At 73.2% G+C, this 53,783-nt stretch carries 55 protein-coding genes (2 of these 55 only partly in view); 20 read left to right on the top strand and 35 right to left on the bottom strand.

The window, feature by feature from the left end:
• Both DOO78_RS12375 and DOO78_RS12370 read right to left on the bottom strand, forming a co-directional pair.
• On the bottom strand, positions 1-345 hold the start of the coding sequence (locus tag DOO78_RS12375) for a DMT family transporter (protein WP_111470085.1). Its footprint begins 531 nt before the window's first position; only the first 345 of its 876 coding nucleotides appear in the window; it begins with the start codon at positions 343-345; the stop codon falls past the left edge of the window.
• A gap of 4 nt (positions 346-349) precedes the next feature.
• Positions 350-1,315: a Bug family tripartite tricarboxylate transporter substrate binding protein gene (locus tag DOO78_RS12370; protein ID WP_111470084.1), complete on the bottom strand. Its 966-nt coding sequence runs from the start codon at positions 1,313-1,315 to the stop codon at positions 350-352.
• Positions 1,316-1,377: 62 nt separating this feature from the next.
• Between DOO78_RS12370 and DOO78_RS12365 the strand changes: the two genes are divergently transcribed.
• Positions 1,378-2,355, top strand: coding sequence for a cyclase family protein (locus DOO78_RS12365; RefSeq protein WP_165838864.1), 978 nt, complete (start codon positions 1,378-1,380; stop codon positions 2,353-2,355).
• 212 nt (positions 2,356-2,567) lie between these two features.
• Positions 2,568-4,016 carry an AAA family ATPase gene (locus tag DOO78_RS12360; protein WP_111470082.1) on the top strand — a complete coding sequence of 483 codons (1,449 nt, stop codon included), beginning with the start codon at positions 2,568-2,570 and terminating at the stop codon, positions 4,014-4,016.
• Between the two features lie 38 nt (positions 4,017-4,054).
• On the opposite strand, the gene DOO78_RS12355 is transcribed toward DOO78_RS12360, so the two are convergent.
• The 3 genes from DOO78_RS12355 to DOO78_RS12345 all read right to left on the bottom strand — a co-directional run bounded on the left by DOO78_RS12355 (position 4,055) and on the right by DOO78_RS12345 (position 6,077).
• A complete protein-coding gene (locus DOO78_RS12355) occupies positions 4,055-4,885 on the bottom strand; it encodes an FkbM family methyltransferase (RefSeq protein ID WP_111470081.1) in 831 nt (276 codons plus the stop codon).
• 127 nt (positions 4,886-5,012) lie between these two features.
• A complete protein-coding gene (locus tag DOO78_RS12350) occupies positions 5,013-5,168 on the bottom strand; it encodes a DUF3309 domain-containing protein (RefSeq protein WP_111470080.1) in 156 nt (51 codons plus the stop codon).
• A 237-nt stretch (positions 5,169-5,405) separates the two neighbouring features.
• Positions 5,406-6,077 (bottom strand): dienelactone hydrolase family protein, encoded by a 672-nt coding sequence (locus DOO78_RS12345; RefSeq protein ID WP_111470079.1) that lies wholly within the window; start codon positions 6,075-6,077, stop codon positions 5,406-5,408.
• A 39-nt stretch (positions 6,078-6,116) separates the two neighbouring features.
• Between DOO78_RS12345 and DOO78_RS12340 the strand changes: the two genes are divergently transcribed.
• Both DOO78_RS12340 and DOO78_RS12335 read left to right on the top strand, forming a co-directional pair.
• Positions 6,117-6,314: a DUF4169 family protein gene (locus DOO78_RS12340; RefSeq protein ID WP_111470078.1), complete on the top strand. Its 198-nt coding sequence runs from the start codon at positions 6,117-6,119 to the stop codon at positions 6,312-6,314.
• Between the two features lie 42 nt (positions 6,315-6,356).
• The gene (locus DOO78_RS12335; RefSeq protein WP_111470077.1) at positions 6,357-6,797 is read left to right on the top strand and encodes a hypothetical protein; all 441 of its coding nucleotides are present in this window, start codon (positions 6,357-6,359) and stop codon (positions 6,795-6,797) included.
• 12 nt (positions 6,798-6,809) lie between these two features.
• Here DOO78_RS12335 and DOO78_RS12330 read toward each other — a convergent pair whose 3' ends face one another.
• The 6 genes from DOO78_RS12330 to DOO78_RS12305 all read right to left on the bottom strand — a co-directional run bounded on the left by DOO78_RS12330 (position 6,810) and on the right by DOO78_RS12305 (position 10,775).
• Positions 6,810-7,247: an MgtC/SapB family protein gene (locus DOO78_RS12330; protein WP_111470076.1), complete on the bottom strand. Its 438-nt coding sequence runs from the start codon at positions 7,245-7,247 to the stop codon at positions 6,810-6,812.
• Between the two features lie 100 nt (positions 7,248-7,347).
• Positions 7,348-7,824, bottom strand: coding sequence for an MgtC/SapB family protein (locus tag DOO78_RS12325; RefSeq protein WP_111470075.1), 477 nt, complete (start codon positions 7,822-7,824; stop codon positions 7,348-7,350).
• Positions 7,825-7,854: 30 nt separating this feature from the next.
• A complete protein-coding gene (gene ychF / locus DOO78_RS12320) occupies positions 7,855-8,949 on the bottom strand; it encodes a redox-regulated ATPase YchF (RefSeq protein ID WP_111470074.1) in 1,095 nt (364 codons plus the stop codon).
• Positions 8,950-9,060: 111 nt separating this feature from the next.
• The gene (locus tag DOO78_RS12315; RefSeq protein WP_111470072.1) at positions 9,061-9,531 is read right to left on the bottom strand and encodes a hypothetical protein; all 471 of its coding nucleotides are present in this window, start codon (positions 9,529-9,531) and stop codon (positions 9,061-9,063) included.
• Positions 9,531-10,106, bottom strand: a complete 576-nt coding sequence (gene pth, locus DOO78_RS12310) for an aminoacyl-tRNA hydrolase (protein ID WP_111470070.1) — start codon at positions 10,104-10,106, stop codon at positions 9,531-9,533. Before pth ends, DOO78_RS12315 begins: the two co-directional genes overlap by 1 nt.
• An 18-nt stretch (positions 10,107-10,124) precedes the next feature.
• Positions 10,125-10,775 carry a 50S ribosomal protein L25/general stress protein Ctc gene (locus DOO78_RS12305; RefSeq protein WP_111470068.1) on the bottom strand — a complete coding sequence of 217 codons (651 nt, stop codon included), beginning with the start codon at positions 10,773-10,775 and terminating at the stop codon, positions 10,125-10,127.
• Positions 10,776-10,991: 216 nt separating this feature from the next.
• Here DOO78_RS12305 and DOO78_RS12300 point away from each other — a divergent pair, with 216 nt between their 5' ends.
• The 3 genes from DOO78_RS12300 (at position 10,992) to DOO78_RS12290 (ending at position 13,969) form a co-directional block, all read left to right on the top strand.
• Positions 10,992-11,522 carry a hypothetical protein gene (locus DOO78_RS12300; RefSeq protein ID WP_111470131.1) on the top strand — a complete coding sequence of 177 codons (531 nt, stop codon included), beginning with the start codon at positions 10,992-10,994 and terminating at the stop codon, positions 11,520-11,522.
• Between the two features lie 14 nt (positions 11,523-11,536).
• Positions 11,537-12,085, top strand: a complete 549-nt coding sequence (locus tag DOO78_RS12295; RefSeq protein ID WP_207802879.1) for a hypothetical protein — start codon at positions 11,537-11,539, stop codon at positions 12,083-12,085.
• Between the two features lie 339 nt (positions 12,086-12,424).
• Positions 12,425-13,969: a cation:proton antiporter gene (locus tag DOO78_RS12290; protein WP_111470066.1), complete on the top strand. Its 1,545-nt coding sequence runs from the start codon at positions 12,425-12,427 to the stop codon at positions 13,967-13,969.
• 16 nt (positions 13,970-13,985) lie between these two features.
• Here DOO78_RS12290 and DOO78_RS12285 read toward each other — a convergent pair whose 3' ends face one another.
• From DOO78_RS12285 to hemF, 4 genes are all read right to left on the bottom strand, one after another.
• Entirely contained in the window at positions 13,986-15,482 is a 1,497-nt protein-coding gene (locus DOO78_RS12285; RefSeq protein WP_111470064.1) for an MFS transporter, read from the bottom strand.
• Between the two features lie 491 nt (positions 15,483-15,973).
• The gene (locus tag DOO78_RS12280; protein ID WP_111470062.1) at positions 15,974-16,306 is read right to left on the bottom strand and encodes an FKBP-type peptidyl-prolyl cis-trans isomerase; all 333 of its coding nucleotides are present in this window, start codon (positions 16,304-16,306) and stop codon (positions 15,974-15,976) included.
• Positions 16,307-16,391: 85 nt separating this feature from the next.
• Positions 16,392-17,366, bottom strand: a complete 975-nt coding sequence (locus tag DOO78_RS12275; protein ID WP_111470061.1) for an NADPH:quinone reductase — start codon at positions 17,364-17,366, stop codon at positions 16,392-16,394.
• Between the two features lie 43 nt (positions 17,367-17,409).
• Complete coding sequence (gene hemF, locus DOO78_RS12270; protein WP_243634525.1) at positions 17,410-18,279, bottom strand: oxygen-dependent coproporphyrinogen oxidase; 870 nt, start codon at positions 18,277-18,279, stop codon at positions 17,410-17,412.
• A 283-nt stretch (positions 18,280-18,562) separates the two neighbouring features.
• Between hemF and petA the strand changes: the two genes are divergently transcribed.
• Genes petA through DOO78_RS12255 form a run of 3 tightly spaced genes read left to right on the top strand, consistent with a single transcriptional unit; the run spans position 18,563 to position 21,178 of the window.
• On the top strand, positions 18,563-19,111 hold the full coding sequence (gene petA, locus DOO78_RS12265) for a ubiquinol-cytochrome c reductase iron-sulfur subunit (RefSeq protein ID WP_111470057.1): 549 nt from the start codon (positions 18,563-18,565) through the stop codon (positions 19,109-19,111).
• A 10-nt stretch (positions 19,112-19,121) separates the two neighbouring features.
• On the top strand, positions 19,122-20,393 hold the full coding sequence (locus DOO78_RS12260; protein WP_111470056.1) for a cytochrome b: 1,272 nt from the start codon (positions 19,122-19,124) through the stop codon (positions 20,391-20,393).
• Positions 20,393-21,178, top strand: a complete 786-nt coding sequence (locus DOO78_RS12255; RefSeq protein WP_111470054.1) for a cytochrome c1 — start codon at positions 20,393-20,395, stop codon at positions 21,176-21,178. Before DOO78_RS12260 ends, DOO78_RS12255 begins: the two co-directional genes overlap by 1 nt.
• 256 nt (positions 21,179-21,434) lie before the next feature.
• Here the strand turns inward: DOO78_RS12255 and DOO78_RS27485 are convergent, their stop codons facing one another.
• Positions 21,435-21,575: a hypothetical protein gene (locus DOO78_RS27485; protein ID WP_165838863.1), complete on the bottom strand. Its 141-nt coding sequence runs from the start codon at positions 21,573-21,575 to the stop codon at positions 21,435-21,437.
• 295 nt (positions 21,576-21,870) lie between these two features.
• On the opposite strand from DOO78_RS27485, the gene DOO78_RS12250 reads away from it, so the two are divergent.
• Entirely contained in the window at positions 21,871-22,752 is an 882-nt protein-coding gene (locus tag DOO78_RS12250; protein ID WP_111470052.1) for an S-methyl-5'-thioadenosine phosphorylase, read from the top strand.
• A gap of 64 nt (positions 22,753-22,816) precedes the next feature.
• Here the strand turns inward: DOO78_RS12250 and DOO78_RS12245 are convergent, their stop codons facing one another.
• The 9 genes from DOO78_RS12245 to fliF all read right to left on the bottom strand — a co-directional run bounded on the left by DOO78_RS12245 (position 22,817) and on the right by fliF (position 32,996).
• Positions 22,817-23,893: an OmpA family protein gene (locus DOO78_RS12245; protein ID WP_111470051.1), complete on the bottom strand. Its 1,077-nt coding sequence runs from the start codon at positions 23,891-23,893 to the stop codon at positions 22,817-22,819.
• A 128-nt stretch (positions 23,894-24,021) separates the two neighbouring features.
• Complete coding sequence (locus DOO78_RS12240; RefSeq protein ID WP_111470129.1) at positions 24,022-24,807, bottom strand: nucleotide-binding protein; 786 nt, start codon at positions 24,805-24,807, stop codon at positions 24,022-24,024.
• Positions 24,807-25,787: a flagellar biosynthesis protein FlhF gene (locus DOO78_RS28415; RefSeq protein ID WP_111470050.1), complete on the bottom strand. Its 981-nt coding sequence runs from the start codon at positions 25,785-25,787 to the stop codon at positions 24,807-24,809. Before DOO78_RS28415 ends, DOO78_RS12240 begins: the two co-directional genes overlap by 1 nt.
• A gap of 3 nt (positions 25,788-25,790) precedes the next feature.
• Positions 25,791-27,857 carry a flagellar biosynthesis protein FlhA gene (gene flhA, locus DOO78_RS12230; RefSeq protein WP_111470049.1) on the bottom strand — a complete coding sequence of 689 codons (2,067 nt, stop codon included), beginning with the start codon at positions 27,855-27,857 and terminating at the stop codon, positions 25,791-25,793.
• Between the two features lie 3 nt (positions 27,858-27,860).
• A complete protein-coding gene (locus DOO78_RS12225) occupies positions 27,861-29,264 on the bottom strand; it encodes a sigma-54 interaction domain-containing protein (RefSeq protein ID WP_111470047.1) in 1,404 nt (467 codons plus the stop codon).
• 32 nt (positions 29,265-29,296) lie between these two features.
• Complete coding sequence (gene fliN / locus DOO78_RS12220; protein ID WP_243634523.1) at positions 29,297-29,596, bottom strand: flagellar motor switch protein FliN; 300 nt, start codon at positions 29,594-29,596, stop codon at positions 29,297-29,299.
• A 31-nt stretch (positions 29,597-29,627) separates the two neighbouring features.
• Complete coding sequence (locus DOO78_RS12215) at positions 29,628-30,335, bottom strand: hypothetical protein (protein WP_111470045.1); 708 nt, start codon at positions 30,333-30,335, stop codon at positions 29,628-29,630.
• Entirely contained in the window at positions 30,332-31,336 is a 1,005-nt protein-coding gene (fliG, locus tag DOO78_RS12210) for a flagellar motor switch protein FliG (protein WP_111470043.1), read from the bottom strand. The genes DOO78_RS12215 and fliG overlap by 4 nt, the downstream gene beginning before the upstream one ends.
• Before the next feature lie 10 nt (positions 31,337-31,346).
• Complete coding sequence (gene fliF / locus DOO78_RS12205; protein ID WP_111470042.1) at positions 31,347-32,996, bottom strand: flagellar basal-body MS-ring/collar protein FliF; 1,650 nt, start codon at positions 32,994-32,996, stop codon at positions 31,347-31,349.
• Positions 32,997-33,257: 261 nt separating this feature from the next.
• Between fliF and DOO78_RS12200 the strand changes: the two genes are divergently transcribed.
• The 5 genes from DOO78_RS12200 to DOO78_RS12180 all read left to right on the top strand — a co-directional run bounded on the left by DOO78_RS12200 (position 33,258) and on the right by DOO78_RS12180 (position 38,051).
• On the top strand, positions 33,258-34,190 hold the full coding sequence (locus tag DOO78_RS12200) for a ribose-phosphate pyrophosphokinase (RefSeq protein ID WP_111470040.1): 933 nt from the start codon (positions 33,258-33,260) through the stop codon (positions 34,188-34,190).
• A 243-nt stretch (positions 34,191-34,433) separates the two neighbouring features.
• Positions 34,434-35,051, top strand: a complete 618-nt coding sequence (locus tag DOO78_RS12195; RefSeq protein ID WP_111470039.1) for a glutathione S-transferase family protein — start codon at positions 34,434-34,436, stop codon at positions 35,049-35,051.
• 108 nt (positions 35,052-35,159) lie between these two features.
• Positions 35,160-35,744, top strand: coding sequence for a histidine phosphatase family protein (locus tag DOO78_RS12190; protein ID WP_111470038.1), 585 nt, complete (start codon positions 35,160-35,162; stop codon positions 35,742-35,744).
• 27 nt (positions 35,745-35,771) lie between these two features.
• A complete protein-coding gene (locus DOO78_RS12185) occupies positions 35,772-36,128 on the top strand; it encodes a hypothetical protein (protein WP_111470037.1) in 357 nt (118 codons plus the stop codon).
• 132 nt (positions 36,129-36,260) lie between these two features.
• Entirely contained in the window at positions 36,261-38,051 is a 1,791-nt protein-coding gene (locus DOO78_RS12180; protein ID WP_111470035.1) for a thiamine pyrophosphate-requiring protein, read from the top strand.
• Between the two features lie 15 nt (positions 38,052-38,066).
• Here DOO78_RS12180 and DOO78_RS12175 read toward each other — a convergent pair whose 3' ends face one another.
• From DOO78_RS12175 to DOO78_RS12145, 7 genes are all read right to left on the bottom strand, one after another.
• Positions 38,067-39,620, bottom strand: a complete 1,554-nt coding sequence (locus DOO78_RS12175) for an acyl-CoA carboxylase subunit beta (RefSeq protein WP_165838862.1) — start codon at positions 39,618-39,620, stop codon at positions 38,067-38,069.
• Positions 39,617-40,255, bottom strand: coding sequence for a TetR/AcrR family transcriptional regulator (locus DOO78_RS12170; RefSeq protein WP_111470033.1), 639 nt, complete (start codon positions 40,253-40,255; stop codon positions 39,617-39,619). The genes DOO78_RS12175 and DOO78_RS12170 overlap by 4 nt, the downstream gene beginning before the upstream one ends.
• Positions 40,255-41,880, bottom strand: coding sequence for an AMP-binding protein (locus DOO78_RS12165; RefSeq protein ID WP_111470032.1), 1,626 nt, complete (start codon positions 41,878-41,880; stop codon positions 40,255-40,257). The genes DOO78_RS12170 and DOO78_RS12165 overlap by 1 nt, the downstream gene beginning before the upstream one ends.
• A 4-nt stretch (positions 41,881-41,884) precedes the next feature.
• Positions 41,885-42,106, bottom strand: a complete 222-nt coding sequence (locus DOO78_RS12160) for a biotin/lipoyl-binding carrier protein (protein ID WP_207802878.1) — start codon at positions 42,104-42,106, stop codon at positions 41,885-41,887.
• A 147-nt stretch (positions 42,107-42,253) separates the two neighbouring features.
• Complete coding sequence (locus tag DOO78_RS12155; RefSeq protein WP_207802877.1) at positions 42,254-42,934, bottom strand: nitroreductase; 681 nt, start codon at positions 42,932-42,934, stop codon at positions 42,254-42,256.
• On the bottom strand, positions 42,924-43,886 hold the full coding sequence (locus DOO78_RS12150) for a Bug family tripartite tricarboxylate transporter substrate binding protein (protein ID WP_111470029.1): 963 nt from the start codon (positions 43,884-43,886) through the stop codon (positions 42,924-42,926). The genes DOO78_RS12155 and DOO78_RS12150 overlap by 11 nt, the downstream gene beginning before the upstream one ends.
• Positions 43,886-45,520: an AMP-binding protein gene (locus tag DOO78_RS12145; RefSeq protein ID WP_243634520.1), complete on the bottom strand. Its 1,635-nt coding sequence runs from the start codon at positions 45,518-45,520 to the stop codon at positions 43,886-43,888. The genes DOO78_RS12150 and DOO78_RS12145 overlap by 1 nt, the downstream gene beginning before the upstream one ends.
• A 241-nt stretch (positions 45,521-45,761) precedes the next feature.
• Between DOO78_RS12145 and DOO78_RS12140 the strand changes: the two genes are divergently transcribed.
• Together DOO78_RS12140 and DOO78_RS12135 are read left to right on the top strand one after the other, a co-directional pair.
• On the top strand, positions 45,762-46,721 hold the full coding sequence (locus tag DOO78_RS12140; RefSeq protein ID WP_165838861.1) for a Bug family tripartite tricarboxylate transporter substrate binding protein: 960 nt from the start codon (positions 45,762-45,764) through the stop codon (positions 46,719-46,721).
• Positions 46,718-48,259: an acyl-CoA carboxylase subunit beta gene (locus DOO78_RS12135; RefSeq protein WP_111470027.1), complete on the top strand. Its 1,542-nt coding sequence runs from the start codon at positions 46,718-46,720 to the stop codon at positions 48,257-48,259. Before DOO78_RS12140 ends, DOO78_RS12135 begins: the two co-directional genes overlap by 4 nt.
• A 13-nt stretch (positions 48,260-48,272) precedes the next feature.
• On the opposite strand, the gene DOO78_RS12130 is transcribed toward DOO78_RS12135, so the two are convergent.
• Positions 48,273-49,418, bottom strand: a complete 1,146-nt coding sequence (locus DOO78_RS12130) for a DUF4384 domain-containing protein (protein ID WP_128080045.1) — start codon at positions 49,416-49,418, stop codon at positions 48,273-48,275.
• A gap of 295 nt (positions 49,419-49,713) precedes the next feature.
• On the opposite strand from DOO78_RS12130, the gene DOO78_RS12125 reads away from it, so the two are divergent.
• Together DOO78_RS12125 and DOO78_RS12120 are read left to right on the top strand one after the other, a co-directional pair.
• Positions 49,714-50,073: a DUF4399 domain-containing protein gene (locus DOO78_RS12125; RefSeq protein ID WP_243634519.1), complete on the top strand. Its 360-nt coding sequence runs from the start codon at positions 49,714-49,716 to the stop codon at positions 50,071-50,073.
• Between the two features lie 14 nt (positions 50,074-50,087).
• A complete protein-coding gene (locus DOO78_RS12120) occupies positions 50,088-50,627 on the top strand; it encodes a DUF4399 domain-containing protein (RefSeq protein WP_111470023.1) in 540 nt (179 codons plus the stop codon).
• A gap of 93 nt (positions 50,628-50,720) precedes the next feature.
• On the opposite strand, the gene DOO78_RS12115 is transcribed toward DOO78_RS12120, so the two are convergent.
• Both DOO78_RS12115 and DOO78_RS12110 read right to left on the bottom strand, forming a co-directional pair.
• A complete protein-coding gene (locus tag DOO78_RS12115) occupies positions 50,721-53,237 on the bottom strand; it encodes an SUMF1/EgtB/PvdO family nonheme iron enzyme (RefSeq protein WP_165838859.1) in 2,517 nt (838 codons plus the stop codon).
• Positions 53,238-53,266: 29 nt separating this feature from the next.
• Positions 53,267-53,783 carry the 3' portion of a DUF4384 domain-containing protein gene (locus tag DOO78_RS12110; protein ID WP_128080044.1) on the bottom strand. 1,013 nt of this gene lie beyond the right edge of the window, so only the last 517 of its 1,530 coding nucleotides appear in the window; the start codon falls outside the window, past its right edge — the gene reads right to left on this strand; its stop codon occupies positions 53,267-53,269.

Raw genomic sequence — 53,783 nt, 5'->3', positions numbered from 1 at the left:
CACCATGACCGGCGCCGCCATCCAGTAGGTCATGGCATCGGCGAGCGGCATATGGCCGACCGACCAGTAGAAGCAGCTTGCCTCGCCGGCGCCGAGGGCGACGCGCAGGGCTTGCAGCCCCGGCCGCTCCGCCCGGAAGCGCGCCGCCCGCAGCCGGCGCCAGGCGAGCGGCGAGAGGGCGGCGAGCGCGGCGAGGCTGCGTAGCACCAACACCTGCCCGACCGCATAGCTGGCGACCAGCCATTTGCCGAGCACGTCGTTGAGCGAGAAGAGCAGCACCGCCGCGAGCATCAGCAGGATGCCGGCGGCCTGGCCGCGCGGCGCCGGGCCGCTGTCGAAGGGCATGGGGTCAGTCCAGCCGGATGCCGGCCTCGCGGACCAGCGTCGCCATCTGCTCGCGGCCCTCGCGGACGAAGCGCGCGAACTCAGCCGGTGCGCTGCCCACCGGCACGGCGCCGATCTGCGCCAGGCGCTGCTTCACGCCCTCCTCGGCGAGGGCCGCGGCCAGCGCCTGGTGCAGCCTGGCCGTGATCGGCGGCGGCAGGTCGTACGGCCCGAACAGCGCCGCCCATTCGTTGGAATCGAAGCCGGGATAGCCGCTCTCGGCCAGGGTCGGGACATCGGGGCGGCTCGGGATGCGGGCCAGCGTCGTCGCCGCGAGGAAGCGGGCGCGACCGCTGTCGACGATGGGCCCGGCGCTGACCGTGGTGATGAAGACGGCGTCGATCGAGCCGGCGGCCAGGTCGCGCGCCGCCTCCGCCCCGCCACGATAGGGGGCGTGGATCACCTCGATGCCGGCGCGGCGGCAGAATTGCAGCAGCCCGATATGCCCGGCGGTCGCGTTGCCTTGGGTGCCGACGCTGATCGTGCCGGGCTTCGCCTTCGCCAGGGCGACGAACTCCGCGACGCTGCGGGCCGGGAAATCCTGCTTCACCGCCAGCACGCCGGGGAAGGTGACGACCAGGGAGACCGAGGTGAAGCGGGCATAGTCGAAGGGCAGGCCCTTCATCAGCGCCGGGTTCACCAGATGCGAGGAGGCATCCCAGAGCAGGGTGTAGCCATCCGGCGCCGCCTGGGCCACCGCGGCGCCGCCGACGCTGCCGCTGGCGCCGGTGCGGTTCTCAACCACGATGCTCTGGCCGAGGCGTTGCCCCATGGCCGGGGTGATGGCCCGTGCCGCGCTGTCGGCGGCGCCGCCGGCGGCGAAGGGCACCACCAGGCGAATCGGCCGATTCGGCCAATCCTCGGCCCGGGCGGGCAGGGCAAGGAGCGAGGCAGCGGCGCCCCAGAGCAGGCCGCGGCGTGTTGCATGCATTGTGGCGTTCCCCTGATGGCGGCACGATCCCGCCATCACACGCCGGCGATATGAGGCCAGACATGCCCCCGCGCTATGACGAATTGCCGCGTCCCGATGACGGATCCGGCCTGCCTCTCGCCTGGGGCGTCTGGGGGCCGGGGGACGAGATCGGCACGCTGAACCGCATCACCGATGCGACGGTGGCCGCCGCCGCCGCCGAGATCCGCGAGGGCCGGCGCTTCAACCTGAACCTGCCGCTGGATGAGCCCTTCGGTGCCACCACCCAGGGCAGCCATCGCCGCCGGACCGCGCCTCAGCCGACGCTGATCGCCGACGAGCAGCCTGGGCGGCTGATCCGCGACGACCGGCTCGACAGCTTCTGGCTGCAGGGCAGCACGCAATGGGACGGGCTGTCGCATTTCGCCGATCCCTATCATGGCTTCTACAACCACGCTCCGGTCAGCGCCGTGGTGCATGGGGCGGAAAGCCGCAACGGCATCGACAAGGCGCTCCGCCACGGCATCGCCGGCCGGGCGGTGCTGGCCGATCTGGCGCGGCATTTCGCCGCGACGGGACGGGACTGGGGGTCGCTCGGCGGCCGCCGGGCCTCGGCCGAGGAACTGGCCGGCTGCCTCGCCGCCCAGGGCGTGGCGCTGCGGCCGGGGGATATCCTGCTGGTCCGCACCGGCTGGCTGGCGGCGTTCCGCGCCGCGCCGGACGTCGATGCCCGCGACCACTTGATCCGCGGCACCAACAAGGGCCAGGATTACAGCGGCCTTTCGGGGGGCGAGGATATGTGGCGCTTCCTCTGGGACCAGGGCGTGGCCGCCACCTGCGCCGACAACCCGACGGTGGAGACTTGGCCTTATTTTCCCTGGAAGCCGACGCTGCATTGGGCGATCGCCCGGCTCGGCCTGGTGATCGGCGAGTTCTTCGATTTCGAGAGCCTGGCGGCGGACAGCGCCGCGACCGGCCGCTGGTCGAGCTTCTTCACGGCGGCGCCGCTGCATCTGCGCGGCGGCATCGGCTCGCCCGGGAATGCGCTGGCCATTCGTTGAGGCGATGCCGCCCGGATCCGGGCAGGCCGCGAGGCATTGTAACTGCCCTAGTCATTCCACATTCATTCTGTAGAATTGTATTCACAAACACATGATGAGCATGTTCTCTAGTCTCTCAATATCGTGAATTTGGGGAGCGCGCCTCGCCCGTGCCCGATACGCAAATCGATAGTCACGTCGCGCCCGCATCCGATGATCGCCAGAGCGCCGAGATGCCACCGCTGGGCTCGGCGCTGCTGTTCGGGGATGACAGGACGCCGCCGCTCTGGCTCTGGCTCGCCATCGAGCGGGAGGAGCTGGCGGCGCTCGAGACGGCGCTGCTCGACCATCTCCGCTCGCCGCTCTTTCCCTCCCGCATCGGCGAGGGGCCGTTGCAATCGGGCGATGATGCCGGGCTGCTGGAATTTGCGCTCCGCTTCGGCGCCATCGCCGGCCGCTTCGCCCAGGGCTCCGATCTCGTCCTCGCCGCGACCCGGATCGTGACCGAGCGCGGCGGGCCGCTGGCCCGACTCGGCGCGCTCGCCTGCGTCGAGGCTTTGCAGCACCGGCTGCATGCCGAGGCGCGCGGCCTCGGCGCCGCCGCGACCAACCCGGCGCGGCTGCGGCATTTCGTGCTCGCCAGCCGCCTGTCCGCCGATCTCTGGCTGCGCCATGTTCAGGGGCCGGAGGGTGGCCGGCCGTTGCAGCGGCGCCTGGCCGAGGCGCTGGGCCTGCCGACGACCGCCCCGGCGCCCGCCGCCCCGGCGGAACCGCCGCCCCCGCCGCCCAAGCCGGTGCGGAACGCGGTGCGGGTGCTGCAACCCTTCGAGCCGCCGAACGACCGCGTGGAATGGCTCTCCTACCAGCCGCTGACGGCGCCCATGCCGCTGCGCCAGGTGCCGCGCGATGCCGGGCGGCGGATCGAGGCGCTGGCCGGGCAGGCGCCGGCCTTCGCCGCGCCGCTGCAGGAGATCCGCCGCACCCTGGCGCTGGCCGCCCATGCCGGCCGCCCCTCGCCGCGGATCCGGCCGATCCTGCTGGTCGGTGCGCCCGGCATCGGCAAGACCTGGTTCGCCCGCCGGCTGGCCCAGGCTCTCGACCTGCCCTTCGCCAGCCTCAATCTCGGCGGCGCGACGGACAACCGCTGCCTGCAGGGCACCGCGCGCGGCTGGTCGGCGGCGACCCCGGCCTGGCCGGTCGCCGAACTGGCCCGGCTGCATGCCCCGAACCCGGTGCTCTTCCTCGACGAGGTCGAGAAGGCCGGGGGCCAGCGCGACAGCAATGGCCGGGCGCATGACACGCTGCTCGCCATGATCGAGTCGGAGAGCGCCGCCACCTGGTTCGACGAGTGCCTGCGCACGACGGCCGATCTGCGGCACGTGGTCTGGGTGATGGCGGCGAACGAGACGCGCGGCATCCCGGCGCCGCTGCTCTCCCGCCTGTCCGTCCATCATGTGCAGCCGCCGCCGCCCTCGGCCTTCGACGGCACCATGGCCGGGCTGCTGGCGGGCATCGCGGCGGATATCGGCTGCTCGGCGCCGGAATTGCCGATGCTCGGGCTGGAGGCGCGGCAGGCGCTGAAGCGGAGCTTCGCGCAGCACCGCAACCTCCGCCGGCTGCGGGCGCAGATCGAGGAATGCCTGGGCATCGCGGCCGAGGAGGCGCTGCAGGCCGCGCATTGACGTCGGCTCGGGCCGGGGCCCGGGCCGGGGGCTTGGGCTCAGCCGGCCGGCCGCCAGCGCTCCACCCAGCCGGCATCGAAGCCGAGCACGAGCTCATCGGCGCAGCCGCGCAGCACCAGGTGGTCGTGCAGCACCGCGAGCAGCGTGTCGGGCCCGATCCGCAACGGCGGCTCGGCGCCGCGCAGCACATGCGCCACCGGGAAGCGGGCCAGCCAGTCCTCCAGCACCGCCCGCGGATTGGCGTTGCGGTTGCACTGCAGGGTCCAGGCATTGAACTCGACGAAGACCAGGGGATGGAAGCGCGCCAGCGTGGCCTGCGCCCCATCCAGCACCTCGGTCTCGAAGCCTTCGACATCGATCTTCATGAAGTCGAGCCGGTCGAGGCCCTGCTCGGCGGCCAGCGCATCGACCGTATGGATGCGGACCCGGCGCTTCGGCAGCGTCGCGCCCCCGAGGGTGTCCGGCGCCAGCAGATGCGCCCCGGCGGAATGGCCGGCATCGTGGAATTCGGCCTCGCCCGGGGCGGCGCCGAGAGCCATCTCCGCCACCGTGACGCGGCTCTCGAGCCCGTTCAGGGCAAGGCTGCGCCGCAACGCCGCCGCCGAGCGCGGCGAGGGCTCCACCGCGAGGAGGCGCCCCTGCGGCAGCAAGGGCGCCAGGGCGAGCGCCGAGAGGCCGATATTGGCCCCGACATCGAGCACGACGCCGTCCGGCGGCAGCACTGCGGCGGCGACGGCTGCGAGCTCGGCCATGCCGGCCGCGTGACCCTCGGCATGCTGGAAGAAGCTGTCATCGGCGAAGCCGGCGATCTGCCGGTCATGCCCCCCGATGCGGAGCCGGCGCTCCTGCAGCCCATCGACCATGCTCATGCTCCCCCTGTTCCCCTCGGACCTGGGACCCGGAGGTGGCGAGCCCCGTGCCGGCCACGTTGTCAGAGCAGGTCCCGGTCAGGCGGTCTCACCGTGTCAGGCGACGATGCTCGTCGGACGCGCGAGGTCAGATCCGGCCCATCAGCGCCAGGATGATGAGGACCACCACGATCAGCCCCAGCGTGCCCGAGGGGAAATAGCCCCAGCCCCGGCTGTAGGGCCAGGTCGGCAGTGCCCCCAGCAGCAGCAGGATCAGGATGATCAGCAGCAGCGTCGAACCCATGGCTCGTCTCCCGTACCCGTCCGGAACGGGGCTGCAACGTCAGCCTGGCGCGCCGGTTTCCGAGAGGCGGCCCGGCTCTCCCGCGGCGCCTCGTACCGACGGCATGAACGCTTCCTGCATGCCGAGCGCCCGGCGGCGCGACGCGGCGAAGGCCCCGGCAAACCGGAGGGTTGCGCCCGGCGCCAAGGGGACTGCCCATGGGGGCCGTTGCTGGTTCACCAGCAACGGCCGTTCGTATCAGAGATGCTGCGCGAAGAAGGCGAGCGTCCGCTCCTGCGCCTGCGCCGCGTCCTTCGCCACGTAGCTGCCGCGCTCCTCGCAGCCGAAGCCGTGGCCGGCGCCCTGGTAGACGAAGATCTCGACCGGCGGCGTCTTGCCGGCCCGGGCCTGGCGGATCGCCTCGACATCGGCGAGCGGGATGGAGGCGTCGGTCTCGCCGAAATGCAGCTGCACCGGGCAGCTCGGCGTCTCGTCCCTCGCCGCGGCGATGCCGCCGCCATACCAGCCGACCGCGGCCGCGAAGGCGCTGCTGCGCGTCGCCCCATGCCAGGCGACGGTGCCGCCCCAGCAATAGCCGACGATGCCGCGCTTCGCCGCCGGGGGCAGCGCCGCGGCGGCGGCGAGGATGTCGAGCAGGGTCTTGCCGGGATCGATGGTGCCGCGCAGGTCGCGGCCGCGCGTCACGTCCTCCGGCCCATAGCCGAGCTCGACGCCCCGCTGCGTCCGGTCGAACAGGGCGGGGCAGACCACCGCATAGCCCTGGCTGGCGAAGTCGTCGCAGACCCGGCGCATGTGCCGGTTCACGCCGAAGATCTCCTGCACCACGACCAGGCCGCGCCGCGCATCCTGCGGGCCGGCGGTATAGGCCGAGAGAGTGTGGCCGTCGGCAGCGGTCAGCTCGATGCTCATGGCGTTTCCCCGCGGGTTGCACGCGGCTATCCTGCGTCCATGGGCGAGGTCGTCAACCTGAACCGCATGCGGAAGGCCCGGGCGAAGGCGGAGGCCGCGACGCAGGCCGCCGCCAACCGGGTCAGGCATGGCCGCACCGCGGTCGAGAAGGAGAATGACCGACGGGCCGAGGCGCGCCGGCAGGCGCTGCTGGAGGGCGCGCGACGGACCTCGCCGGAGGAGGAGGGGCCGGCCTGAGAACCCGTGGCCGCCCCCGCACCCAGCCATACGGAGACTGCGATGACCATCCGTACCCTGTTCCCGGCGCTGCTGGCGCCGTGTCTCCTGGCGGCCTGCGTCGACGAGACCGTCATCCCGGCCGCCGACGCGCCGCGGCCCGATCACCCGGCGCAGGCGAGCGCGCCGCCGCCGGTGACCGAGTTCGACGGCACCTATGTCGGCAAGTTCACCCTGAACCCTGACCGCACCCGCGCCTGCCCGCAGGCGCCGGGCGCCGATCGCACGCTGACCGTGACCAAGGGACGCGCCACGCTGCTGATGAACCCGCGGACGCGATACGTGCTGACCGGCACGGTGGGGCAGGCCGGGGATCTGCGCGTGTCCGACATCCTCGACCGAACCATCGCCACCAGCGGTACCTTCAGCGATGGCCGCTTCCTCGGCGAGCACCGCAACGGCCTGTGCAGCTATGCGGTGATCATGTCCAAGCAGGGCGGTTGAGCGCGGCCCGCCTCAGCGCGGCCCCGTCTCCGGAGGCGGGGCCCGGTCCTCGATCCAGGAGGACAGGCGGCGCAGCAGGACATGCGCGAAGAAGACCAGCAGGGTCAGGCTCAGCGCCAGGCCGGGCTTGAGCAGCCCGGCGGCGGTGCCGACCGCGGCGACCGCCCAGAAGGTCGCGGCGGTGGAGAGGCCGCGCACCGTCATGCCGCGGCGCAGGATGACGCCGGCGCCGAGGAAGCCGACCCCGGTGGCGATGGAGCCCAGCGCGGCGCCGGGATTGCTGCCGCCATGGCTCACCGCGACCCGGGCGAAGACGCAGGCCGCGCCGGCGACCAGGGCGCAGGAGCGCAACCCGCCCGGATGCCGCCGCCATTCCCGCTCGGCCCCGATGGCGGCGCCGAGGGTGAAGGCGAGGAGGACGGCCAGGGCATCTTCCCAGACATCGGTCATGCCGCAGCCAAGCACCCAGCCCGCAGCGGGCGAAGCCGCCCCGGCAGGGCTACCGCCCTCGTGATGGCGCAGGGAGAGAGGGAGAGGGGGCGGGCCGGCCTCAACCGTCCAGCGCCCGGTCGTCCGCTGAGGGCTGGGCCGGGCGCTTGCGGCGGATCAGCCGCTGCAAGGGCCGCAGCAGCAGGTTGATCAGCAGCACGAGGATGGTCAGCCAGATGGCGCCGACCGTCTCCTGCGCGCCGGCCTGGGCGCCGATGGCGGCGACGCACCAGATGGTGGCGGCGGTCGAGAGGCCGCGGACATTCGCGCCCTCCCGCATGATGGCGCCCGCGCCGAGGAAGCCGACCCCGGTCGCCACCGCGCCGAAGCCGGCGCCGAGATTGGAGGGTTCGACGCGCGTCGCCATCAGGTCGGCGAAGGCGGCCGCGGCGACGCAGATCAGCACGCAGGGCCGCAGGCCGGCGGCGTTGCTCTGCTGCCATTCGCGCTCGGCGCCCACCAGCGTGCCGAGCAGGAAGGCGAGCGGCAGGCCAGCGATCGTGGTGTCGCCGAGGACCCAGCGGAGCAGAGCCTCCATGGCGCTCAGCCCCGCATCCGGCCGGACGATTCAGACATTGAAGCGGAAGAGCAGGATGTCGCCGTCGCGGACCAGGTAGTCCTTGCCCTCGACGCGCATCTTCCCGGCTTCCTTGGCGCCCTGCTCGCCGCCGAGGGCGATGTAGTCGTCATAGGCGATGCATTCGCAGGCGATGAAGCCGCGCTCGAAATCGCCGTGGATGACGCCGGCGGCCTGCGGCGCCCGGGTGCCGCGGGTGATGGTCCAGGCCCGCGCCTCCTTCGGCCCCACGGTGAAGTAGGTCTGCAGGCCGAGCAGCGCATAGCCGGCGCGGATCACCCGGTCGAGGCCGCTATCCTCGAGGCCGAGGCTGGCCAGGAACTCGCCGCGATCGGCCTGCGGCATCTGGCTGATCTCGGCCTCGATGGCGGCCGAGACGACCACCGCGCGGTTGCCCTCGCGCTCGGCCATGGCGAAGACCCGCTCGGAATGCGCATTGCCGGTGGCGGCCGCGCCCTCCTCGACGTTGCAGACATAGAGCACGGGCTTGGTGGTCAGCAGCTGCAGTCGCGCCGCCGCCGCCTCCTCGCCCTTCGGCACCGCCGTCCGGGCGGGCCGGCCCTCCTGCAGCGCCTTGACAATGGGCTCGATCAGGGCGAGTTGCTGCTGGCTTTCCTTGTCGCCGCCGCGGGCGCGCTTGGTGAGGCCGATGGCGCGCTTCTCCAGCCCCTCGAGATCGGCGAGCATGAGCTCGGTCTCGACCGTCTCGGCATCGCGCACCGGATCGACGCTGCCTTCGACATGGGTGACGTCGCCATCCTCGAAGCAGCGCAGCACATGCACGATGGCATCGACCTCGCGGATATTGGCGAGGAACTGGTTGCCCAGCCCCTCGCCCTTGCTGGCGCCCCGCACCAGGCCGGCGATGTCGACGAATTCGAGGCTGGTCGGGACCGTCTTCTGGCTCTTGCCGATGCGCGCCAGCATGTCGAGCCGCGGGTCGGGCACGCCGACGCGGCCGATATTGGGCTCGATGGTGCAGAAGGGGTAGTTCGCCGCCTGCGCCGCCGCGGTCTCGGTCAGCGCGTTGAACAGCGTGGATTTTCCCACGTTCGGCAGGCCGACGATGCCGCAGTTGAAGCCCAAGGCAACCTCCTGAGATCGATCCGGCCGGGCGGTCTCGCCCGGCCTGGCCCGGTGGGAGGCGCCCGGGCGGCGCCTGTCGCGCCAGCCTCCGGCCGCCCCCTCGGGGCCCTTTCAGCGTTCCTGCGCCAACGCCTCGACGAGGGCGGCGGCGATGCTTGCCGCGGCGATGCGGGCGGCGCCATCGTCGGTCGCCGGCGCCAGCGCCGCCGCGCGCAACGCCGGCACCAGGGCCACGGCCGGCACGCCCGCCCGCTTCGCCGAGGTGGCGACGCGCTCGGCCAGCGCCGCGGCCTCGCCGCCGGGCCCGATCACCTCCGCCGCCTCCAGCAGCAGCGCCGCCCGGATCGCCGCATCGCCCGAGGCCGCCATGGCCCCGCGCTGGCGGCGGATATCGGAGAGCGGGCCGCCCGTCGGATCGCCCGGCACCACCGCCGCGGCGTTGCGCAGCGCCGCGGCGGCGCCGGCGAGGGCGCCGGCCTCCCGCACCAGGGCGGCGGCCAGCGCCGCGGCGCCATTGGCGAAATCCTCCGGCCCCGGGCCGCCCATGCCGGCGGCGAAGTCGGCGACGTCTTCCGGTTCCATCACCGCGTCTCCTGCGTGAGGAAGGCGATTTTGGTCATGAACTCCTCCGGCCGCGCCTCGGCGAGCAAGGGCGCGGCCTCGGCAACCGCCTCCAGCAGCGGCTCCACCCAGTCATCGGCCTTGGCGAAATTGCCGAGCACATGGCCGGTCACGCGGTCCTTATGGCCGGGATGCCCGATCCCGAGCCGCACGCGCCAGAACTCCGGCGTGCCGAGTGCCCGCTGGATGTCGCGCAGGCCATTATGCCCGGCCGCGCCGCCGCCCCGCTTCACCCGGACCCTGCCTGGCGCCAGGTCGAGCTCGTCATGGAAGGCCCAGATGCCCTCGGGCGGGATCTTGTGGAAGGCGGCGGCCGGCTGCACCGCCTCGCCGGAGCCGTTCATGTAGGTGAGCGGCTTGAGGGCGAGGATCTTCTGCCGCCCGACCAGGCCCTCGGCGATCATCCCCTTGAAGCGCTGCCGCCAGGGGGAGAAGCCATGGCGCCGGGCGATCGCGTCCAGCGCCATGAAGCCGATATTGTGGCGATGCCGCGCCTGGGAGGGCTCGGGATTGCCCAATCCCACCCAGAGCAGCATGGCCCGGTCCCGTCCCGCCTACTTCTTCTTGGCCGGGGCGGCCTTGCCCTTCGCGGGCGCCGCCGGAGCCGCCGGCTCGGCCGGGGCCGCCACCTCCTCGACCACCGTCGGCGGGGCGATGGTGGCGACGACGAAGTCGCGGTCGATCACCGAGCGGGTGCCGAAGCGGTCCTTCACCGCCGACCAGCGGAGCGAATCGCCGATCGTCGCCGCGGCGAGATCGATCTCGAAGGCCTCCGGCACCGCGTCCGGGTCGGCCAGCACCTCGAGCTCGCGGCGGACGATGTTCAGCACGCCGCCCTCCTTCAGGCCGGGGCAGCTCTCCTCGTTGAGGAAGGCCACCGGCACGCGGACGCGGATGCGGGTGCCCGGCGCGACGCGCTGGAAATCGACATGCAGGGGCCGGTCGGTCACCGGGTGGAACTGCACGTCGCGCATCAGGGTGCGGACCGTGTCGCCGCCCTTCACCGCCACCTCGTACAGGTGGCCCTGCCAGCCGCCCTTGTGCAGCTCCTTCATCACGTCGCGCGGGTCGAGGGCGACCAGCGTCGCCTCCTGCTTCGCGCCGTAGATCACTGCGGGGACAAGCCCCTCACGCCGGGTCGCACGCGCCGCCCCCTTACCGGCCCGCTCGCGCGCCTCGGCCTCGATCCGGATTGTCTGGACCATGGTCGAACTCCGCTTGCTCGGGAAGAATGCCTGTGCGGGCCAGCATGGCCCGGACATGGCTGCGCCGGCCTCCAGGGGTGCCGGCGTTGCGGCGGGCCTTAGCCGATCGGAGGGGGGAGGGCAATGGAAAGCCAGGAAGGCCAGGGGGACGGCCAGGGGGGAAGCAGGCGCCGCGCGGGAGCGAACCACCACCCTCCACCCGCGTTGCCGCTGGCGATGCCGCGATCCGCCTCGCTTCCCCGGCCGCCGGTCCCGGCGCTGCTGGCCCTCCTGCTCCTCCTGCCTGGCTGCCAGGCCCTGCTGACGGAAACCACCTCGACGGTCGCGGGCATCCTCGGTGCCAGCGTCGCCGACGGCGTCGGCGCCGATCCCGCGGTCACCACCGGCATCGGCCTCGGTGTGCAGGCGCTCGGCCGGGCCGGGCTGCAATACGCCCAGCGCCGGACCCACCGGGCCGAGCAGGACCGCATCGCCGCCGCGGCCGGGCCCCTGCCGGTTGGCGGCACCGCCGCCTGGAAGACCAACCACACCATTCCGGTCGAGCCCAACGAACAGGGCCAGGTCGCGGTCAGCCGGGTGATCAGCGCCGGGGCGCTGGACTGCAAGGAGATCGTCTTCTCGATCGAGGAGGGCAGCGGCAAGGACCTGACCCGGGCCTTCTACCTGGCGGCGATCTGTCGCGACGGGGATCGCTGGAAATGGGCCTCGGCCGAGCCGGCCACCGAGCGCTGGGGCTCGCTGCAATGAGGGACCGTCCGGGAGTGCCGGCACTGGCCGCGCCCGGCGCCAGCGGCCTTCCTGCCCGGTTCCTGCGGCGACCGGCCCTGCGTCTGCCGGCCCTGCTGCTCGCCACCGCCCTGCTCGGCGGCTGCAGCTCCTTCGGCGACCTGTTGGGCGCGGCGACGGGCACGGCCGCGGCGGCCGGCTCGGGCAATCCCGCCCTCGGCGTCGCCATCGGCGTCAGCACCAATGCCGTGGCCAATTGGGGATGGCGCCGCCTCACCCGCCGCTGGCACACCTCGGAGCAGGAGGCGATCGCGCTCGCGGCCGGCGAGGCGCCGATCGGCGAGGCGCGGCCCTGGCAGGTCCGCCATACCCTGCCGATCGGCAACGAGCAGGGCGAGGTACGGGTGCTGCGGGTGATCGAGACGCCGCTCGCCACCTGCCGCGAGATCCTGTTCTCGGTCGAGGATGGCGAGGGGGCGGGGCTGACACGCCGCTGGTACGTCACCAGCCTCTGCCGCCAGGAGACGGGCTGGCGCTGGGCAGCGGCGGAGCCGGCGACGGAGCGCTGGGGCAGCCTGCAATAGGTTGTGTCGTCGGGTGTGGATTCGGATCAGGCGGGCTCGCCTGGTCGGGTGACGATGTCCTGGCAACAAGAAGCTGGAGCGTTTGCCGCGACCGCAGGGCAGCGGCCAATGCCCTGGCCGGGCGAGTGCCTGGCCACGTCGCGGCCGGCCGCCTGCCCGGATGGCCGATGCGCGGCCGGGCCGGTCGCGTGCAGGATGCCGCCTCATCCATGACCGGCCCGTGGCAGGGGGAAGCCGCGTCCGGACCGGCGTCGCCCCTCGCCGGCCGGTCCGGCGGCGCCCGGTCCGGCGGCGCGTTGCCGGCCCGATCCATCGCGCGGCCAGGTCCGGGAGGCCTGCATGCTCGTCTTCGAGATCGTCATCGCCCTGCTGCTCGCGGGCGCCCTGCTCAGCCTCGGGGCGCGTCGGCTGCGGGCGCCCTATCCGGCGCTGATGGCGCTGGCCGGCACGCTCGGCGCGGTGGTGCCGGGACTGCCGGAGGTGACGCTGGATCCCGAGCTGGCGCTCGCCCTCTTCGTCGCGCCGGTCCTGCTGGATGCCGCTTACGACGCCTCGCCGCGCGACCTCAGGGACAATTGGCTGCCGGTGACGGGGCTGGTGGTGGTCTGCGTGCTCTGCACCGCCTTCGCCGTCGCCGCCACGGCCCGCTGGATCGAGCCGGGGATTCCCTGGGCGGCGGCCATCGCGCTCGGGGCCATCGTCGCCCCGCCCGATGCCTCGGCGGCGACGGCGGTGCTACGCCAGCTCCGGCCGCCGCACCGCGTGCTGGTGATCCTCGAGGGGGAGAGCCTGCTCAACGACGCCTCCGCCCTGCTGGTCTACCGGGTCGCGGTGGCGGCGGCGATGACCGGAGCGTTCGACGCCTCCCAGCTCCTGCCGACGCTGCTGCTGACCTGCGGCGGCGGCGCGGCGCTCGGCCTGGTCTGGGCCCGGCTCTATTTCCGCCTGAGCGACCTCGTCGAGGAAACGGCGATCTCCATCCTGCTGCAATTCCTCGGCGTCTTCGCGCTCTGGCTGCTCGCCGAGAGGCTCGGCGTCTCACCCATCATCGCCACGGTGGCGAATGCCATCGCCATCGCCCGCCTGGCCCCGCTGCGCTCGGATGCGCGGCACCGCATCGCTTCCTACGCGGTGTGGGATGTCGCCGTCTTCGTGCTCAACATGCTGGCCTTCATCCTGATCGGGCTGCAGCTCCGCGGCATCCTGCACCGGCTGGACGGCGGCACCTGGCGCGACCTCGGCTTCGCCGCGGCGGCCTGCGCCGCCGTCATCCTCGTCCGCGTCTTCTGGGTCATGGGCTACAACACCGTGATCCGCTGGAAGATCCGGCGCTTCGGGACGCGGTCGCGGCGGCCCCTGCAGCGGCCGAGCTGGCAGGGCGGCGTCATCATCTCCTGGTGCGGCATGCGTGGCATCGTCACCCTGGCCGCCGCCCTCGCCCTGCCGGAGCAGTTCCCCTTCCGCGACCTGATCCTGCTCACCGCCTTCGCCGTCACCCTGGCGACGCTGGTGGCGCAGGGGCTGACGCTGCGCTGGCTGATGGAGCGGCTCTGCCTGCCGGATGACGGGGCGGTGGAGCGGGAGGTGGCGCTGGCCCGGCGGGAGACCGCCGAGGCGGCGCTCGCCGCCCTGGCGGATGCGCCGACCGGCCAGGCCGCCGCCATGCTGCGCGAGGAATATGTCGCCCGGCTGCGTCCGGCGGGCGGCAGCGGTGAGGCGCTCTGGCAGTTGCAGCGCCAGGCGGTGGCGGCGCAGCGCCAGCGCCTCGCCTCCCTCCGCTCGGCCGGCGCCATCGGCGACGACGCCTTCCATGTCATCGAGGAGGAGATCGACCTGCTCGAGCTCTCGGCCGATCCCCGCGTCAAGGCGCTGCGGGCCGAGTAGGCGGGAGGCCCGGCCGTCAGATCCGCCGGGCCGGCATCGACCAGGCGAGCAGGGCGCCGCAGCCGGTGAAGCCGGCGACGGTGAGGAAGGCGTAGCTGAAGGCGCGGGCGATATCGGCCTGCATCTGCGCCTGCGTCTCGGGCGGGATGCCGGCCAGGCTCTCCGATCCGTGCCGGATGACATCGACGAAGAACGCGGCCGCGCCGCCGCCCTGCAGGGTGAGCGTGGCGAAGAGCACCGTGCCGACCAGCGCCGTGCCCAGCGCTGCCCCGACCGAGCGGGAGAACTGGACCGAGCCCGCCGCGGCGCCGAGCATGCGTGGCCCGGCGGCGTTCTGCACCGTCACCTGCACGACGCCCATCACCGTCCCCATGCCGAGGGCGTTCAGCCCGAAGCCGAAGGCGACCATCCGGGTGCTGAGATGCGGGGCCCAGAGCCCGAGGCCGAGCAGCGTCGCGGTGGCGAGGCAGAGGCCGAGCGAGGGGAAGATCGCGGTCCGCCCGGTGCGGCTGACGAGCTGGCCGGTGACCAGGGAGCTGAGGCCGATGGCGATGGTGAGCGGCAGCAGCAGCAGCCCGGTCTCGGCGGCGGAGCTGCCGCGCACGACATGCAGGTAGATCGGCAGGAAGGTGAAGAGCGAGACCAGGGCCGCGCCGTGGCAGGCCGCCATCGCGTCGGCGCGCCAGATCGGCCCCTGGCGCAGCAGCGCGATCGGCAGCAGCGGCGCGCTCGCCCGCTTCTCCTGCCGCAGCAGCAGGACCAGCGCGGTGAGGGAGAGGGCGGCCAGGCCGAGCGCGACGAGGAGGGAACGCAGGTCGAAGCGTTGCACCGCCTCGAGGGCGAGGAGCATGGGCGCGACGAAGAGCACGAAGAGGACGAGGCCGAGCCGGTCGAAGCGCAGGCTGCCGCCGCCGCCGCCTCGCCGCGGCAGGCGGAGCAGCAGCAGCCCCGCGAGCAACCCGAGCGGCAGGTTCACCAGGAAGACCGCGCGCCAGCCGAAATGCTGCGTCAGGAAGCCGCCCGCGACCGGCCCGAAGGTGCTGGAGCAGACCATCACCCCGGCCAGGTAGCCCTGGTAGCGGCCGCGGTCGCGCGGCGGCACCGCCTCGCCGACCAGGGCCTGGGAGAGGGTCATCAGCCCGCCGCCGCCGAGGCCCTGCAGCACCCGGGCGGCCGCCAGCATCTCGACGCTGGTCGCCATGGCGCAGAGCGCCGAGGCGAAGAGGAAGAGGCCGAGCGCCACGAACATCAGGCGCGGCCGGCCGAAGGCATCGCCGAGCCGCCCATAGACCGGCGCGGCGATGGTGTTGGCGACGAGATAGGCCACGACGATCCAGGACAGCCGCTCCACCTGGCCGAGCGCGCCGCCGATCGCCGGCAGGGCGGTGGAGACGATCGTCTGGTCGACGATCGCCAGGAACATCGGCAGGACGATGGAGGGGAAGATGGCGAAGAAGGGCGAGCCTGGCCGCGGCGCCGGCGCCGTCTCGGCCGGGGCGGCGGGCGGGGGCATGGCGGCGGCGGTCCCGGGCGGGCTGTCGGGCAGGGTCAGGGCGGACGGGGATTGAGGGGCGGGCATGCAGGGTTCCGGTCTTCGGCCATCCGGGGCGGCGGCGCGGGCGGACGCGACGGATCCTCGCCGCCCCGCGCCGCGACGATGCCGGCGGAATCCGCCGCCGGCCATCCCCGGGCCGGGATGCGCCGCGAAACGCGCACTCCATTGCAAGGCGGCAACCCGGCCGTCAGGGGACGGCCTGCCGGGAGAGGGGGCGGGCGATGGCGCAGGCCGAGGCGAGCGGCGACGGGTCCATCCTCGCCCGGTCGCTGCCTATTCGCCGGCCGCCGCGCGGTTCGGCGGCTGCACGCCGCCGGTCTCGGCTTGCCTGACCGAGGCGGCGGGCAACCGCGCCGCGCCGGGCCGCTGGCTGACCCTCGGCGGCGCCTGTCCCGGCCAAGCGGTGGCGTCCGGCCCGAGCCGGGCGCCCCGCCGGGCTTGCGGATGCCCTATTCGACGCCGAGCAGCTCGACGTCGAAGACCAGGGTGGCGTTGGGCGGAATGACGCCGCCGGCGCCGCGGGCGCCGTAGCCGAGCTCCGGCGGGATGGTCAGCCGCCGCTGGCCGCCAACCTGCATGCCCGCCACGCCCTGGTCCCAGCCGGCGATGACCTCGCCGGCGCCGAGCTGGAACTGGAAGGGCTCGTTGCGGTCGCGCGAGCTGTCGAATTTCCGCCCCTTGGTCTCCGGCGCCCCGGCATCGTAGAGCCAGCCGGTGTAGTGGACCGTCACCAGCTTTCCGACTTCCGCCGTCGCCCCGGTGCCCTGCTTCTGGTCGCTCATGCGCCTGTCTCCTTCTCCACCGCCGGTCAAGCACGCGGCAGCCGGCGGCGCCAGCCCGCGGCCGCCCGCGGCCGCCCTGGCCCGCTCAGCAGTCGAGCACGACGTTGCCGATATGCCGCCCCGCCTCGACCGCATCATGCGCCCGGGCACAGTCGGCGAGCGGGGCGCGGGCGGCGATGGCATGCTTCACCAGGTCGGCCCGCAGCCAAGCCTGCAGGGTCTCCACGGCGAGATGGCGCTGCGCCGGCGTCAGCTCGTAGACGATGAACCAGCGCACCGCGAGCCCGCGCATGATGGCCGGGCCGAAGAGCATCTTCGCATCCGGCCCGTTCGACCCGTAGGCGGCGCAGAGGCCGCCATGCGCCAGCAGGCCGGGCAGGAGCGGCGCGGTCGAGGAGAGGTCGACATCGACCACCCGCTGCACCCCGGTACCGCCGGTGAGGGCGCCGACCCGTTCGGGCACGTCCTCGCTGCGGTAGTTGATCGTGGCATCCGCCCCGGCGGCGAGGGCATGCGCCGCCTTCTCCTCGGAGCTGACGGTGGCGATCACCTGCGCGGCGCCGAGGAGGCGGGCGAACTGGATGGCGTAATGGCCGACCGAGCCGGCGCCGCCGGTGACCAGCACCGCCTGGCCGGTCACGCCGCCATCGGTCAGCACGGCGTGCAGGGCGGTGAGGGCCGGGATGCCGAGGCAGGCGCCGGCATCGAAGGCGACATGCTCGGGCAGCGGCACGGCCTGGTCGGCGGGGAGGGCGATGTACTCGGCCGCGGTGCCGAAGGCGCGCTTCCACTGGCCGTTCCAGATCCAGACCCGCTGGCCGACGCGGCCGCGCCCGACGCCCTCGCCGACCGCCTCGATGGTGCCGGCGCCGTCGCTGTGCGGCACCACGCGCGGGAAGGCCATGGGGCGGGAGCCGCGGCGCGTCTTCCAGTCGGACGGGTTCACGCCCGAGGTGGCGAGACGGACCAGCACCTCGCCCGGGCCGGGGGAGGGGGTCGGCAGCTCGCCGTAGTGCAGCACCTCGGACCCGCCGTTGCGGTCGTACCAGACGGCCTTCATGCCTTGTCTCCTCCGTATCGCCGGTTGCGCCGCGGCGCGGCCCTCAGGGCCATTTCGCCTCGGGCGGCATGGACATCAGGATGGCGTCCACATTGCCCCCGGTGCGCAGGCCGAACAGCGTGCCGCGGTCGTGCAGCAGGTTGAACTCCACGTAGCGGCCGCGGCGGATGAGCTGGTGCTCGCGCTCCGCCGCCGTCCAGGGCTCGTGCATGCGGTCCCGGATGATGGCCGGGTAGACGTCGCGGAAGGCGCGGCCGACATCCTGGACGAAGGCGAAATCGGCCTCCAGCCCGTGGCCGGGGGTGCGGTCGCCCAGCCAGTCGAAGAAGATGCCGCCGAGGCCGCGGGTTTCGCCCCGGTGCGGCAGGAAGAAGTATTCGTCGCACCAGGCCTTGAAGCGCGGGTAGTAGGCCGGGTCGTGGCGGTCGCAGGCGGCCTGGAAGGCGGCGTGGAAGCGGGCGGCGTCCGCCACCGATTCGGGGGCGTCGAGCGCCATCGGCGTGATGTCGCCGCCGCCGCCGAACCAGGGCCGGGTGGTCACCAGGAAGCGGGTGTTGAAATGCGCCGCCGGCACGCGCGGGCTGCGCAGATGCGCCACCAGCGAGATGCCGGTGGCGAAGAAGCGCGGATCGGCCTCCGCCCCCGGGATCTGCTGGCGGAATTGCGGCGAGAACTCCCCATGCACGGTCGAGACGTTGACCCGGACCTTTTCGAAGACCCGGCCGCGCATCAGGCCCATGACGCCGCCGCCGCCCTCCGGCCGCTGCCAGGGGCGGTACTCGAAGCGTCCGGGGGGCGGCAGGTCCGGCGAGTCGGCCCCGGGGCCCGGGACCAGCGCATCCTCGATCGATTCGAAGGCGGCGCAGATCTCGTCGCGCAGCCGCTCGAACCAGGCACGGGCCCGGCCGGCCAGGGGATGCCCGGCCGGGCCCGCGGCGGCGGAGGCGGTCTCCGGGGTGAAATCCGGGGCGTGGTCCGGGGCGTCGGTCACGGCATCCTCCTGCGCCAGCGGGGTTCTATTGCGGTTCCGGTGGATTGCCACCCCGCATGGCCTCCCTTTATATGCGGCGCGGCGCGTAAGGGTAGCGCGGGCCCGGCCATGCCCGGACCGGCAGAGCCCGAGCGCCGAACGCATGTCGGTTCCCGCCGGTCCCGCCCTGGGATACGGCCGTGGCCGAGATCAGGGACGAAGAGGCATGGCCGATAGTATGGCGCCGGCGGCGCCGGAGGATGGCGGGACCCGGCGCGACTTCCTGCAATTGGTGACAGCGTCCTTCGCCGCCGTGGGTGTCGGTGCGCTGGTCTGGCCCTTCATCAGCTCGATGAACCCCGCCCGCGACGTGCTGGCCCTCTCGACCACCGAGGTCGACCTGTCGCCGATCGCGGTCGGCTCGGCCATCACCGCGGTCTGGCGCGGCAAGCCGATCTTCATCCGCCATCGCACGCAGAAGGAGATCGACGAGGCCCGCGCGGTCCCGCTCGACCAGCTCCGCGATCCGCAGACCGACCAGAGCCGGGTGAAGAAGGCGGAATGGCTGGTGATGGTCGGCATCTGCACGCATCTCGGCTGCGTCCCGCTCGGCCAGAAGCCGACCGATCCCAAGGGCCCCTTCGACGGCTGGTTCTGCCCCTGCCATGGCAGCGCCTATGACAGCTCGGGGCGGATCCGGCAGGGGCCGGCGCCGACCAACCTGGCGATCCCGGACTACGCCTTCGAATCCGACACCAAGATCCGGATCGGCTGAGGAGCAGGCAATGGCAAGCGGACTGCACGAGAGCGACGTCGCCAATCCGGTCCTCCGCTGGATCGACGCGCGCCTGCCCATCATCTCGATGATGCAGAAGGAGTACGGGACGTTCCCGACGCCCCGGAACTTCAACTACTTCTGGAATTTCGGCGCCCTCGCCATGGTCAACCTGTTGATCATGATCGCGACCGGCGTCTTCCTGGCGATGAACTACACGCCGCACACCAGCATGGCCTTCGACAGCGTCGAGCGCATCATGCGCGACGTGAATTTCGGCTGGCTGCTGCGCTATGTGCACGCCAACGGCGCCTCGATGTTCTTCATCGTCGTCTACATCCACATCTGGCGCGGCCTCTACTACGGCTCCTACAAGGCGCCGCGCGAGCTGCTCTGGATGCTCGGCGTCGTCATCTTCCTGCTGATGATGGCCACCGCCTTCATGGGCTACGTGCTGCCCTGGGGCCAGATGTCCTTCTGGGGCGCGACGGTCATCACCAACCTCTTCAGCGCCCTGCCACTGGTCGGCCCGGACATCGTGACCTGGCTCTGGGGCGGCTTCTCGGTCGACAACCCGACGCTGAACCGCTTCTTCAGCCTGCACTACCTGCTGCCCTTCGTGATCTTCGGCGTCGTCTTCCTGCACGTCGCGGCGCTGCACATCACGGGCTCCAACAACCCGCTCGGGATCGACCCGAAGGGGCCGCAGGACACGGTGCCCTTCCACCCCTACTACACCGCCAAGGACAGCGTCGGCCTGGTCGCCTATTTCGCGGTCTTCGCCATCCTGGTCTTCTTCTTCCCGAACATGCTCGGGCACCCGGACAACTACATCCCGGCCAACCCGCTGGTGACGCCCGCGCATATCGTGCCGGAATGGTACTTCCTGCCCTTCTACGCCATCCTGCGGGCGGTGCCGGACAAGCTCGGCGGCGTGGCGCTGATGTTCGGCTCGATCGCCATCCTCTTCGTCCTGCCCTGGCTCGACACCTCGCCGGTGCGCTCCATGCGCTTCCGGCCGGTGGCGCGGATCTTCCTCTTCCTCTGGCTGATCGCCTTCTTCGTGCTGCTCTATTGCGGCGGCAAGCCGCCGGAGGAGCCCTTCGTCACCATCGCCCGCGTGGCGTCGGCCTATTACTTCCTCTACTTCCTCGTGATCCTGCCGCTGCTCGGCCGGCTGGAGCGGCCGCTGCCGCTGCCGGAAAGCATCGCGCGGCCCGTGCTCCGCGGCGGCGGGCCGCTGCCGGCCGGGGCGATGAGCAAGCCCATGGAGAAGGCGTGATGCCGGTGAAGGCTACCCTCAAGGCCATCGCGGTCGCCGCTGGCCTGCTCGCCGGCGCCGGCCTCGGCGCCCTCCCGGCCCGCGCCGCGGGTGGGGAGACAGCCCTGCCGCATGTCAACTTCTCCTTCGACGGGCTGTTCGGGCATTTCGACCGGGCCTCGGCCCAGCGCGGCTTCCAGGTCTACAAGGAGGTCTGCTCGAACTGCCACTCGATGCACCTGCTCTCCTACCGCAACCTGCGGGAGCTCGGCCTCTCCGAGGCGCAGGTGCGCGGCATCGCGGCAACCGTGCAGGTGAAGGACGGCCCGAACGACGAGGGCGAGATGTTCGAGCGGCCGGGCCGGCCCTCGGACCGCTTCCATAGCCCCTTCCCGAACGAGCAGGCGGCGCGGGCGGCGAACAACGGCGCCCTGCCGCCGGATCTCTCGCTCATCACCAAGGCCCGCGAGGGGGGCGCGCAATACGTCCACGCCCTGCTGACCGGCTATGAGGACCCGCCGGCCGGCGTCACCCTGATGCCGGGGATGAACTACAACAAGTATTTCCCCGGCCATCAGATCGCCATGGCGCAACCGCTCAGCGCCGAGGGCCAGGTCGAGTACACCGATGGCACCAAGCCCACCGTCGAGCAGATGGTGGAGGATGTGGCGCAGTTCCTCACCTGGGCGGCCGAGCCGGAGCTCGAGCAGCGCAAGGCGATGGGCGTGAAGATGGTCCTCTTCCTGGTCATCCTCGGCGGCCTTGCCTATGCGGTGAAGCGCAAGGTCTGGGCGGACGTGCACTGAGGATGCCCCCGCAAAGCCGCGTCGTGGCTTTGCGGGGACCTCAGAGAGTCGCCTCCTGCCCAAGAACCATCACAGCCTGCCGCGGCAGGACAACGGGCAGCGGCGGTTTTGATAGGCGCTGTGCGCAGCTGCTTCGGGCATGACGCAGGGCCGCCTCGTGCGGCCCTCGGCAATTCCGGGCCGCGGCGCCCGTCCGCGGATGCAGGGGCGGTCGCCGGCGGAATGGCCGCAGGCGTCCGGTGGCCCCTGCGGGGCGTCAGCGGGCCGGCGGGGTGAGGCCGGGCGGGGGCAATGCGGTGCCGCGCTGCAGCCCACGATCGGGAATCGGCGCCGGCGGCCGGTCGCAGGCGCCGAGCAGCGGCATCAGCAGCACGGCGAGGCAGAGGATACGGGGCAAGCGGACACTCCTCGGTTGCGGTCCCGCCGCGGTGCGACTCGCCGCGATCATGCCATGCCCATGCCGCCGCAAACATTGTTGATCGTTGACGTGGGTGTCGCCGCGGCATCGATGGCGGGATGGTCATCCTGGGGCATCCCACCCTTGCGCGATCCGCCTCCTGTCGGATCACGGCCAAGGCGCCGGTTTGGTGTTTCCCGAGCATCGGCACGCGCTCGGATGACTCCCTCTGAAGGCGATCTGCTCTAAACCCTCACCATTCCCCGATCGGCATCCCCAGCCGGAGACCCCTGCCATGTCCGACCTCGTCACCCCCGTCATCGGCCTGATCGGCGGCTCCGGCCTCTACGACATCGACGGGCTGGAGGAGCGGGAGTGGCGGCGGGTGGAGACGCCCTGGGGCGCGCCCTCGGACGCGCTGCTCTTCGGCCGGCTGGAGGGCGTGCGCTGCGTCTTCCTGCCGCGCCACGGCCGCGGCCATCCGACACCGCCCTCCGAGCTGAACTACCGCGCCAATATCGATGCGCTGAAGCGCGCCGGTTGCACCGAGATCCTCTCCCTCTCCGCCGTCGGCTCGCTGCGCGAGGACCTGCCGCCCGGGCATTTCGTCATCGTCGACCAGTTCATCGACCGCACCTTCGCGCGGCAGAAGAGCTTCTTCGGCACCGGCTGCGTGGCGCATGTCTCGGTGGCGCATCCGGTCTGCCCGCGCCTCGGCGATGCGCTCGAGACGGCGGCGCGCGGCCTCGCCCTGCCGGTGACGCGCGGTGGCACCTATCTCGTCATGGAGGGTCCGCAGTTCAGCACCAAGGCGGAGAGCGAGCTGTACCGGCAATGGGGCTGCAGCGTCATCGGCATGACCAACATGCCGGAGGCGAAGCTCGCCCGGGAGGCAGAGCTCTGCTACGCGACCGTCGCCATGGTGACGGATTTCGACTGCTGGCACCCGGAGCACGACCATGTCACGGTCGATCAGGTGGTGAAGGTCCTGCTCGGCAATGCCGACAAGGCCAGGGCGCTGGTGCGGGCGGTGGTTCCGGCCCTCGGCGCGCCGCGCGGCCCGTGCCCTGCCGGCTGCGACCGGGCGCTCGACCACGCCATCATCACCGCGCCCGAGATGCGCGATCCGGCGCTGTTGGCGAAGCTGGATGCTGTGGCCGGCCGCGTGCTGGGCTGAGCCCCGCGTGCTGGGCTGAGCAAGGCCGCTGCGGGGCGGCCTCATCCCCCCTCGGCGCCCCCACTCAGCGCAGGACGATCTCGACCCGGCGGTTCTGCGGCTCGCGCACCCCGTCGGCGGTCGGCACCAGCGGCTTGGTCTCGCCGAAGGCGGTGACCTCGATCTCCTCGCGCTGGATGCCCTGCCGCACCAGCTCGTTGGCGACCACCTCGGCGCGCCGCTGCGACAGGCGCTGGTTGTATTGCGGCGTGCCGGAGCGGTCGGCATGGCCAGCCACCTCGATCCGGGTGGTCTGCACCCGCCGCGCGGCGCCCGCTGCATCGGTGATGATCTGCCGGGCCCGTTCGGTGAGGTCGGCGCGGTCCCAATCGAAGAAGATCAGGTAGGTGCGGGTCGTCTCCACCGGAGCGGCGGGCGCCGGGGCCGGCGCCGCGGCTGCGGCCGGAGGCGGGTTGAAGGCATAGCGCAGGCCGAGCAGGACGGAGTGGTTGACGTTGCCGGGCTCGAAATTGCCGGGGACGCTCGGCACCGCCGGCCCGCTGGTGCGGGTGATGGCGAATTTCGGATCGAGCGTGCCGAGGAAGCGGTATTCCGCCGTCAGCGATAGGCCGGGCACCATGCTGCCGAGGCCGATGGCCCCGCCGACGATGGCCTGGTAGGCGAGCTGCGGGTCGGTGTCGTCGATCCGGAAGCTGCTGCCGCCGAGCTGCAGCCTCGCCTTGCGGATGTCGTTCCAGACATAGCCGCCGCCGAGGCCGAGATAGGGCTGGTAGGTGCTCGGGGCGATGCCGAAGCCGGACAGGTCGAAATCGAAAAGCAGGTTCGCCATCACGCCGTAGCGGTCATAGCTGCCCGAATTGCCGACCCTGAGGCCGTTCAGGTTGATGTGGTCGACCTGCTCCGAGCGGTAATTGCCCTCGATCTCCGCCCGCCAGCCATTGCCGAAGCCCCAGCCGAGCGAGAGCACGCCGCCGGGCCCGGGCGACTGCGTGTTGAGCCGCACCCCATGGTCGTTGAGATCGGGCGTGAGGGAGAGGGCGGCACCGGCGCCCAGATAGAGTCCCTCCACGGGCTGCGCCCAGGCGGCGACGAACGGCGCCACAACCAGGGTAGCGGCCAGGAGAAGGCGGCGGAACGTCATCGACAACTCCGGGGCGGGGCAGGAGGGCGCCCGCCCGAGGGCAAGTGGGAATGGGGCGACATACTCCCCGGAACGCACGAAAGCGCAACGCAATTCCTTTCGCGCCTGCAAAACGAGGAAAACTGTGGTCACGGTGCCAGGACTTTCGCCAGCTGCGCGATGTCCAGCGCCGCAGCGCAGCCCGGATGGCGGGTCAGCAGGGGCACTTGCCGCCGGATCGCCTCCGGCACCCGCGCATCGCGCCGCACCACCCCGGCCAGCGGCAGGCCGGCGCCGAGGAAGCGGCTGCAGGCCTGGTCGAGGGTGCGCCAGGTTCGCTCCCCGGCGGCGCGATCCGCTGCCTGGTTCACCACGAGGCGGGCAGCGCCGCCCGGCCGGTCGCGCCGGTGCAGCTTCACCACGGCATAGGCATCGGTCAGGCTGGTCGGCTCCTCGGTCGCCACGACGAGCAGCAGATCGGCGAGGGCGGCGAGGCGCCGCACCGCGGCGTCGAGCCCGGCGCCCAGATCGAGCAGCACCAGGTCGAACCCCGCCCTGGCCTCGCCGAGCGCCGCCTCCAGCCGCGCGAACAGGGCCGGGTCGAGGCCGGCCAGGGCGCCCGAGCCGGAGCGGCCAGGCAGGACGGCGAAGCCCGCCGGGTGCCGCGTCGCCGCCTCGGCCGCGCTCATCCGGCCGGCCAGCACCGCGGTGAGATCGGCCCCGGGGGCGAGGCCGAGCTGCACATCGACATTGGCCAGGCCGAGATCGGCATCGACCAGCAGCACGCGCCGCCCGCCCTGCGCCAGCGCCTGGGCGAGGCCGATCGCCAGGCAGGTCTTGCCGACGCCGCCCTTGCCGGAGGCGATGGCGACCAGGCGTGGCGCGGCGGCGCGGCGGCCTTCCGGCAGCGACCCGGTCTCCTCGGCTGCCTGCATCATGTCACCTCCTCCGCATGCATGGCGCGCCGCAGCCGCGCCGCGAGCCAGGCGGGATCGACCGGCACCAGATCGCCGGCCGGGTCCGGCCCGATGCCCGCCTCCGTCAGGGCGAGGCCCGCCGCCGCGCCGGCCAGCACCCCGCCGAGGCGCCGCGCGGCGTCGAGTCGGGTCGGCAGCAGGTGGCGGGCGCCGAGGGCCAGGAAGGCGCGGGCCGTCTCCGCCGCCTCCGCCGGGTCGAGCCCGGCCGGCAGCACCAGCAGCAGGCTGGCGTCGGCGGCGCGGGCGAGGCCGAGCAGCGCCGCCGCCTGGGCAGGATCGAAGGGGTCGCACCCCGCCGTGTCGATCAGCACCGGCTGCCCGGGCTGCCGCCGCGCCAGCGCCTTGACCAGCATGCCCGGCTGCGGCGCGACGGCGAGCGTCAGGCCGAGCACGCGGGTGAAGGCGGCCATCTGTTCCGCCGCGCCGGCCCGCTGGCCATCGGTCGTGATCACCAGTGGCGCCTGGCCGGCGAGCACCGCCCGCGCCGCCAGCTTGGCGCAGGTGAGCGTCTTGCCGGCGCCGGGCGGTCCCGCCAGCAGCAGCGGGCGCGCCGTCGCATTCGGCAGGCTGGCGAAGCCGAGGCAAGCGCCGAGCTCCGTCTCCAGGCTGGCACCGGCAGCGAGCCGGGCACCGAGCGCCGGCGGCAGGTTGTGCCGCGCCAGCAGCCGCGCGAGCCCGGCCTCCGCCGCGGCGGGCGGCGAGGAAGGGGGCCAGGGGATGGGTAGGGAGGCAGGCGGCGGGGCAGGGAGCGGCGTCGGCGGGATGAGCCAGGGTTCCGGCTCCGCCGCCGCCTCGGCCGGCCCGGCCAGCGCTGCCGTCACCTCCACCCCGCCGGCGACGCGGCGGGTCTCGAGGATCACCGCCTCCTCGCCGAGGGTGGCGCGCACCTGCGCCATCGCCTCGGCCATCCTCGGGGCGCGGAAGAGGCGGAGCCGCATGCGCTAGATGCTCCCGACCGTGCGGATGCGGGCGCGCGGATGGATCTCCGCCTGGCTCAGCACGGTCGTCGCCGGGCGGAACCGCTCGACGATCGCCCGCACATGGGCGCGGATCTGCCCCGAGCAGACCAGCACCGGCGACTCGCCGGCATGCGCCGCGGCGTCGAAGACCTCGCGCAGCCGGTGCATGAACTCCTGCAGCCGCGACGGCGCCATGGTGAGCTGCCGCTCCTCCGGCGGGCCGGCCAGGCTCTCGGCGAAGGCGATCTCCCAGTCCGGCGAGAGGGCGATGAGCGGGACATAGCCGCCCGGGCCGCGCGCCGCTTCCGAGAGCTGCCGGGCGAGGCGCATCCGCACCACGGCGAGGATGCCGGCCATGCCACGGTTGCCGCCGGCCACCGCCTCCTGGACGCCCTCGAGGATGGTCGGCAGGTCGCGGATCGAGACCCGCTCGGCCAGCAGCGCCTGCAGGATGCGTTGCAGCCCGCTGGTGCTGATCTGCGAGGGTATGAGCTCGGAGACCAGCTTGCGGTGCTCCTGCGGCAGCTCGTCGAGCAGCTTCTGCGTCTCGGCGAAGGAGAGCAGCTCGGGCATGGTGTCGCGCACCACCTCGGTCAGATGCGTCGCCAGCACGCCGGCGCAGTCGACGACGGTGCAGCCGCGGGCCAGCGCCTCGTCGCGCAGCGCCTCCTCGATCCAGAGGGCGGGCAGGCCGAAGCTCGGCTCGGTCGTCCGCTCCCCGGCCATGGCCGGCACGCCGCCCGCGGGATCGATGGCGAGTTGCAGCGGCGGGCGGAGCTGGCCGCGCCCCGCCTCGATCTCCTTGATCCGGATGATGTAGGTGTCGGGCGGCAGCTCGAGATTGTCCTGGATGCGGACGGAAGGCAGGACGAAGCCCATCTCCTGCGCCATGGACCGGCGCAGCGCCTTGATCTGCTCGGTCAGCCGCGGCGCCTCGCCGGCGGCCAGCGAGAGCAGCCCGTAGCCGAGCTCGAGCCGCAGCAGATCGAGCCGCAGCGAATCCGAGACCGGCGGCTCGGCCGCGGCCGCGGCCGGCGCCTCGGCCGGGCCGGCGGCCCCGCGCCGCGCTGCCTCGCGCCGCGTCCAGGCCGTGGCGCCGGCGGCGCCGGCCAATGCCAGGAAGGGGATCAGCGGCATGCCCGGCAGCAGCGCCATGACCAGCGCGGCGCCGCTTGCCAGCGCCATCGGCTTCCAGCCGCCGCCGAGCTGACGGCCGAGCACCTGGTCGGCCCGTTCCTCGCCGCCGCCCTTGGTCACCACGATGCCGGCCGCGACCGAGATCAGCAGCGCCGGGATCTGGCTGACCAGCCCGTCGCCGACCGTCAGCATGGAGAAGGTGGCGGCCGCCTCGGCGATGCCGAGGCCCTGGCGCAGCACGGCGATGCCGAGGCCACCGACGAGGTTGATGGCGGTGATGACGAGGCCGGCGATGGCGTCGCCGCGCACGAACTTGGCCGCGCCGTCCATGGCGCCGTGGAAGGCGCTCTCCTCCTCCAGCTCGCGGCGGCGGCGGCGGGCCTCCGTCTCGTCGATCAGGCCGGAGGAGAGATCGGCATCGATCGCCATCTGCTTGCCGGGCATGGCGTCCAGGCTGAAGCGCGCCGCCACCTCGGCGATGCGGCCCGAGCCCTTGGTGACGACCATGAAGTTCACCACCAGCAGGATGGCGAAAACGATCAGGCCGACCAGCACGTCGCCGCCCATGAGGAAGCCGCCGAAGGCGGCGACCACCTGGCCGGCCGAATGCGGCCCCTCATGCCCATGCGTGAGGATGTTGCGGGTGGTGGCGACATTGAGGGCGAGGCGCAGCAGGGTGCTGAGCAGCAGCACCTGCGGGAAGGCGGTGAAATCCAGTGGCCGCTGCAGGAACAGCGCGACCATCAGCACCAGGATGGAGAGGGTGATGGAGATGGCGAGCGCGGCGTCGAGCAGCAGCGTCGGCAGCGGCACCACCAGCACCGCCAGCAGCACCGCGACGCCGAGCGCGAGCGCGACGTCGCCGCCGAGGCGGACCTCGCGCAGCCATCCCGGCAGGGCCAGGCTGCCCATGCGCTAGCGGCCCGGCCCGGCGGGAAGGACGGGCAGCATCCCGCTGCCCGGCGCGACCGGCACCGGGGCGCCCTGGGCGCGGTATTCGTGCAGCTTGTTGCGCAGCGTCCGGATCGAGATGCCGAGGATCTCCGCGGCGCGGGTGCGGTTGCCGAGGCAATGGGTCAGCGTCTCGAGGATCAGGTCCCGCTCCACCTCCTCCATCCGCCGTCCCACCAGGCCGGCGACGCCACCCGGGGCCGTGGCCAGGGCTGGCGCGCCGGGCCGGGCAGGCGCCAGGGCCGCCTCCGTGGCCGGCGCGGCCGGAGGCAAGGGCGTCAGCTCGATCGCCTCCGGCCCGATCCAGCCCCCCTCGGCCAGCAGCACCGCGCGGTGCAGCGTGTTCTCCAGCTCGCGGACATTGCCCGGCCAGGGATGCGCCAGCAGCGCCGCCTCGGCGGCCGGCGCGAGGGGCCGCACCGGCAGTCCATTGGCTTCGGCGAAGCGGCGGGCGAAATGCGCCGCCAGGGCGCCGATATCGCCCGGCCGCTCGCGCAGCGGCGGGATGTGCAGGGCGACGACGTTGAGGCGGAAGTAGAGGTCCTCGCGGAAGCGCCCCGCCCGCACCTCGGCGCCGAGGTCGCGGTTGGTCGCGGCCAGCAGGCGGACATCCACCTTGACCGGCGCGGTGCCGCCCAGCCGGTCCACCTCGCGCTCCTGGATCACCCGCAGCAGCTTGGCCTGCAGGCGCGGGTCCATCTCGCCGATCTCGTCGAGCAGCAGCGTGCCGCCATCGGCCTGCTCGAACTTGCCCTTGCGCGCCGCGACGGCACCGCTGAAGGCCCCCTTCTCATGGCCGAAGAGCTCGCTCTCCAGCAGCGTCTCCGGCAGCGCGGCGCAGTTGAGGGCGACGAAGGGGCCGCGGGCGCGGCGGGAATGGGCATGGAGGTAGCGGGCCAGCACCTCCTTGCCGGTGCCGCTCTCGCCGGTGACGAGGATGCTGGCCTCGGCGCGGGCCAGCGCCTCGGCGCGGGCGAGCAGCGCGCCCATCGCCGGGTCGCGGTGCACCGGCCCCTCGGCCTCGCCCGAGACCGCCTGCAGCATGGCGGCGATCAGCTCGGCATCCGGCGGCAGGGGGAGGAATTCGCGGGCGCCGGCCTGGATGGCGCGGACCGCCGCGGCGGCATCGGCATTGTGGCCGCAGGCGATGACCGGGCAGGCGATGCGCTCGGCGGCCAGCCGCTCCATCAGCCAGGCGATGTCGTGGGTCAGCTCGCAGAGGACGAGGTCGGCGCCTTCCGAGCGCAGCCGCGCCAGGGCCGCGGCCGGCCCATCCGCCTGGGCGATGCGGGCGCCGCGCGCCTGGGCGATGCGGGCGGCCTGGCCGAGCTCGGCCGCGAGCCCGCCGATGATGAGGAGCCGCGTCATGGGCGCTCGCCTGGGGAGGGGATGGGCATCGTTCAGCCCTGCCGGTCCGACTTGACGATCTCGGTCATCGTCACGCCGAGGCGGTTGTCATCGACCATCACCACCTCGCCGCGCGCGACGAGGCGGTTGTTGACGTAGATGTCCACCGCCTCGCCGAGCTTGCGGTCGAGCTCCACCACCGCGCCGCGGCCGAGCTTGAGGAGCTGCGAAACCTGCATGGTGGCGCGGCCGAGCACGGCGCTGACCTGCACCGGGATGTCGTAGACCGCCTCGAGGTCGCGGGCGGCGTTGCCCGTGGCGGCGCGCGCGCCGCCGGCCTCCGCGGCCGTCATCGATTCGAAGCCAGCGCCCTCCGCCATGCCCTTAGCCCTCCAGCAGATCGAATGCGTGCAGCAACCCGGCGACGGCCTGGCGCCGCGCCGCGAGCGAGAGCGCCGCCCCGCCGCCGCGCCAGGCGGCGGCGGCATCGCCCGGCGGCAATGCCGGATCCTCGGTGACGGCGAGTCGCGCATCGCCGATGCGCGCCGCCGCCGCGGCGGCGCATCCTGGCGCGACGCGCAGCGTCACCGCGATGCCCTCCTCGAGCAGCGGCCGCAGCTCGGTGGCGAGACGGGCCGCCGCCTCGGGCGCGAGCCTGGCCGCGGCTTCGGGCAGGGCGGCGTCGAGGGCGGCGAGCAGCAGCCCGGCCAGCGCCTCGGCCGCCTCCGGCGCCGCGTCGCGCGCCTCGGCTGCCGCCGCGTCCAGCACCGCCGCGATGCGCTCCAGCGCCGCCGCCTCCCGCGCCGCGAGAGCATCGGCGGCCTCGGCGCGGGCACGCGCCTCGCCTTCGGCAAGCCCGGCCTCGCGCGCCGCGGCCAGACGGGCCTCGAGGGCCGCGGCGGCCTGGGCGGCCGCTTCCGCCTCGGCCTGGGCGGCGTCGGGGGCGGGCGGCGGCGGTGCCGCCGGCGCGTCGAAATCCGGGATGACGAGGGCGAGGCGCGGCCGCGCCGGCGCGGCCGCCGCGGGCAGTGTCGGTTCGAAGGGCGGCGCCGGGCGCACCGGCGTGCGGAGCGGCAGCCAGGCCTCGCTCATGGCACCATCTCCTCCTCGCGGCCGTCCTGGAGCTGGATCTGGCCCTGCGCCGCCATGTCCTTGGCGAGCAGCACGATGGTCGCCTGCGCCTCGTCCACGTCGCGCAGGCGCACCGGGCCGAGGGCGGCGATGTCGTCGCGCAGCAGCTTGGCGGCCCGTTCGGTGAGGTTGCGCATGAACATCTCGCGCAGCTGCTCCGAGGCGCCCTTCAGCGCCAGGGCCAGCTTGTCCTTCTCCACCGCCCGCAACAGCGCCTGCAGCCCGGCACCGTCCACCCGCTGCAGATCCTCGAAGGTGAACATGAGGCCGCGGATGCGCTCGGCCGATTCGCGGTTGCGCTCCTCGAGCGCAGCGAGGATGCGGCTCTCGGCCTGGCGGTCGAGGTTGTTGAAGATCTCCGCCATCATCTCGTGCGCGTCGCGCCTCTGCGAGCGGGCGAGGTTCGACATGAACTCCGCCTTCAGCGTCCGCTCGACGCCCTCGAGCGCCTCCTTCTGCACCGTCTCCATGCGCAGCATGCGCATGACGACCTCCATGGCGAAGCCCTCCGGCAGCAGGGAGAGCACGCGGGCCGCATGGTCGCTGCGGACCTTGGTGAGCACGACGGCGACGGTCTGCGGGTATTCGTTCTTCAGGTAGTTCGCCAGCACCGCCTCGTTCACGTTGCCCAGCTTGTCCCACATGGTGCGGCCCGCGGGGCCGCGGATCTCCTCCATGATCTGGGCGACGCGCTCCTTCGGCAGCGTCTTCAGCAGCAGCCGCTCGGTGCTCTCGTAGCTGCCGACCAGGGCGCCGGCCTGGCCGAGATTGTCGCCAAATTCACGGCAGAGCTCCTCGATCGCCGCGGCCGGCACGGTGCCGAGCGAGGCCATGGCGGCCGAGAGGTCGCGGATCTCGTCCTCGTGCATGCGGGCGAAGAGCGCGGCGGCATGCTCCTCGCCGAGGGCGAGCATGAAGGCAGCGGCCTTCTGCGGCCCGGTCAGCGGGCGGCTGCCGGTCATGGTGCGGACCTCATCGGGCGTTCTCCGGGTCGAGCCACCGTCGGATCACCGCGAGGCTCTCGTCCGGGTGGCTCTGGACGAGATGCACGAGGGCATGGAGGGAGGAGGCGCGCATCTGCCCCTGCACATGCGCGAGGCTGACCATGCCCTCGCCGGCGGCGCCGGGCGGCAGGGCGGCGGTCTCGCCGCCGGGCAGCGCTGCCGCCGCCTCCGCCGCGCCAACGGAGGCGCCCACCGGGGCGCCGTCCGCCCCGGCCAGCGCCGGCACCGGCACCGGCATCAGGCTCGCGGTGATGCGGCCAACCACCGGGCGGCCGACCAGCAGGATGGCGATGAGGGCGACGAGGGCCAGCATGGCGCTCTCGGCCAGCCGGGCGCCGAGGGCAGGGGAGAGCGGCAGGCCGAGGAAGCCCTCGGCCGGCTCGGTGCTCACCGCCTCCTCGGCGAAGCGCATGGAGACGACCTCGACCTTGTCGCCGCGCTTCTCGTCGAAGCCGATGGCGCTGCGCGCCAGGGCGGCGATGCGGGCCAGCTCCTCGGCGCTGCGTTCGCGCCAGCGCGGCGCGCCGCCGCCCTCGGCCGGCTCGGTCACGCCATCGACCAGCACGGCGAGGGAGATGCGGCGGATCACCGGATGCTCGCGCAGCGTGCTGCGGGTGGTGCGGCCGATCTCGAAATTCGTGGTCTCCTCCGAGCGGTTCTCCTGGCTGGCGCCCCCGCCGGCGGGCTCGGCGCCGGGCAAGTTGCCGGCGACGGTCGTCGGCGGCGGCTCGGCGCCGCGGTTCTGCTCGCTGCTGCTCTGCTGGCTGCGGGCCACCTGGTTGTCCGGATCGAAGCGTTCCTCGCGCGTCTCGATACGGTCAAAATCCATCTCGACCGTCGCCTCGGCCCGCACCCGTCCGGCGCCGAGGCTGCGCTCCAGCAGCTCCTCGACGGCGCGGCCGACCCGCATCTCCTGGGCGCGGCGCAGCTCCTCCTGCGACTGGGTCATGGCGGCGCCGGCAAGGGTCTGGCCGCCGCGGGCGAGCAGGGTGCCGCGGCTGTCGACGATGGAGATGTGCTGCGGCTTCAGCCCCGGCACGGCGGTGGCGACCAGGTGCAGCACCGCCTGCACGCCCTCGGCATCCAGCCGCTGGGTGCCCTGCATGGCCAGCACCACGCTCGCCTGCGCCTCGCCGCGCTCGCGCGAGAAGGCCTCGCGCCGGGGCAGGACCAGATGCACGCGGGCGGCGCGCACCCCGGCCAGGCCGCGGATGGTGCGGGCCAGCTCGCCCTCCAGGGCGCGCAGCTTGTTCACATCCTGCTGAAAGGGCGTGGTGGTCAGGCTCTCGCCGCGATCGAAGATCTCCCAGCCGACGCCGCCGCCGGCCGGCAGCCCCTCGCGCGCCAGCAGCAGGCGAAGCCGTGGCGCCTGCTCGGCCGGGGCCAGCACCTGGGTGCCCCCGGCGGCGAGGCGATAGGGGATCTTCTGCCGCTCGAGGGCGGCGACGACCGCGGCGGCATCCCGCGGCTCCAGCTCGCCGAAGAGCGGGGTCATCTCCGTCTCGCCGGCCCGCAGCGCCAGCGCCGCCAGGAGGCCGAGCAGGGCCAGCCCGACGCCGCCCAGGGCGAGCAGCCGCTTCGGCCCGAGCGCCTTCAGCCCGGCGATCACCCCGCCCATGCAGCCACCTCCTGTGACCCGTCCCGGCGCTGGCGGGCCTGCCGCCGCCCGCGGGCTGGGCGGGCGGGGGCAGGGCGCCGCCGGGAGGCAAGATTTGCCGCATGGAGGGTTTCGAAGCGGTAAAGCCGCCCGGCCGGCGGGACACAGCCCCGCAGCGAGCGCGATTTACACGGTTTCGTCAGCTTGATATGTCCCGCCCACCGTGCGGAAAGCGGTGCATCGGCGGCGCTCGGGTCGCGTGGAGAGAGGGTCCGGCGGACCATGAAGATCGTCGCCTGCAACAGCAACCGTCCCCTGGCCGAAGCGGTCGCGGCCGCGCTCGGCCTGCCGCTGACCAGCGCCTCCATCCGGCGCTTCGCGGACATGGAGGTCTTCGTCGAGATCAACGAGAACGTCCGGGGCGAGGACGTCTTCGTGGTGCAGAGCACCAGCTACCCGGCGAACGACAACCTGATGGAGCTGCTGATCACGCTGGATGCGCTGCGCCGGGCGAGCGCGCGGCGGGTGACGGCGGTGATCCCCTATTTCGGCTATGCCCGGCAGGACCGGAAATCCGGCTCCCGCACCCCGATCTCGGCCAAGCTGGTGGCGAACCTCATCACCGCGGCCGGCGCCCACCGGGTGCTGACGATGGATCTGCACGCGGCGCAGATCCAGGGCTTCTTCGACATCCCGGTCGACAACCTCTTCGCCGCGCCGCTCTTCACCCGCGACATCCAGGAGCGCTACCGCGGCCGCGAGCTGATGGTGGTCAGCCCGGATGTCGGCGGCGTGGTGCGCGCCCGGGCGCTGGCGGCGCGGCTGCACACCGATCTCGCCATCATCGACAAGCGCCGGCCGCGGGCCGGCGTCTCCGAGGTGATGAACGTCATCGGCGAGGTCGACGGCCGGCATTGCATCCTGATCGACGATATCGTCGATTCCGGCGGCACGCTGTGCAACGCCGCCGAGGCGCTCATCAAGAACGGCGCCAACGGCGTCTCGGTCTATGTGACGCACGGCGTCTTCTCGGGCGGCGCGGTTGCCCGGGTCGGGGCCTCGCCGATCGAGAACATGACGGTGACGGACAGCATCCTGGCCACCGAGGCGGTGCGGATTTCCTCGAACATCCGCCAGATCACCATCGCCCCGCTGATGGCGGAGGCGGTGCGCCGGATCTCCGACGAGAGCTCCGTCTCCTCGCTGTTCAACTGACGCAGCGGGCGGGCTCTCGGAAGGCGGGCGCCGGCGATCCCGAAGCGGGTGTTGGTTTCCCTTCGGGGCCCCGTGGAGTGTCTTCGGCCGGCAGTACGGTGGATCGCAGGCGCCCTTAATCAACCTATCAGATCATGCCGGGGCCGTAACCCCTGTCGCGCAAGCGTGAAGGCCGGGGTTGGGGCTGTGCAAGGCGGCAGCGGCCGGTAACCTCGGCGCGCCAAGACCTGCGGAGGACAACGCATGAAACTGTATTACGCGCCCGGCGCCTGTTCCATCGGCATCCATGTCCTGCTCGAGGAGATCGGCAAGCCCTACGAGGCCGAGGCGGTGAATCTGCGGGATGGCGGCCAGTTCCAGCCGGGCTTCACCGCGATCAACCCGAAATCCAAGGTCCCGACCCTGGTCCGCGACGACGGCAGCGTGCTGACCGAGTATCCGGCGATCGCCGTCTGGCTCGCCAGCACCTTCCCCGAGGCGAAGCTGCTGCCGCAGGGGGCCGAGGGCCTGGCCCGGGCGCTGGAGTTCACCGACTACGCCGTCGCCACGCTGCACATGCAGGGCTTCTCGCGGATCTTCCGCCCCGCGAATTTCGCCTCCTCCGAGGACGACCAGGCCGCGGTGAAGGCGCGCGGCGAGGAGATCTTCACCAAGGGCCTCGGGGTGTTCGACAAGGCGCTCGAGGGCAAGGACTGGCTGCTCGGCGAGTTCTCCTTCGCCGACAGCGCCTTGTTCTATCTCTCCTTCTGGTGGGCCGACCGGCTGAAGAAGCCCCTGCCGGCGCATGTGGCGAAGCACTACGAGCGCATGAAGGCGCGGCCCTCGGTGCAGCGGGTGCTGAAGGCCGAAGGCCTGGCCTGACCAGGGCGTCCCTGCCGCGTCTCCGGCCGCCGGCCGGGCCGGGCAGGCTTGACCGCCACGGGCCGGCGGCGGCAACAGGGGCCGGCCCGTGAGGAAGATGAGGACCGCATGGCGGAGAGCCTGACCCCGATCCCCTTCTGGTTTCTGCGCCATGGCGAGACCGACTGGAATGCGCAGGGCCTGTCCCAGGGCCGCACCGACATTCCCCTGAACGCCGTCGGCCTCGCCCAGGCGGAGCGGGCGGCGCGCACGCTGCGGGGCATCGGCGGCATCGCCACTATCATCGCCTCGCCGCTGGTGCGGGCGCGGCGGACGGCGGAGATCGCCGCCGAGGCGCTCGGCCTGCCCGTCGTCTTCGACGAAGGGCTGCAGGAGGTCAATTTCGGCGAGCAGGAAGGCAAGCCGATGGGCGACTGGTACGATGACTGGATCGCCGGGACCTATACGCCCGCGGGGGCGGAGGATTTCGCCACGCTGCTCGCCCGCGCGGTGGCGGCGGTGAACCGGGCGACGGCGAAGCCCGGACCGGTGCTGGTGGTGGCGCATGGCGCGCTCTTCCGCGCCCTGCGGCTCGCCTTCGGGCACGAGCCGAATGTTCGCACGCCGAATGCCCTGCCCATCCGCTGCACCCCGCCCGCGGGCGGCGCCAAGGCCTGGGACCTGGCCCCGGTGGCGCTGGCCGCGGAGGCCTGAGCGCCGCCCGGCCGGAAGCGAGGACCGATGAGCCGACGCCCACCGCGCAGGAGCGCCCCCCAGGCCGAAGGCGGCTTCGCCGAGCTGCGCAGCGAGATCGACCGGCTGCGCCGCGAGCTGACCCAGGCGCGCACGCGCATCCAGCAGCTCGAGCAGGGCGCCGGCGAGCCGCTGGCGGCGCGGCGGATCGCCGAGCTCGAGGAGGGGCAGAAGGTGGCCCGCGGCCTCGCCGTGGAGGCCGCCCTCGCGCGCTCCCGCGCCGAGGGCGAGCTGAAGACGCTGCGCGCGGCGCTCGAGCGGGCGACCGGCCTGCGCGGCTGGCTGCTGCGGCGGGCGCTGCGGCGGCTCGAAGGCCAGCCCGGCGCCTCCCGGCCGCGGCGCTGAGAGGCTCCGTCCGGCACCGGCGCGAGAGGCCGGAATGTCTCGCGACGGTGCCGCGCCAGGACCGTTGAAGAGCGCGAGCACGGGTCATGCCGGCATGGACGCGCAGGCCCGTCGGCAGGACGGAGCGCCCGGATGAGTCAGACGGTCGGCGATTTCTTCTGGGAGCGGCTGCATGCCTGGGGCGTGCGGCGCGTCTTCGGCTATCCCGGCGACGGCATCAACGGCTTGCTCGGGGCGCTGAACCGCTTCGGCACCGACAAGATCGCCTTCGTGCAGGTGCGGCACGAGGAGATGGCGGCCTTCATGGCCTCCGCCCATGCCAAGTTCACCGGCGAGCTCGGGGTCTGCCTCGCCACCTCGGGGCCCGGCGCCTCGCATCTCGTCACCGGTCTTTACGACGCCCGGCTCGACCACCAGCCGGTGCTGGCGATCGTCGGGCAGCAGGCGCGCGCCGCGGTCGGCGGGCACTACCAGCAGGAGCTCGACCTACCGGCGATGCTCAAGGATGTCGCCGGCGCCTTCGTGCAGCAGGCGATGACGCCGCCGCAGGTGCGGCACCTCATCGACCGGGCGGTGCGCATCGCCACGGCCGAGCGGCGCGTCACCGCCCTCGTCTTTCCCAACGACCTGCAGGACGAGCCCTATGAGGCGCCGCCGCGCAAGCACGGCACGGTGCATTCCGGCATCGGCTACGCGGCGCCGAAGGTCGTGCCCTACGAGGCCGATCTGCATCGCGCGGCCGAGGCGCTGAATGCCGGCAAGCGCGTCGCCATGCTGGTCGGGGCCGGCGCGTTGCAGGCGAGCGACGAGGTGATCGCAGTGGCCGACCGGCTGCAGGCCGGCGTCGCCAAGGCGCTGTTGGGCAAGGCGGCGCTGCCGGATGACCTGCCCTGGGTCACCGGCTCCATCGGCCTGCTCGGCACGAAGCCGAGCTGGGACCTGATGAATGGCTGCGACACGCTGCTCATGGTGGGCTCCGGCTTTCCCTATTCCGAGTTCCTGCCGAAGGAAGGGCAGGCGCGCGGCGTCCAGATCGATATCGATCCGGGGATGCTCAGCCTGCGCTACCCGATGGAGGTGAACCTGGTCGGCGACAGCGCCGAGACGCTGCGAGCGCTGCTGCCGCTGCTCGAGCAGAAGCAGGACCGCTCCTGGCGCAAGCGGATCGAGAAGGAGGTGCGCGATTGGTGGGGCGTGCTGGAGGACCGGGCGATGCAGTCGGCCAAGCCGGTCAATCCGCAGCGGGTGACCTGGGAGCTCTCGCCGCGGCTGCCGGAGCGGGCCATCGTCACCAGCGACAGCGGCTCCTGCGCCAACTGGTATGCACGGGACGTGAAGATGCGGCGCGGCATGATGGCCTCGCTCTCCGGCGGCCTCGCCTCGATGGGGGCGGCCGTGCCCTATGCGATCGCCGCCAAGCTCGCGCATCCCGACCGCCCGGTCGTCGCCCTGGTCGGCGACGGCGCCATGCAGATGAACAACATGGCCGAGCTGATCACGGTGGCGAAATACTGGAAGGACTGGGCCAGCCCGTGCTGGGTGTGCTGCGTCTTCAACAACCAGGACCTGAACCAGGTGACCTGGGAGCAGCGGGTGCAGGAGGGCGACCCGAAATTCGAGGCGACGCAAAGCATCCCGGACGTTCCCTATCACCGCTTCGCCGAGCTGATCGGGCTGCGGGGCATCCTGGTCGAGGATCCCGAGCGCCTGGGCCCGGCCTGGGAGGAAGCGCTCGCCGCCGACCGGCCGGTGGTGCTGGAGGTCAGGACCGACCCGAACGTGCCGCCGCTGCCGCCGCACATCACCCTCGCGCAGATGAAGGCTTTCACCTCCACCCTGCTCAGCCCGGATCCGGAGGAGGGCAGCGTGATCGTCAACACCGCCAAGCAGGTGCTGAGCAGCGTGTTGCCGGGCAAGAAGTAGCCGGCCCGGGCGGTATCAGATCGGCGGGATGGCGCGCTTCTTCGGCGGCAGCCCGCCATGCCTGCGGGTCTCGCACTGCCGCAGCACCTCGATGATCCGCGCGCGGGTGTCGCGCGGATCGATCACGTCGTCGAGGCCGAAGCCTTCCGCCGCGCGCAGGGCACCGGTGCGGGCGCGGATGCCCTCGATCAGCGCCTGGCGGTGCGCCGCCGGGTCAGGGGCCGCCTCCACCTCCCGGCGATGGGCGATGTCGACCGAACCCTCGATCGACATGGCGCAGATCTCGGCGCTCGGCCATGCGAAGGCGGCATCGGCCTCCATGCTGCGGCCGCCCGCCATGGCGATGTAGCCGAGGCCGTAGCCCTTGCGCAGCACCACGGAGATGCGCGGCACCGTCGCATGCGCCCATTCGAAGGGAAGCTTGGCGCTGCGCCGGCCGAGGCGGCTGCGCTCGGCGGCGGAGCCGATCAGGAAGCCGGGCACGTCGATCAGCGAGACCAGCGGCAACCCGTAGGCGTCGCAGAAGGCGATGAAGCGCGCGCCCTTCTCGGCCGCCGCCGCGTCGATGATGCCGCCGAGCCGCAGCGACTGGTTGGCGAGGATGCCGACCGGCCGGCCATCCAGGCGGGCGAGGGCGGTGACCATATTCGCCGCATGGCGCGGCTTCAGCTCCAGCACGCTGCCGCGATCGGCGATGCCGGCGATGGCCTCGCGCACGTCGAAGCCCTTGCGACGATCCTCCGGCACCAGGGTGAGCAACGCCTCCTCGCGCCGCTCCGCCGGATCGTCGCAGGGGGCATGCGGCGGCGCGGCGCGGGCATTGGCGGGCAGGTAGCCGAGGAAGCGGCGGGCGAGGGCCAGCGCCTCGGCCTCGGTCTCCACCGCGAGATCCGCCAGCCCCTGCGCCCCGGCCTGCAGCGCCGCGCCGCCGAGCGCCTCCTGGTCCAGCGCCTCGCCGGTCGCCGCCTTCACCAGGGCGGGCCCGGCCATGCCCATGGTGGACAGGCCGCGCACCATGACGACGAGGTCGGAGAAGCCGGCGAAATTGGTCGGCGCGGCGAAGCCCGGGCCGAGCATGAGCGCGACCAGCGGCACCCAGCCCGAGGCGCGGGCGAGGGTGCGGATCAACGGGCTGGCATGGGCGAAGCTGCGCGCATCCTGGCCATCCTGGATGCGATGGCCGCCGCCATCGAGCAGCATCACCAGCGGCAGGCCGCGGGCGATGGCGGTCTCCACCGCATGCACCGTCTTCGCCGTGCCGATGCGGCCGATGCTGCCGCCCGCGACGCTGAAATCCTGCGCCAGCACGGCGACGGCGCGCCCCTCGATCCGCCCGGTGCCGGTGACGACGCCATCGGCGGGCTGCGGCGGCGGGCCGGCGCCCTCCGCTTCGGCCAGGGCGAAGCCGCCGGTCTCGCGGAAGCTGCCGGGATCGAGCAGGCCGGCGATGCGCTCCCGCGCCGTCAGCTTGCCGCGCCCGCGTTGCCGGGCCAGCGCCTCGCCGCGCGACGCATCCTGCAGCGCCGCCCGGGCGCGCTCGACCGCGGCGAGGCGATCGCCCCCGCTCATGCGCGCGCCTCGGCGCGCAGCGAGCGGCGGCAGCTCTCCAGCGCCGCGCGGGTCGCCAGCGACAGGTCGATCGAGTCCCGGTCGAGCAGCCATTGCGTCACCAGCCCGCGGATCAGGCCGAGCACCAGCGAGGCCTCGACCGCCGGATCGAGCTCGGCGCGGATCTCGCCCTTGCGCTGGCCGCAGCGGATGTGATGCTCGAAGGCCCGCCGGTAGCCCTGGAAATAGGCGGCGAGGCGCGGCCGCAATTCCGGCACCACGGTGAGCGATTCCATGCAGAGGATGTAGAGCGCGCCCACCGCCTCCGGCCCCGCCATGCAGCCGTGGAAATGCGCCGCGACGCGCGTGAGCAGCCCATCGAGGCCAGCCTCCTCCGGCAGGCCGGCGAAGACGTTCTCCTCGGCCCAGGCCTCCATGCGGTCGATCAGCGCCTGCAGCAGCGCCACCTTGCTGCCGAAGCGCTCCGCCGGCAGGCCGCGGCTGAAGCCGGCTTCCAGCCCGATGGCGGCGAGGCTGGTGCCCGCCGAGCCGCCGCGCGCGACGAGGCGCAGCGCCGCCGCCAGCAGGCGGCCGTCGGAGTCGGTGCGCCGGTCCCGCTGGGTGCGGCGCGGCGCCGTGGCGGGCTGTGGCTGCATCAGCCGGGCGGCCCGAGCGGCGCCGCGTCCAGCCTTTCGCGGCGGATGCGGAGGCCGGCGGCCTCGCGGTCCCAGGTATCGGGGGTAAGGCCGGCAGCGCGCAGCAGGTGCTTCTCCACCTTCTGCGTCGGCGTCATCGGCAGCGCCTCGACGAAGCGGATGAAGCGCGGGATCATGAAATGCGCGAGGCGGGGGCGAAGAAATTCGATCAGCGCCACCGGGTCCGGCGCGCGGCCCAGGCGGCAGGACAGGATGGCGAGGATCTCGTCCTCGCCATGCTCGCCCGGTACCGGCACGACGGCGGCCTCGCGGATATCGGGATGCGCCGCGATCTCGCGCTCCACCTCGAAGGAGGAGATGTTCTCGCCGCGCCGGCGGATGGCATCCTTCAGCCGGTCGACGAAGTAGAAATTGCCCTCGGCGTCGCGGCGGAAGGCGTCGCCGGTATGGAACCAGCCATTGCGCCAGGCGCGGGCCGTCGCCTCCAGGTTGCCGTGATAGCCGTGGTTCAGGGCCCAGGGCATGTCGCTGCGCAGCACCAGCTCGCCCACCGCCTCCGGCGGCAGCTCGCAATCATTCTCGTCCACCACCCGCGCCGCGTAGCCCGGCCGCACCCGGCCGCAACTGCCGAGCGCCTCCGGGTTGCGGCCGGTGAAGATCGGGCAGGAGAGCTCGGTCATGTTGTAGGTGCTGTACCACGCCACGCCGAAGCGCCGGCCGAATTCGAGCGCCGCCTGGTTCAGCGGGATGATCACCGTCTTCTTCAGCGGATGGTCGCGGTCCTGCGGCGAGGGCGGCTGGCTCGCCAGGAAGGAGGCCATGGTGCCGAGCACCGTCATCGCCGTGGTGCCGGTGCGCCGCACCGAGTCCCAGAAGCTGCGGGTGTCGAAGGCGGAGACCATGGCGATGGAGCCGCCGCGGACCAGGGCGTTGAAGCAGGGCGAGGTGCCGCCGACATGGAACAGCGGCAGCGTCACCATCTGCCGGTCCTCGGCATCGAGATAGGTGTGCGCCTTCGCCGCCGCCCACCACTGCGCATAGGAGCAGAGCACGGCCTTGGACGGGCCGGTGGTGCCGGAGGTGAGGATCGCCGCCATCGTGTCCCAAGGCTGGATGGGACACGGCGGCGGGTCGGACTCCTCGCCAACCCCGGTCAGCACCGCCTCGGACAGCGGCACGAGATTGCCGACCGGCGCCGCCGCCTCGCCGATGGCGACGAGCTGTTGCAGCGGGCCGGTCTCGATCTCGGCCAGCCGCGGCAGCAGCCGGGCATCGCCGACCAGCAGCCGGGCTCCGGAGAGGCGGACCACATGCTGCAGCAGCGCGCCGCGATAGGCGGTGTTCACCGGCATGGAGACGGCGCCGAGATAGTTCAGCCCAAACCAGGCGGCCAGGGCATGCGGGCCGTTCGGCAGCCAGGTGAGGACGATATCGCCCTGCCGCACGCCGAGGCGCTGGAAGCCGGCGGCGAAGCGCCGCGTCCAGCGGGCGAGGTCGGCATAGGTCCAGCGCGTGCCATCGGCATCGAAGAGCGCATAGATCCGGTCCGGCGTCGCCGCGGCGCGGTGATCGACCAGCGCGCGCAGCACGCAGTCCGCCGCCGCGGGAAGCCGGGGGTCGGTCACGCCGCTAGCTGGCCAGGACCAGCAGGAGCTGGCCTTCGGCGACCGTCTCGCCCTCCTCGACGCGGATCTCCGCCACCTTGCCCTTGGCCGGGGCGGCGACCGGGATCTCCATCTTCATCGATTCCAGCAGCAGCAGGTCGGCGCCCTCCGCCACCTCGTCGCCGACCGCCACCAGCAGCTTCCAGACGCTGCCGGCCATCTCGGAATTCACGCGGATCATAGCCATGGACGATCTTCCTACCAAATGCGGCGCCGGTTCACGCCGCCGATTCTGGACCACGATCCGCTCGCTCCGGTTCGCGGAGCATGGTCCAGGGCGTTGTTTGGTCACGTGATTCACGCCTTCGGCGAGTCCACCTCAGGCAATCACGCTCTAGTCGTCGCGCCAGGTGACCGCCTCTGCAAGCGCGGCACGGCCGGTGCGGAGGGCGTTGGCGGGATGGTCGGGGTCGGCCCGCCCGAAGGCGATGCCGCAGACGAGCTGCCGCTCCACCGGCAGGCCGAGTTGCTGGCGGACGAAGCCGGCATGCCCGGCGATGGCGGCCTGGGCGATGCTGGCGACGCCGAGCGCCTCGGCGGCCAGCATGAAGGTGGCGACATAGCCGCCGCAATCCACCGCGCCATAGGTCCCGAGCGCCTCCTCGGTGGTGACGAGGGCCAGGTGCGGCGCGCCGAAGAGGCGGAAGTTTTCCAGCGCCTGGCGGTTTCGCGCTGCCATGTCCTCGCGCGCGATGCCGAGCGCGCCATAGAGGCCGAAGCCGGTCTCGCGGCGCCGCTCGCGGTAGACGCCGCGATACGCGCGCGGGAAGGGGATGTCGGGCGTCGGCGCCGCGCCGCCTGCCGCATGGGCGTGCAGCGCGGCGCGGAACCGCTCCAAGGCCGGGCCGGAGAGCAGCTCCACCTGCCAGGGCTGGCTGTTGGTCCAGGAGGGCGTGCGCTGCGCCATCACCAGGATGCGCTCGATCAGCGCCTGCGGCAGCAGCTCCGGCCGGAAGCCGCGGCAGCTCCTGCGGCGGTCCAGCAGCGCCTCCAGCATCGCCGGGTCAGTCGGCACGGATCTTCGCCTCCCGGATCACGCTGCCCCATTTCGCCCGGTCCGCCGCCATGGTGCGGGCGAAGGCGGCGGCGTCCTCGAAGCGCGGGATCATGCCGCTCTCCAGCAGGCGGCTGCGGATCGGCGGGCTCTCCAGCGCGCCGTGCACCGCCGCCTGCCAGCGGGCAAGGACCGGGGCCGGCACGCCGCGCGGGGCGCAGAGGCCGATCCAGGTGCTCACCTCCATCCCCGGCACGAGGTCGCCGAGGAAGGGCGCCCCGGGGAAGAGCGGCGAGCCGCCGGCGCTCGCCACCGCCAGCAGCCGGAGATCGCCGCTGGCGAGCTGACCGGCGACGTCGCCGATATTGGTGATGGCGAAGCCGGTGCGGCCGGCGATGATGTCGGGCATGGCCGGCGCCATGCCTCGATAGGGCACCGGCACCATCTCCGTGCCGGTGAGCCGGGCCAGCCAGGCGCCCGACAATTGCTGGCCGGAGCCGGCCCCGGCGGTGGCATAGCTGACCGTGCCCGGCTGCGCCCGCGCCGCGGCGACCAGCTCCGCCACGCTGCGCCAGGGCGCGTTCGCCGCGACCACCATCGCATGCTGGGTGGTGATCATGTTGGCGACGGGGACGAGGTCCTGCACCGGGTCGATCGGCAGGGTCAGGCCGGGAAGCTGCGGGCTGATGGTCATGCTGCCGGTGGGGCAGACCAGCAGCGTCGCGCCATCCGCCGGGCCGCGCGCCACCGCCTCCGCCGCGATCATGCCATTGGCGCCGGGCCGGTTCTCGACGATCACCCGCTGGCCGAGCAGCGGCGTCATCCCCTCGGCCATCAGCCGGGCGAGGATGTCGAGCGTGCCGCCGGCGGCGAAGCCGGCCATCAGCCGCGGCGGCCGGGCCGCGGGCTCCTGCGCCGGCGCCGCGACAGGCAGGGCGAGGAGGCCGAGCAGGAGGGCGAGGAGGGCGCGCATCAGCCGGCCTCCCGCGCCAGCGTCTCGCGCCGGAGGCGCAGCCCGGCGGCCTCGCGGTCCCAGGTCTCGGGCGTGATCCCCTCCGCCCGCAGCCGGTGCTTCTCAACCTTGGAGGTCAGCGTCTTCGGCAGCTCGGGCAGGATGCGCAGGTAGCGCGGCACCATGAAATGCGGCAGGCGCGGCGTGAGGAAGGCGATCAGCTCCCGCGGCTCGATGGTCGCGCCGGGAACGGGGGCAAGGATCGCCAGCACCTCGTCCTCGGCGAACTCGCTCGGCACGGCGACCACCGCCGCCTCCCGCACCGCCGGATGGGCGCAGAGCTCGGCCTCCACCTCGAAGGAGGAGATGTTCTCGCCGCGCCGGCGGATCGCATCCTTCATCCGGTCGACGAAGTAGAACTCGCCCGCCGCATCGCGGCGGAAGGCGTCGCCGGTATGGAACCAGCCATTGCGCCAGGCCCGCGCCGTCGCCTCCGGGTTGCGGTGGTAGCCATGGTTCATGGACCAGGGCGCCTCGCTGCGCAGCACCAGCTCGCCCACCGCGCCGACGGGCACCTCGCAGTCATGCTCGTCGACGATGCGGGCGGCGATGCCGGGGCGCGGCCGGCCGCAACTGCCGATGCGGGTCGGGTTCGCCTCGCTGAAGATCGGGCAGGCGATCTCGGTCATGTTGAAGGTGGTCCAGACCTCGACGCCGAAGCGCTCGCGGAAGAGCGTCGCCTCCTCGGTCAGCGGCACGATGGTCAGCGCCCGCAGCGTGTGGTCGCGGTCGCGCGCCGAGGGCGGGGCCTTCACCAGGAAGGCGGTCATGGCGCCGAGCAGCGAGGCGCAGGTGATCCGGTCCCGCCGCACCACCTCCCAGAAGCTGCCGGTGCGGAAGGCTTCCGCGACCACCAGCGTCGCGCCGTGCAGCAGGTAGCGATAGACCGAGCCGGTGCCGCCCATGTGGAACAGCGGCAGGGTGACCAGCCCGCGATCCGCCTCCCGCACGAAGGGGAAGGCCATGCCGCTGCTGGCGTAGTGCATGTAGGAGCAGAGCACGCCCTTGGAGGGGCCGGTGGTGCCGGAGGTGTAGATCATGCTCTGGGTGTCCCAGGGCATGATCGGGCGCGGCGGCGCCGGCTCGCCGGTCGCGGCGAGGATCGCCTCGGCATCGAAGACATCGAGGCCGGCGATGGGCCGCACCGGGCCGCCGGCCACCGCGACGCGCCTGAGCGCCGGCGGCAGGGCGATCCCCTGCAGCCGCTCCAGCAGCGCCGCATCGGCGACCATCAGCGCGGCATCGGCGAGGCCGAGCACATGTTCGAGGATGCGGCCGCGATAGCTGATGTTGAGCGGCACCTGCACCGCGCCGAGCCAATTGGCGGCGAACCAGAGCAGCAGCGCCTCGGGCCCGTTCGGTAGCCAGATCAGCAGGTGGTCGCCCTGGCGCAGCCCCTGGCGCTGCAGCCCGGCGGCCACGGCCGCGACGCGGGTCCGCAACTCGGCATAGCTCCAGCTCGGCCCGTTCTCGAAGGCGACGGCCTCCTTCTCCGGCCGCTCCCGCGCATGGCGTTCGAGGAGCGGACGCAGCACGCACCGGTCGAGCGGCGGCATGCGCGGATCGAGGCGCGGCACGTCGCCTGGGTCAGCCACCTCGGCGCTCCGTCATGGCACGGCGTTCCTCCCCGGCGGCCTGCTCCGGCGTGCCGATGGCGGGGCTGGGCTGCGCTTCCGGCGCCCCGGTTCCACCGCGATCTGCCCTGGCGGCCGCTTGTGCAAGCCTAGGTATTTTGCTGGTCAACTAGCAAGTATCTCTTGGCGCCGCCGGCGCGCCCCGGCAGGATGGCGGCAGAAGGGCCCGCCATGGCAAGGCGGGGCGGGGGAGGAAGGGCCGATGCGGGCAGTCTTCGGCATCGCCATGGCATGGCTGCTCTGGAGCGGCCTGGCGCGGGCGGAATTCCCGGACCGCCCGGTGCGCATGCTCTACGGCTTCGCCCCGGGCGGCTCGGGCGACATCGCGGCGCGGCTGCTGGCCGAGGCCGTCTCGCCCCGGTTCGGCCAGCCGGTCGTGGTCGAGAACCGCACCGGGGCGAATGGCCTGGTCGCGGCCGAGGCGGCGGCGAAAAGCGCGCCGGACGGCCATACCGTGCTGTTCTGCACCACCGGCAACATGACCATCGTCACCGAGCTGCCCGGCCTGCGCCTGCCGGTGAACCCGGCGAAGGAGCTGATCGGCCTCGCCATGATGGCCCGCACCACCTTCGGGCTGGTGGTGTCGCCGGACAGCCCCTGGCACGGCGTCAACGACATCCTCGCCGCCGCGCGGCAGGCGCCGGGGCAGATCGGCTACGCCTCGCCCGGCATCGGCTCGGTGCAGCACCTCTCGACCGAGCTGCTGAAGCAGAAGACCGGCACGGACATGGTGCACGTGCCCTATCGCGGCTCGCAGCCGGCGCTGCTCGACCTCGTCAGCGGGCGCATCGGCTTCACCATCACCAATCTCGGCGACACCATCGGGCAGATCCGCCAGGGCAGCCTGCGGCTGATCGGCCTCGGCGATCCGCTGGCGCAGACCTTCTTCCCCGATGTGCCGCTGATCGCCCGCGACGTGCCGGGCTTCGAGACCTATGCCTGGTTCGGCCTCTGCGCTCCGCGCGGCCTGCCGGAGAGCGTCATCGGGCGGTGGGAGGCGGCGGTGCGGCAGGCGGTGGAGGAGCCGCGGGTGCGGGAGAAGTTCATGGAGAACGGGCTGGTGCCGCGCTTCGCGGATTCGGCGGCGCTGAACGCGCTGATGGAGGAGAACCGCGCCACCTTTCGCGGCGTGATCCAGGCCGCGGATATCCGGGCGCAGTGACGGAGCGGGACGGCATGGCGGATGGCGAGGGCGGCGGGCAGCGTCCGGCGTTGCAGGCGGTGTTGCAGGCGCGGGCGGCGATCCTCGACGCGGCGCGGCCGGAGGCGGTGGCGAAGCAGCGGCGGCGCGGCCGCTGGACGGCGCGGGAGGCCATCGCCGGCCTCGCCGATCCCGACAGCTTCGTCGAATATGGCGGGCTGGTGCGCCCGGCGCTGGCCGGCATGGCGGGCGCCGCCGATGGCCTCGTCATGGGCATGGCGCAGATGGGCGGCCGCGCCGTCGACATCGTGGCCTATGACTACACCGTCCATGCCGGCACGCAGAGCGCCAACAACCATGCGAAGATCAGCCGCATGCTGGCGCATGCCGAGCAGCACCGGCTGCCGGTGGTCTGCTGGCTGGATGGCGGCGGCGCGCGGCCGCACGACATGAAGGTGGAGGGCCGTGGCGCCTCCGCCACCTTCGTCACCTTCGCGCGGCTCTCCGGCCTGGTGCCGACCATCGGCATCGTCCCCGGCCGCGCCTTCGCCGGCCACGCCAACCTCGCCGGCATGTGCGACCTGCTGATCGCGACGCGCGAGGCCTGCATGGGCATGGCCGGGCCGCCGCTGGTCGAGGCGGCGCTCGGCCTGAAGCTGACGCCGGAGGAGATCGGCCCGGCCGCCGTGCATGCCGCCTCCGGCGCGGTGGACCTGGTGGTGGAGGACGAGGCGGCGGCGATCGCGGCGGCGCGGCAGTATCTCGGCTATTTCGGCCCGCCCGCCGCGCCGGGCGAGGCGCCCGACCCGGCCGCGCTGCGGGACATCGTGCCGGAGAGCCCGCGGCGCGCCTATGACGTGCGCAAGGTGATCCAGGGCCTCGCCGACCGGGGCAGCGTGCTGGAGCTGAAAGCCGGCCATGGCCGCGCCATGGTGACGGCGCTGCTGCGGATCGAGGGCCGGGCGGTCGGCGTCATCGCCAACCAGCCGATGTTCCTCGCCGGCGCCATCGACGGGCCGGCGGCCGACAAGGCGGCGCGCTTCATCCAGATCTGCGATGCCTTCGACATCCCGCTGCTGGTGCTCTGCGACACGCCGGGGCTGATGGTGGGGCCGGAGATCGAGAAGACCGGCCTCGTCCGCCGCAGCGCCCGCATGCTGACGGCGCTGGCCAATGCCAGCATCCCGCTGCTGACCGTGGTGCTGCGCAAGGCCTATGGCCTCGGCTACTACATCATGGGCTCGCGGCCGCTGCATCCGAGCATCCTGCTCGCCTGGCCGACCGCCGAGTTCGGCGGCATGGGGCTGGAGGGCGCGGCCAGCATCATCCACCGCCAGGAACTCGCCGCGGTGGAGGACCCGGCCGAGCGCGCCATGCTGCACCGCCGCCGCACCGAGGAGCTGCGCGCCTACAACACCGCGCTCGAGGTCGCCGGCCGCTTCGCCTATGACGACGTCATCGACCCGGCCGAGACGCGCGGGACCCTCGCCCGGGTGCTCCGGGGCCTGCCGGCGCCGCCGGCGCGCACCGGCCGCAAGCGTCTGATCGAACCCTGCTGAGGCGCCGTCGGCCTCACTCCACCCGGATCGACAGCGTGGCGCGCGCCATGCGGCCGCCGATGCCGGCGAAAGCGCCGGGGATGTCGGCGGCCAGCCGCTCCGGCAGGCGCGTGCCGGCGGCATCGAGCAGCGCATGCGGCAGCTCCGGCCCGATATCGCGGTCGGCGAGCCAGCAGGAGACCTCCTGCATCCCGCGCGGACCGGCCTGCAGCGGGTTCGCCTGGCGCGGGCCGGGCAGGCGCTCCGGCAGGCCGGCCGGCAGGCGCGCGCCGCCCGTCGCCCCGGCCGGGAAGACTGCGACGGCGCTGCCATCGGCGCGGGTCGAGACGCAGTAGAGCCAGCCATCGGCATCGGCCATCGCCACCAGGCCGATCCGCTCGCCCGGCGCATAGATGGGCGCGCGGCCGCGCTCGGTGCTCAGCCAGAGCTCGGGCGCGAGGCTGGCCCGGGCGAGGCGGCGCAGCGCCGCCTCGTTCTGTTCGCGGCAGCCAAGCAGCATGCCCTCGGCGATCTCCGCGCCCTCGCTGCCTGACGCGGCCGGCAGGGTGCGGAAGGTGAGCGTCGCCCGCTTCTGGCCATCCGCCAGCACCTCGAAGGCGTCGCCATCCTCGATCGGCAGGTCGGCGGGCCATTCGACGCGCGGCGCGCCGGTGGGCCAGGCGATGCGGCGGAGATTGCCACGGCGGCGCAGGCCAAGCTCCGCCGGCTCGGTCGCGGGGCGCGCCAGCCAGACGGTGTCGGCGCCGCCGACGCACCAGGTGCCGGAGCGTTCGAGCTCCACCGCCACCTCGGCCGGCCGCGGCGCGCGGCGGCCGAGGGCGGCGGCGCGCGTCGCGCCGATGGCGCTGGCATCGATGCCGCGCAGGCGGAAGGCCTCGGCCAGGGCGGCGGCGGAGCCATCCGGCCGCACCGGCTCGATACGGTCGAGCGCGGTCTCGAGCGGGCCGCGCAGCCGCAGCATCTGCCCGGAGCGCAGCAGCAGCGTGACGCTGGCGCCTTCGGGCACCGCCAGCCGGTCGCTGGCGCCGAGCACCATGCCGGGGGCATAGCCTGGCGCCGTCGCGCCCAGCAGCACCGCGCTCTCCGCCGCCCGCGCCGCGCCCGCCATGGTCCAGCCGAGCAGCAGCGCCGTGGCGATCGCCGGAAGCCTTCGCAGCATCATGGCCAATCTCCTCATCCGCGCAGCCTGCGCCGTTCCGCCTTCGGGTGCTGTGAGCTGCTTCACAGCGCCCGCCGCGAGGTTCCCGCAAACTTTCCTTGAATTCCCAGGCACCGCGGCGTGCAGTCCGTTGCAACATGCAGTGTTGCGGGCCACGCCGGGAGCCGCAGGCAGAAGGGGGATGTCCAGGATGACGCGCGCGCAACTCCTCGCAAGGCTGGGGGCAGGGTTGGGAGCCGGCCTCGGCACCGCCTTGCTGCTGGCCGGACCCACGGCACTGGCACAGCGCCACCCGATGCCGGAGACTGCGAAAGTCTACATCATCTGGCCGGCCGACGGTCAGGTGGTGCGCGGCGGCTTCTGGGTGCGCATGGGGCTGAGCGAGGGCGGCATCGCGCCGGCGGGCGTCGAGAAGCCGATGACCGGCCACCACCATCTGCTGATCGATGTCGACCTGCCGGACCTGAACAAGCCGATCCCGAACGACCGCAACCACCTGCATTTCGGCCTCGGCCAGACCGAGGCGCGGCTCGACCTGCCGCCGGGCCGGCACACGCTGCAGATGCTGCTCGGCGACGAGAACCATGTGCCGCACGATCCGCCGCTGATGAGCAAGCGGATCACCGTCACCGTCCTGCCGGCGCCCGGCGGTTGAGGAGGAAACAGGCCATGGCCTTCACGCGACGCCTCCTTCTGCTCGGCGCGGCCGCCCTTCCCGCCACGGCGCGCAGCCAGGGCCAACCGGCGGACCATGCGCATGATGCCGCCGCCCCCGCTCCCGCTCCCGCCGCCCCGCCGGCCGAGGCGCCGCGGCAGCGCGGCAGCGCGCCGCCCGACGCCTATGTCTATATCGGCTGGCCGCAGGACCGGCAGGTGATCTATGGCACCCGCTTCAAGGTCTGGTTCGGCACGCGCAATTTCGGCGTCGCCCCCGCGGGCGTCACCAAGGCGAATACCGGCCACCACCACCTGCTGGTCGATGTCGACCTGCCGGACCTGAACAAGCCGATCCCGAACGACCGCAACCATCTGCATTTCGGCCTCGGCCAGACCGAGACGATGCTGGAGCTGCCGCCCGGGACGCATACCCTGCAATTGCTGATGGGCGATGCGGACCACGTGCCGCAGGACCCGCCGGTGATGTCGAAGCGCATCACCATCACGGTGCGGCCGGGCCGGCCGCAGGCCGCGGCGCGCGAGACGCAGTAGGGCGCGGGCGCGAGGCGCGCCGGGAAGCGGCCTGGCCCTTCTCCGCAAGGCCCGTTCGCGGCCTTGCGGAGGTTTGCGCCCGGCGCCAAGGGGTCAGTCGAGGTTGCGCGCGACGCGGAAGCCGTTGGCCTGGTAGCGCACCGGCGCATCGTAGAAATTGCGCGCCACCGGCAGGATCTCGTCGCGGCCGGAGCGGAACGAGCCGCCGCGCAGCACCCGCCGCATGCAGCTGCGCTGCTCGCGCGCCGAGCCGTCATTCGGGGCGCCCTGGTAGGTCGGCACCCAGCAATCCTGCACCCATTGCGCCACGCCGCCCAGCATGGCGTGCAGGCCAAAGGCATTGGGCTGGAAGCTGTCCACCGGCATCGGCCCGCGCGGGTCCTGCGTGCCGCCGCAATCGGCGCAATTGGCCAGGCCGGCGCCGAGCTGGTCGCCCCACCAATAGCGCGTCTGGGTGCCGGCGCGGGCGGCGTATTCCCATTCCGCCTCGCTCGGCAGCCGGTAGGCGCGGCCGGTCGCCTTGGACAGCCAGGCGAGGTATTGCTGCGCATCGTCCCAGCTGACGTTGTGCAGCGGCGTGCTGTCCTCGGCCAGGGCCAGGCGCGGCAGCGCGCCGCAGCCGCCCTGGGCGGCGCAGGCCTTCCATTCCGCGACGGTGACCGGGAATTGCCCGAGCGCGAAGCCGCGGATCGTCACCGCGCGCACCGGCCTTGCCGCGGCGTCGCTGGCGCCATGGCCCATCTGCAGCGTTCCGGCGGGCAGCCGCACCATCCAGGGGCAGGTCGGGCAGTCCTGGAAATACTTCCCGCCCGCTGCGGCGGCCGGGGGCGGCGTCGGCATGGCGCGCGGCTCCGGCGCCGGGCGGACCGGTGGGGTCTGCAACCCGGCGATGCGGTCGGCGCCGGTGCGGGGCGCCGCCTGGACGGGCTCGGGCGCGGCCGATGGCGCGGCGGCCGGGGCCGGCGCGGCAGGGCGCGGCGGGGCGGGCGTGGCGAGGGCAAGCTGCGGCGCCGCCCCGGGCTGGGTCGGGCCGCGCAACTCGGCCAGCCGGCGCTGCGCCGCCGCCGCGAAGCGCGAATTCGGGTAGAGCCGGAGGAAGGCGTCGACATCCTCGGCCCGGCCGGTGCTGCGCAGCCTTTCCCACAGCGCCGTCTCGGCCAGCTGCGCCGCCGCCTCCGCGGCGTCCATCACCTCGATCTCGAGCGTGCCCTCCGCCTTGCCGCCGCGGCCATCCTCGGCTTGGTAGACGAAGCTGCCCGCCGCGCCGGTGAAGCCGGGCTCGGGGATGTAGACCAGCCCGGCCAGCTCCTCCGGCCGCAGCCGCTCGCCGCCGCGGAGCACCGCGACGCCGTTGCGCACGATGCCGCGCGGCAGGCCTCGGACCAGCACGGTCACCGCATCGCCGTCCGGATCCTCGGGGCGGGCGATCTCGAGGCCGCCGGTGAAGATGCGCAGCTTGCGCGGCGACTCGACCAGCGGCTGCCGGTTGGAGGGCAGGACGGTGATGGCGAGGCTGCCCATGACGCTGCCGCCGCGCCCGTCCTCGACCAGGATGTCGAGCGTGCCGACCGGGCCGGTGGCGCTGCCATCGGGCTTGTAGGTGGCGGCGGCGAAGCGGTCGGCGGCGAAGACTGCGCCGGGCGCGACCGCGCGCCCCTCCACCCGCACCTCGCCCGAGCGGGGCAGGCCGGTGATGCGGACGGAGAGCGGGTCCTGGTCCGGGTCGGTCGGGCGGGCGATGGGCAGCGGCGTCGGCCCGGCGCTGTCGCGCAGCTCGAGCGGCGGGATGGCGGCCAGCGCCGGCGGCCGGTTGGGCGGCCGCGGATAGAAATAGAAGGGCTCGGCGCCGAGCGAGCTGAAGATGTAGGGCTCCTGCCGGTTGCCGGTCGCGCGCAGCACCGTGTCGCGCAGGCTGCGGAAGAACAGGCTGAGCTCGAGGCCGGGGATCTGGAAATGCGCCAGCAGCGCCTCGGCGAAGGGGCTGTGGTCGCCGCCGCCATCCTCGGCGATCTGGTCGGCCTTGGTCGCCATCACCACCATGGTGTTGCGCGGCACGTTGTCGACGCGGGCGAGGCCGGGCGAGGCGGAGCCGCGGCCGGCGATGGTCATCGCGCGCGACATGCGGTCGACGAAGGGGTTGTTGCGGCAGGCATCGAGCAGGACGATGCCGATCTTGCGCGCCTGCGAGGCCTCGCCGAGGATCAGCTCCAGGGGCAGGGCCTCGTAGAGCAGGTCGCGCTCGCGCTCCAGCCGCGCATCGGCGGGCAGCAGGTAGTTCTCCCGCCCCACCTGCACGCCATGGCCGGCATAGTAGACCACCGCCACATCGGCCTTCTGCGCCTTGACGCCGAACTCGCGCACCGCGCGGGTGAGCTTGCGGAAATCCGGGTCGTAGACCTCGTCGACCTCGAAATTGAGGCGCCGCAGCGCCTCGCCGATCGCCCGTGCGTCGTTCACCGGGTTCGCCAGGGCCGGCGCGCTCTGATAGGTGCCGGTGCCGATCACCAGCGCGATGCGGCGATCGGGCGGCGGCGCCGGCTGCGCCGGGCCGGGAGCCGGGGCCAGGACAGCCGGCACGACCAGGATGATCAGCAGCCAGGCCCACCGCATCAGGGGTGGGCGGTCGCGTGCTCCGTGCCTCATCGGGTCACCTCGATCGGGAGCCGGACATCCTCGACGCGGACGCCGGCAATGCCGCGGAACCGTGCCGCCACGTCATCCAGGCTGCCGAGCGGCAGCGGTTCGAGATCCTGCCGCTTGAGGGCGGCCGGGAGCAACAGCCCGACCTCGCGGTCGGCGGCGAGGCAGGCCACCTGCTCCCGGCCCGGCCGGTCGAAGCGGATGGTGAAGGCGCCGCCGGCGGGCGGCACCTCCACCGCGCGCCCACCGGCGACCAGCGCATCCGGCTGGAAGCGGTTCGGGAAGATGCGGGAGACCTCGCCGCTGCTGTCCTGATAGTAGCAGTAGAGATAGGCGTCGCCGACCGGTCGTGCCTGCAGCACCATGGCGTCGCCCACCCGGAAGGCGGGATGCGCGCCGCGGGCGGTGGTGAGCGCGAGGCGCGGCGGCGTCGCCGGCGCCGCGGCGGGCTCGGCCACCGGCACCGGCGGGGCGGGGGCCGCCGGGGGCGGGGCGGCCGCGGCCCGCGTGCCGCGG

The sequence above is a fragment of the Roseicella frigidaeris genome (assembly GCF_003258945.1).
GTDB lineage: Bacteria > Pseudomonadota > Alphaproteobacteria > Acetobacterales > Acetobacteraceae > Paracraurococcus > Paracraurococcus frigidaeris.
Note: the sequence above shows the minus strand (reverse complement) of the source record. Positions and strands in the feature narration are given on the sequence as shown.

What these genes read in the sequence shown, in the direction of transcription:
- DOO78_RS12370 (WP_111470084.1), bottom strand. Translation starts at nt 1,315, where the DNA reads ATGCATGCAACACGCCGCGGCCTGCTCTGGGGCGCCGCTGCCTCGCTC.
- DOO78_RS12365 (WP_165838864.1), top strand. Translation starts at nt 1,378, where the DNA reads ATGCCCCCGCGCTATGACGAATTGCCGCGTCCCGATGACGGATCCGGC.
- DOO78_RS12360 (WP_111470082.1), top strand. Translation starts at nt 2,568, where the DNA reads ATGCCACCGCTGGGCTCGGCGCTGCTGTTCGGGGATGACAGGACGCCG.
- DOO78_RS12355 (WP_111470081.1), bottom strand. Translation starts at nt 4,885, where the DNA reads ATGAGCATGGTCGATGGGCTGCAGGAGCGCCGGCTCCGCATCGGGGGG.
- DOO78_RS12350 (WP_111470080.1), bottom strand. Translation starts at nt 5,168, where the DNA reads ATGGGTTCGACGCTGCTGCTGATCATCCTGATCCTGCTGCTGCTGGGG.
- DOO78_RS12345 (WP_111470079.1), bottom strand. Translation starts at nt 6,077, where the DNA reads ATGAGCATCGAGCTGACCGCTGCCGACGGCCACACTCTCTCGGCCTAT.
- DOO78_RS12340 (WP_111470078.1), top strand. Translation starts at nt 6,117, where the DNA reads ATGGGCGAGGTCGTCAACCTGAACCGCATGCGGAAGGCCCGGGCGAAG.
- DOO78_RS12335 (WP_111470077.1), top strand. Translation starts at nt 6,357, where the DNA reads ATGACCATCCGTACCCTGTTCCCGGCGCTGCTGGCGCCGTGTCTCCTG.
- DOO78_RS12330 (WP_111470076.1), bottom strand. Translation starts at nt 7,247, where the DNA reads ATGACCGATGTCTGGGAAGATGCCCTGGCCGTCCTCCTCGCCTTCACC.
- DOO78_RS12325 (WP_111470075.1), bottom strand. Translation starts at nt 7,824, where the DNA reads ATGGAGGCTCTGCTCCGCTGGGTCCTCGGCGACACCACGATCGCTGGC.
- DOO78_RS12315 (WP_111470072.1), bottom strand. Translation starts at nt 9,531, where the DNA reads ATGGAACCGGAAGACGTCGCCGACTTCGCCGCCGGCATGGGCGGCCCG.
- pth (WP_111470070.1), bottom strand. Translation starts at nt 10,106, where the DNA reads ATGCTGCTCTGGGTGGGATTGGGCAATCCCGAGCCCTCCCAGGCGCGG.
- DOO78_RS12305 (WP_111470068.1), bottom strand. Translation starts at nt 10,775, where the DNA reads ATGGTCCAGACAATCCGGATCGAGGCCGAGGCGCGCGAGCGGGCCGGT.
- DOO78_RS12300 (WP_111470131.1), top strand. Translation starts at nt 10,992, where the DNA reads ATGCCGCGATCCGCCTCGCTTCCCCGGCCGCCGGTCCCGGCGCTGCTG.
- DOO78_RS12290 (WP_111470066.1), top strand. Translation starts at nt 12,425, where the DNA reads ATGCTCGTCTTCGAGATCGTCATCGCCCTGCTGCTCGCGGGCGCCCTG.
- DOO78_RS12285 (WP_111470064.1), bottom strand. Translation starts at nt 15,482, where the DNA reads ATGCCCCCGCCCGCCGCCCCGGCCGAGACGGCGCCGGCGCCGCGGCCA.
- DOO78_RS12280 (WP_111470062.1), bottom strand. Translation starts at nt 16,306, where the DNA reads ATGAGCGACCAGAAGCAGGGCACCGGGGCGACGGCGGAAGTCGGAAAG.
- DOO78_RS12275 (WP_111470061.1), bottom strand. Translation starts at nt 17,366, where the DNA reads ATGAAGGCCGTCTGGTACGACCGCAACGGCGGGTCCGAGGTGCTGCAC.
- petA (WP_111470057.1), top strand. Translation starts at nt 18,563, where the DNA reads ATGGCCGATAGTATGGCGCCGGCGGCGCCGGAGGATGGCGGGACCCGG.
- DOO78_RS12260 (WP_111470056.1), top strand. Translation starts at nt 19,122, where the DNA reads ATGGCAAGCGGACTGCACGAGAGCGACGTCGCCAATCCGGTCCTCCGC.
- DOO78_RS12255 (WP_111470054.1), top strand. Translation starts at nt 20,393, where the DNA reads ATGCCGGTGAAGGCTACCCTCAAGGCCATCGCGGTCGCCGCTGGCCTG.
- DOO78_RS12250 (WP_111470052.1), top strand. Translation starts at nt 21,871, where the DNA reads ATGTCCGACCTCGTCACCCCCGTCATCGGCCTGATCGGCGGCTCCGGC.
- DOO78_RS12245 (WP_111470051.1), bottom strand. Translation starts at nt 23,893, where the DNA reads ATGACGTTCCGCCGCCTTCTCCTGGCCGCTACCCTGGTTGTGGCGCCG.
- DOO78_RS12240 (WP_111470129.1), bottom strand. Translation starts at nt 24,807, where the DNA reads ATGCAGGCAGCCGAGGAGACCGGGTCGCTGCCGGAAGGCCGCCGCGCC.
- DOO78_RS28415 (WP_111470050.1), bottom strand. Translation starts at nt 25,787, where the DNA reads ATGCGGCTCCGCCTCTTCCGCGCCCCGAGGATGGCCGAGGCGATGGCG.
- flhA (WP_111470049.1), bottom strand. Translation starts at nt 27,857, where the DNA reads ATGGGCAGCCTGGCCCTGCCGGGATGGCTGCGCGAGGTCCGCCTCGGC.
- DOO78_RS12225 (WP_111470047.1), bottom strand. Translation starts at nt 29,264, where the DNA reads ATGACGCGGCTCCTCATCATCGGCGGGCTCGCGGCCGAGCTCGGCCAG.
- fliN (WP_243634523.1), bottom strand. Translation starts at nt 29,596, where the DNA reads ATGACGGCCGCGGAGGCCGGCGGCGCGCGCGCCGCCACGGGCAACGCC.
- DOO78_RS12215 (WP_111470045.1), bottom strand. Translation starts at nt 30,335, where the DNA reads ATGAGCGAGGCCTGGCTGCCGCTCCGCACGCCGGTGCGCCCGGCGCCG.
- fliG (WP_111470043.1), bottom strand. Translation starts at nt 31,336, where the DNA reads ATGACCGGCAGCCGCCCGCTGACCGGGCCGCAGAAGGCCGCTGCCTTC.
- fliF (WP_111470042.1), bottom strand. Translation starts at nt 32,996, where the DNA reads ATGGGCGGGGTGATCGCCGGGCTGAAGGCGCTCGGGCCGAAGCGGCTG.
- DOO78_RS12200 (WP_111470040.1), top strand. Translation starts at nt 33,258, where the DNA reads ATGAAGATCGTCGCCTGCAACAGCAACCGTCCCCTGGCCGAAGCGGTC.
- DOO78_RS12195 (WP_111470039.1), top strand. Translation starts at nt 34,434, where the DNA reads ATGAAACTGTATTACGCGCCCGGCGCCTGTTCCATCGGCATCCATGTC.
- DOO78_RS12190 (WP_111470038.1), top strand. Translation starts at nt 35,160, where the DNA reads ATGGCGGAGAGCCTGACCCCGATCCCCTTCTGGTTTCTGCGCCATGGC.
- DOO78_RS12185 (WP_111470037.1), top strand. Translation starts at nt 35,772, where the DNA reads ATGAGCCGACGCCCACCGCGCAGGAGCGCCCCCCAGGCCGAAGGCGGC.
- DOO78_RS12180 (WP_111470035.1), top strand. Translation starts at nt 36,261, where the DNA reads ATGAGTCAGACGGTCGGCGATTTCTTCTGGGAGCGGCTGCATGCCTGG.
- DOO78_RS12175 (WP_165838862.1), bottom strand. Translation starts at nt 39,620, where the DNA reads ATGAGCGGGGGCGATCGCCTCGCCGCGGTCGAGCGCGCCCGGGCGGCG.
- DOO78_RS12170 (WP_111470033.1), bottom strand. Translation starts at nt 40,255, where the DNA reads ATGCAGCCACAGCCCGCCACGGCGCCGCGCCGCACCCAGCGGGACCGG.
- DOO78_RS12160 (WP_207802878.1), bottom strand. Translation starts at nt 42,106, where the DNA reads ATGGCTATGATCCGCGTGAATTCCGAGATGGCCGGCAGCGTCTGGAAG.
- DOO78_RS12150 (WP_111470029.1), bottom strand. Translation starts at nt 43,886, where the DNA reads ATGCGCGCCCTCCTCGCCCTCCTGCTCGGCCTCCTCGCCCTGCCTGTC.
- DOO78_RS12140 (WP_165838861.1), top strand. Translation starts at nt 45,762, where the DNA reads ATGCGGGCAGTCTTCGGCATCGCCATGGCATGGCTGCTCTGGAGCGGC.
- DOO78_RS12130 (WP_128080045.1), bottom strand. Translation starts at nt 49,418, where the DNA reads ATGCTGCGAAGGCTTCCGGCGATCGCCACGGCGCTGCTGCTCGGCTGG.
- DOO78_RS12125 (WP_243634519.1), top strand. Translation starts at nt 49,714, where the DNA reads ATGCCGGAGACTGCGAAAGTCTACATCATCTGGCCGGCCGACGGTCAG.
- DOO78_RS12120 (WP_111470023.1), top strand. Translation starts at nt 50,088, where the DNA reads ATGGCCTTCACGCGACGCCTCCTTCTGCTCGGCGCGGCCGCCCTTCCC.
- DOO78_RS12115 (WP_165838859.1), bottom strand. Translation starts at nt 53,237, where the DNA reads ATGCGGTGGGCCTGGCTGCTGATCATCCTGGTCGTGCCGGCTGTCCTG.